A 57,671-nucleotide genomic window follows, 5' to 3' on the forward strand; every position below is an offset into this window, starting at 1 on the left:
GGCTTCCTCCAGATCCGCAGTCGCCCGCGGCACCCTTGCCGTTCAGCTAACTCTTCCCCTTGTCGGGCGAGTAGAGGACTTGCACCTCCCAGTGAGTGCGCCCTGCCGGGCGCACCGAAAAAAAAGACAGCCGAAGCTGTCTTTGGTGCTTGCAGGCCGTGGCCCGCAAACAGGGAATTACTTGGCGGCGGCGGCCTTGACTTCAGCGTCGGCCTTAGCCTTGGCTTCTTCCGTCTTGGTGGCGGCGATGGCTTTATCGGCGTTCGCTTCCACTTTTTCCTTGGCGACCTTGGCATCCGCTTTCACGGAGGTTTTGCCCGCTTTCGCATCGGCCTTGGCGGCAGCCTTGTCAGCCTTGGCTTGCGCCTTCATCTTGTCTTCCGGATCGGCATCGACTACTTTGTCGTGGGCCTTGGCCTTGGTTTTGTTCGCCTTGTGCTGGGCGTCGGCTTTCTTTTCGTCGGCCTTCATTTCAGCCTTGGCGACATTGGCGTCAGCCTTGGCATCGACTTTGGCTTCCTTGTTGGCAGCCTTGTTGATGTCATGCTGCGCAGACGCCTGAGCGCTGGCAACGGCTGGGGTAACTGGCGACGTTTGCGCGATGGCAGCGGTGGCAAACAGGGTAGCGATCAGGGCGGCGAGTAATTTGTTCATGATGAGACCTTTCAATATGGTTTAATTTTATTCTTACTAAAGGCGGGCAAAATGTTCAAAATTTGCCAGGCATCGCGCTGTTTCTTGATGTAGCGCAATGGCATGACTTCATAGTAAAGAGAACTGGCAAACCACACAGTGCGTTAGCGCACTCAACGGAAAATATGTGCAATTCGGCAAATTTCCCGTTGAGTACGATGGCGCTGTCAAATCCTCATGCACTCACGGCCAGGGCCGCGTGGCGGGCCGCCACCCACTCTTCATTGGCCGGCTCCACGCCCACCACGATGCGGCTGGCATCGCTGGAAATGCGGCTGGCGTTGCGCGCATTGGCCTCCGCATCGAGCACGGGGCCAATAAAACCCAGCTCGGCGCAGATGCGCTGGCGCAGTTCGGCGCTGTGCTCACCGATACCGGCCGTAAACACCAGCATGTCCAGTCCACCCAGCACGGCCGTCAGGGCGCCGATTTCGCGCACGATGCGGCGAATATACAAAGCCAGCGCGGCGCGGATGCGCTCGCCCGTGGCATCCTGCCGGTCCTGCTGCGCCAGCAAGACCGGCGGATCGGCCGACACGCCCGACACGCCCAGCAAGCCCGATTCGTGGTACAGCACATGCGCTACCTTTTCCAGTGACAGTTTTTCGATCTCCATCAGATAGATGACGGCGCCCGGATCGAGGGAACCGCAGCGCGTGCCCATCATCAGGCCATCGAGCGCGGAAAAGCCCATGGTGGTGGCCACGCTGTGCAAATTCTCCATGGCGCACAGGCTAGCGCCGCTACCCAGGTGGGCCACGATGACCTTGCCGCGCGCGACGGCACCATAACGCTGCTCCAGCACCAGCGACTGGTATTCATACGACAGGCCATGGAAGCCATAGCGGCGCAAACCCCGCTCCCACGCATCGTAAGGCAGGGCCAGCATCTGCTCGACCTGCGGCACCGTGTGGTGGAAGGCTGTGTCGAAGCACGCCACCTGGGCGATGTCGGGGCGCGATTCCAGCAGCACCTCGATCGCCTCCAGCGCGAACGGCTGGTGCAGGGGCGCCAGCGGCACAAAACTTTTCAGGTCGGCCAGCACCCTGGCATCGATGCGCACGGGGGCGAAATACTTGCTGCCACCATGCACCACGCGGTGCGCCACGGCGCGCAGCGGACGCCCGGCCAGCTGCGCCACGACTTGTGCGCGGATGGTTTCGAGGGCCGCGTGGTGCGGCTGCTCTGCATCGAGCTGCAAGGCGACTGCCGGCAGGCCGCCGGCACGGTAAGTGGCGTTTTCGCGGCCGATGCCTTCGACCTTGCCGCTCCATTGCGCCTGCTGCGGCAGCACGCCGTCCGCTTGCTCGAACAGGGCGAACTTGATGCTCGAAGAGCCGCAATTGAGCACCAGAATCAGGGCGCCATCGGCGGCATCTTGGATTGGTGCGTTCATGGCGGCGTGCTCCGGTAATGGTTGGCCAGCATCACGGCGATGGCGCACGAGGCAATGCGGCTGGCGCGCGAGTCGGCGCGGCTGGTGAGGATGACGGGAACCTTCGCGCCCAGCACGATGCCGGCGCTGTCCGCGTCGCCCATGTATTCGAGCTGCTTGGCCAGCATATTGCCGCTTTCCAGGTCGGGCACCAGCAAGATATCGGCGCGGCCCGCCACCTCGGAAACGATGCCCTTGACGGTGGCGGCGGCGATCGACACGGCGTTATCGAAGGCCAGCGGGCCATCGAGGATCGCCCCGGTGATTTGCCCACGGTCGGCCATCTTGCACAGGGCGGCCGCGTCCAGCGTGGCCGGCATGTCCGCATTCACCGTTTCCACGGCGGCCAGGATGGCCACGCGCGGCATGGCCACGCCGATCACGTGCGCCAGGTCGATGGCGTTGCGCACGATATCGGCCTTCATGGCCAGGTTCGGCGCGATATTGATGGCCGCGTCGGTGATGATGAAGGGGCGCGGATAGGCAGGCGTCTGCATCAGGAAGCAGTGGCTGATGCGGCGCTTGGTGCGCAGGCCGGCGCTGGCCGAGAGCACGGCCGACATCAGTTCATCCGTGTGCAGGCTGCCCTTCATCAGCGCCTCGACCTCGCCCTTGCCCGCCAGTTCTGCGCCGCGCGCGGCGGCCGCATGGCTATGCTCGACGTCTTCGATGGCGATGCCTTCCAGGCTCAGGCCCGCATCCAGCGCCACCGCTTCGAGACGCGCGCGCGGCGCCACCAGCACGGGCGTGATCAGGCCGGCCGCATGCGCGTCCAGCGCGCCCGCCAAGCTCAATTCATCACAAGGGTGGATCACGGCCACCCGGATCGGGCCCAGCGTGCGCGCGTGTTCCAGCAGGCGCCGCGTGCCGTCGCCGTTATGCAGGCGTACTTCGGGCAGGGTGGCGCGCTTGCGTTCGATCTGCTCGGCGGGCGCGATCACCTGCGCTTCGCCATCGAGCACCACGGCGCCATGCTGGTTGACGCAGCGGCAGGCCAGGGTCACGTGGCGGCTGCGCGGCTCGAGCGCCGTGACGGTGACGCTGATGGCCAGCGTATCGCCCACGCGCACGGGCTGCAGGAAGCGCAGGGTCTGGCCCGTGTAAACCGTGCCGGCGCCGGGCAGGCGGGTGCCCAGTACGGCGGAAATGAGGGCCGCGCCCCACATGCCGTGGGCGATGACGCCCTCGTAGCGGGTGGCGGCGGCAAATTCGGTATCGAGGTGCTGCGGGTTGTCATCGCCCGACATCACCGCGAACAGGGCGATATCGTCCATGCTCAGGGTGCGCGTGATGCTGGCGCTGTCGCCGATGGCGATCTGGTCGAAGGTGCGGTTACGTACGATATTCAAATCATCGTCTTGGGTAGTAGTCATCGTGGTCTTCTAGGCAGAGGTAATGTGTTTGACTGGTTTGGCTTTCGGCCCGGTATGGGATACGCGTACAACCGACGGCTGCGCCTTGACCGCGCGGTCGAAGACTTCCAGCATCTGCTGCAGGCTCGCTTCCTCGTCCGGCGTCGGCGCCTCAGGCACTTGCAGCACTTGCTGCAGCCATTCGGCCAGTGCGCCGATATCGTCCGGGGCAGCGCGCGACAGCAAGACCGGCAAGGCGGCGATGGCCGCATCGAAATCATGCAGCATCAAACGCGCCTGCTGGCGCACGATACCGCGGAATTCCTCCATATTAATATCCTGCCGGTACTGCGGCTTGATCAGTTTGAGGGCCAGGTTGACCCTACGCTCGTCTGCAATCATGCGGAAGCGGTAGATATAGAACAGCGCGCGCACGGCCGCTTCCACCAGGCCACCGCGCTGCATGTCCTCGTCCATCTTGCGCGTTTCGCAGCGCACGTACTCGCAATGCTCGGGCGAGATACCGGGATGGGGGCGCGGCGGCGTCGTATCGCCGATGGCTTGTCCCGTCAGCGCCTGCACCAGGGGCGAGCCGTACACCAGGTCGAAGGTGGTTTCCTGCAGCGTATCGCGCCAATCGCGCCAGCTGTTCAAGCCGGCCATGACGGCGCCGGAGATGGCCTCCTGCATGGCCAGCAACGGATTGTCGGGCGATACCGGCTGGCGCTGGGTGCGCACTTTTTCCGCCTCCTTGGCCACCAGCCTGGCCAGCGGATTGTGGTCCGTCCAGCGCTCGTACGACACGCGCAGCGGATGCGCGAGCTGCAGGAAGCGCGCCGACTGCGGCGTGACCAGGGCGCGCACCCACGGCTGCGCGAAGGTGCGGTACAAGGCCAGGTTCACTTCGGAGACGCGCGCGGCGGCGGCGAACTTGCGGTCGTTTTCCACGCTCGGCTGCACGATGGCGCGCACATCCTCGATGCCGCGGTGCTCGACCTGCAGCACATAGTCGCCGCTGGCCAGGTCGGCGTTCGGCGTATCGGGCGTCTTGTCGACGATCCGCGCTTCGTAGATGCCGGCTGGCAGCAGGTTGATAAGGTCGATATTGCTGGCGAATTTCTGATGTTCCTTGTGTCCCACCTTGGCCGACACGAAGATGCCCAGGTGGCCGATACTGTCATGCACGGCATACACGATGGTCTGGTCGTGCAGCAGAACATCGTTATCGTCGCGGTACAGGTCCGTGATCCAGCCCAGGGCCTGCGGCGGCGGCGTGATGTTGTCGCCATTCGAGCAAAACACGACGATGGGCGAACGGATATTGCGCAAGTCCAGGCGCACGCCGTCGGAGGTAATCAATTCCGCCGTGGCCAGGCGGTTGCCGATGAACAGATTGTCGACGATGTACTGCATCTCGACGTCGTTGAGGAAGACGTGGCCACCCCAGTATTTTTCAAATTCCAGGTAGCGTGGCGCTTCCGTATCGATGTGCGCGTACAGGTTGTACTGCTTGCTCCACAGGGTGTTGGCCGGGTTCAACTTCTCGAAATTCTGCACCAGGCTGGCGCCGTCGAAGCGGCCGTTGCCCAGGTCGCCCGCAAGCGCCGTGGCCCAGCTGCCGCCCATCAGGCCACCCGCATAGCGCATCGGATTGCGGCCATGCCAGCCGGCCCAGTACGACACGGGCGCGCCGGCCACGATGATGGGGCCGAACAGCTCCGGGCGCATGGCGGCCGTCATGAGGATTTGCCAACCCGCCTGGCAATTGCCGATGACGACGGGCTTGCCCTCGCTGAGCGGATGCAGGGCGATGACTTTTTCCAGGAAGACCGCCTCGGCATGCATCACGTCTTCCACTGTCTGTCCCGGCACGGGATCGGGCAGGAAGCCGATGAAGTAGCACGGATGGCCGGCGCGCAGGGCCACGCCGATCTCGCTCTCGGCCTTGAAGCCGCCGATGCCGGGACCATGGCCGGCGCGCGGATCGACGACGACGAAGGGGCGCTTCGATGGATCAGGTTCGGGCGCATCGGGCGTCAAGATGCGCGCCAGGCCGTAGTTGACGGGACGCGCCAGATCCAGGCCGGACAGCACCAGTTCGGCGGGGAAGTCCAGCACGTTCGGCACTTCCTCGGCCATGTGCTCCTGGTACTGGTTGCCGCGCCGGCGCATCACGTCCGCGTACAGCACGATGCGCTGCCACGAGTCGCGCGCATAGTCGCCCAGCACGCCCAGCGACGGCAAGCCGCCGGTGGAAAAAAATGGTGCAGCTTCGATCTTCATGGCTATCCTTTTCATGCAAAAAACGCCGGACCATTCCGGCGCGGGGGCTATGCCATCTGGCTGATGGTCTTGCGAAAGCGCGCCAGAGCGAAGGTAAACAGGGCCGTGCCGATGGCCAGCAGGGCCAGGAACGGTTTCCACACCACGTCGATGCCGGCCCCCCGGTACAGGATCGCCTGGCTCAATTCGACGAAATGCGTGGTCGGCGCGATCAGCATGATGTTCTGCACCAGCTCGGGCATGCTTTCGCGCGGCGTGCTGCCGCCCGAGAGCATCTGCAGCGGCAGCAGCACGAGGATCAGCAGCATGCCGAACTGCGGCATGCTGCGCGCCACGGTAGCGAGGAAAATGCCCATCGAGGTGGTGGCAAACAGGTGCAGGGCCGCGCCGCACAGGAACAGCGCGATCGAGCCTTCGATGGGCACGTGCAGCATGCCGCGCACCACCAGGTTCAACGACAGGGCGGCGGCCAGCAGCACCACCAGGCCCATCGACCAGACCTTGCCCAGCATGATCTCGGCCGGCGTCACGGGCATCACCAGCAAATGCTCGATGGTGCCGTGTTCGCGCTCGCGTATCAGGGCCGCGCCCGTGAGGATGATCGACAGCATCGTCACCTGGTTGATGAGCTCCATCAGCGAGCCAAACCAGGCCTGGCTCAGCGAAGGATTGAAGCGCGCGCGCATCACCAGCTCGACCGGCGAGACCGTCGCGCCGCGATAGCGCCTGGCGAATTCGGCCACTTCGCCGGCGACGATCTGCTGGATGTAGCCGCTGCCGCTGAAGGCCTGGCTCATGCGCGTGGCATCCACGTTCAGCTGCAATTCCGCCTGGCGCCCGCCCAGCACGTCGGCCTGCAGCTTGGGCGGTATCGTCAGCACGAAGGTGTACTGGCCCGCGTCCAGGCCCGCATCGACCTGGCTCTGGTTGATCATGGCCGGCGGCGTGAATTGCGGCGGAAAGAAGGCCGAGGCGATGCGCCCGGACAGCGGTGAGCCATCCTCGTCGACGATGGCGATCGACGCCATGTGCAGGGTTTCCGGCTTGGCCGTGGCGGCCACGTAGATGGCTAAAGTGAAGGTGTAGAGGATCAGGATCAGCATCATCGGGTCGCGGATCAGGCTCCAGATTTCCTTCACGCCCAGGCGGTAGATATTTTCAAGGTGGCGCATACACTTACGACTCCTGTTTTTTCAGCAGCGCCACCGTCACGCCGAGGATCACGGGAATGGCGACGAGCAGGGGCCAGAACGAGGCGTGCAGGTCGCCAAAGCCCAGCGCCTTGTTGAACACGCCCCGGCTGATATTGAGCATGTGCGTGGCCGGGTACATCAAGCCGATCGCCTTGCCCACGCCTTCCATCGAGGAGACGGGATTGAGCAGGCCGGAAAACTGGATGGCCGGGATCATGGTGCCTATCATGGTCACGAACAGGCCCGCGATCTGGCTGCGCGTAAACGTCGAGGCGAACAGGCCGATGCCGGTGGCGCAGATATTGAAGATGAGGGTTGCGCCGATCAGGGTCGGCAGACTGCCCTTGATCGGCACGCCGAAGGCGGTGACTGCCAGCAGCGCCATGAGGGCGAAGTTGAACATGGCCAGCACGACGTACGGCACTTGCTTGCCGAGCAAGAATTCCAGGCGCGTGACGGGCGTCACGTACAGGTTGATGATGGAGCCCAGTTCCTTTTCGCGCACCACGGACAGCGCCGCCAGCATGGCCGGCAGCATCAGCAACAACAGGGGAATCACGGCCGGCACCATGGCCGGCAAGCTTTTCACGTCGGGGTTGTAGCGGTAGCGCGTCTGGATGGCGACGGGATTATTCATCTTTATGCCATAGCGGTGCAAGGCCTGGTCGGCCAGCCACAGTTGATGCATGCCCTGCACGTAGCCTTGCACGGTTTCGGCGCGCATCGGCATGGCGCCGTCGATCCACGCGCCCACCTGCGCAGGCGCGCCGCGCTGCACGTCGCGCGCGAAGCCGGGCGGAATCTCGATGGCCAGCGACAGTTCTCCACTGCGCATGCGCTGGTCGATATCGGCATAGTCGCGCAGCGGCGGGTGCTCGACAAAGTAGCGCGAGCCGGCCAGGTTGTTCGTGTAATTCTGGCTCAGGGTCGTCTGGTCGTGATCGAGCACCGCGTAACTGAGGTCTTCGACGTCAAGGCTGATGCCGAAGCCGATGACGAACAACAGCAGCACGGAGCCCCCCAGCGCCAGCGTAAGGCGTACGGGATCGCGCCGCAATTCCAGGGTTTCGCGCCACATGTAGCTGAGCATGCGCCCAAGACTGAAGCGGCTGCGCTGCTTCAGCTTCTGCTCTGGCGCCTGCACTGCCGCTTCTGGCGTCGGCGCCGGCGTTTCCTGCCTTGTCTCCGCTGCCGTGCCGCCACCTGCCTCTTCCAGGTAGGCGATGAAGGCCGCTTCCAGCGATGGCGCGCCCTTCTTGCGTACCAGTTCTGCTGGCGCATCGCTGACCAGCACTTTACCGGCATGCATCAGCGAGATGCGGTCGCAGCGCTCGGCCTCGTTCATGAAGTGGGTGGAAATGAAAATGGTGACGCGGTCGCGCCGCGCCAGCTCGATCATCAGGCGCCAGAAATTGTCGCGCGCGATGGGGTCGACGCCGGACGTCGGCTCGTCGAGGATCAGCATTTCCGGCTTGTGCACCATGGCCACGGCCAGGGACAGGCGCTGGCGTATGCCCAGCGGCAGGCTGTCGGGCAAGTCGTCCATCACGGCGCGCAAGTCGAAGCGCTGCGCCATTTCGTCGATACGGGCGCCGATCTCGCTGTCGGGCACGTGGAACAGGCGCGCGTGCAGCACCAGATTCTGGCGCACCGTCAATTCGCTGTACAGGGAAAACGCCTGCGACATGTAGCCGACCCTGCGGCGCGTGTCGATATCGTTGGAATCGACTTCCTTGCCGAACAGCCAGGCCTTGCCTTCCGTGGCCGGCAGCAGGCCCGTGAGCATCTTCATGGTGGTCGACTTGCCGCAGCCGTTAGAGCCCAGGAAGCCGAAGATCTCGCCGCGGCCGATGCGGAAATTCACATGGTCGACGGCCGTGAAATCACCGAAGCGCATGGTCAGGTCTTGTGCCTCGATGGCGACGTCCTGCGCGCTGGCAGCGTCCAGCGGCGTGATCATCACAGGCTGGTGACCCGCGCGCTTGGCTTCGGGCAGCAGCTTGATGAAGGCCGCTTCCAGGTTACTGCTATCCGTGCGCGCCAGCAGTTCGGCCGGCGTGCCCGTATCGAGCACCTTGCCGTCATCCATGGCGACCAGCCAATCGAAGCGCTGCGCTTCGTCCATGTAGGCGGTGGCCACCATCACGCTCATTTGCGGACGCTGCACGCGGATGCCGGCGATCAGCTCCCAGAACTGGGCGCGCGCCAGCGGATCGACGCCGGTCGTCGGCTCATCGAGAATGAGCAGGTCGGGATCGTGGATCAGCGCGCAGCACAGGCCCAGCTTCTGCTTCATGCCGCCCGACAGCTTGCCCGCCGGGCGCGCCAGGAAGGGGTGCAGACCCGTGCTGCGGGTCAGCTGGTCGATGCGGCGCCGGCGTTCGGCCGCGTCGTGGCCGAACAGGCGCGCGAAAAACTGCAGGTTTTCCTCGACCGACAGGGTCGGATACAGATTCTTACCCAGGCCTTGCGGCATGTAGGCGATACGGGGGCAGACGTCGTCGCGGTGGCGCGCATCGCGCATGTCGCCGCCCAGCGCCATGACGCTGCCTTCCTGTACCGCGCGCGCGCCGGCCACCAGCGACAGCAAGCTCGATTTGCCCACGCCATCGGGCCCGATCAGGCCCACCATGCGGCCGGCCGGCACGTCGAGGTCGATGGCGGCTAGCGCCACCGTCTTGCCGTAATGCTGGCTGACGCCCCGGATGCTGACGACGAAATTGTTCGCATCCATGGTCACTGCGGGACCTTCGCCATCAGTTCAGCGGGCCATGCCTGCTTTGCATCGAGACGCACCCAGGCGACGCCGGGCAAGCCCACTTTCACCAGCGCCAGGTGCTTTTGCAGCAGCTCGCGGCTGATCTGCGCTTTCACGCGAAACATCAGCTTCTGACGCTCACTGGCCGTTTCCACCGTCTTCGGCGTGAACTGCGCGCTGGCGGCGACAAACGAGATCGTTGCCGGAATCACGTAGTTGGGCGCCGCGTCGAGGATGATGCGCACTTCGCCGCCCATCGCCACCTTGCCGGCCGCCGTCTCGGGCAGGAAAAAGGTCATGTAGACGTCCGACAGATCGACCAGGTTGAGCACCTTGCCGCCGCCCGCCAGCACTTCGCCCTGCTGCGCCACCAGGTATTGCACGCGGCCATCGCGCGGCGCCGTCAACTGGCCATCGGCCAGGTCGGCGTCGATGCGCGCCGTGGTCGCCTCAGCGGCGACGACGGCGGAACGCGAGCCGACCACCTGCGCCTTGGCCGCGTCGATGGCCGCCTGCGCCGCCGTCACCTGCGCCTTGGCCGCATTCAGGGCGGCGGCCACGCTGCGGGCACGGGCGCGGTCGTCGTCGAGTTCCTGCACCGAGGAAGCGCCCTCTTTCGACAGGGTTTCCGAGCGGGCCAGGCGGCGTTTGGCCGCATCGAGTTCGCTTTCGCGCTGCGCCACCATGGCCAGTGCGGCCGCCTTGTCGCTCTCGCGCACGGCCACCTGCGCCTGCGCGCCGACCACGGCGTCGGACGCCTGCTGCTGGCGCGCGCGCGCCTCGTCGCGCTGGGCCGTCAGGGAATCGACCTGCATGCTGGCCAGCGGCTGGCCTGCCTTGACGAAGTCGCCCTCGCGCACGAGGATCTCCTTGACCCTTCCCGCCAGTTTGGTGGCGACATCGATCTCCGTCGCTTCGATGCGGCCATTGCCGCTGACAAAACCTTCGCCAGGTCCCGTGGGACGCATTTTTTGCCAGGCCACATAGCCCAGCACGAGAACGGCCACGACCAGCGCCGCGGGGATGAGTTTTTTCTTCAGTTGAGCATTCATGGTATCGGGGCGATCAAATTAGTGGGTGGAAGCGGCGGCGGAGCTGGCGGAGGTGTTGGCGAGTACGCCGCCGCCCAGCGCCGCATACAGGCTGACCTGGCTCGATAGCAGCGCGCGGCGCGTCTGCACCAGTTGCTGCTCCACCGTCAGCAGGTCGCGCTGCGCATCGAGCACTTCCAGGTAGGGCGCGGCGCCATTGTCGTAGCGCAGCTTGGCCAGGCGTGCCCGTTCGCTCTGCGCGGCCAGGGTCGTCTTGCCGATGTCGACCTGCAGCGCCAGCCAGCGCCGGTTCGACAGCGCGTCGGCCACTTCGCGAAACGCGCCCTGCACGCTCTTTTCATAGTTGGCCACGGCCACGTCGCGGCGTACCTCGGCCAGGTCCATATTGGCGCGCAGGCGGCCTGCGTCAAAGATAGGCAGCACCAGGCGCGGCGCGAGATTCCAGGCGCCGCTGCCCGTGTCGAACAGGCCGCTCAATTCCGCGCTGGCCGTGCCGTAGGCGGCCGTCAGCGAAATGGTCGGGAAGAAGGCGGCGCGCGCGGCGCCGATATTGGCTTGCGCGGCGCGCAACTGATGTTCGGCCGCGATCAAGTCGGGACGCTGCGTGAGCAAAGCCGAAGGCAGGCCCGCATGCAGCGGCTGCAGCACGCTGGCGTCGTCGAAGCGGCGCACCTCACCAGCCACCGGCGTCAGGTCGACGGGGCCGCCCACCAGTTGGGCCAGCGCGTGCGCCTGCACGGCGCGCGCCTGTTCCAGCTGGGCCGACAGCGACAAGGCCTGGCTGAGCAATGTTTCCACCTGCGTCAGGTCCAGCTTGGAAATCGAACCCACCTCGAAGCGGCGCGTGAAGATACGCAGCGATTCGGCGCGGCTGTCGACCGTGGCGCGCGCCAGCGCCACCCGTTCATCGAGTTCGCGCAAGCCCAGGTAGCCATTGGCCACCTGTGCCACCAGGGCCACGCCGACGGCGCGGCGCGCCTCGTCGCTGGCCAGCAGGGTTTGCAGGGCGCTATCCTTCAGGCTGCGCACGCGGCCCCAGAAATCGAGTTCCCAGGCGCTCACGTTCAAGCCCGCCTGGTACTGCGCGCTCGTCATGGGGCGGCCCGTCACGCTCAGGTCACCGGGCACGCGCGCGCGGCTGCCGGAGGCGCCCAGCGCAATGGTGGGAAATTGTTCGGCACGCTGGATGCCATACGCGGCGCGCGCCTCTTCCACGCGCAGGGCGGCGATGCGGATATCGCGGTTGCTGGCCAGCGCCTGCGCAATCAGCGCCTGCAGGTGCGGGTCGGCAAAGTAGACTTGCCAGGCGACGTCGGGGGCGTGTGCACCGGCCGGATCGGTTTCCGGATACTGCGCCGCCACGGGCAACGGCGGTGGCGCATACGGCGGCGCCATCGAGGCGCAGCCGGCCAGCAGCAGGCCGGCGGCCAGCGCCGCTATTCGGGCGCAGGAGGGCAAAACGGAAACAGCCATGATCATCTTCTTCCAGTCAATTCAGAATGTTGTAGCCGCCATCGACATACAAGGTGCCGCCCGTGATGGCGCGCGCGCCGTCGCCGGCGAGAAAGGCGCACAGCGCGCCCACGTCCTCGATGGTGGCCAGGCGCCGCATGGGCGAACGTTCGATGGCGTCGGCCATCAGGCTGTCGAAATGGGCAATGCCGGAAGCGGCCCGCGTCTCCAGGGGCCCCGGCGAGATGGCATTGACGCGGATGCCTTGCGGGCCCAGTTCGGCCGCCAGGTAGCGCACCGACGCTTCCAGCGCCGCCTTCACGGGGCCCATCAGGCCATAGTCGGCGATGACTTCCTCCGCGCCCAGGTAGCTCATGGTCATCAGGCTGCCACCATCCGGCATCAGCGGTTCGGCCAGCTTCGCCATGCGCATGAAGGAGTGGCAAGAGATATCCATCGCCTGCGCGAAGCCGCCGGCCGAACTGTCCGTCACGCGGCCATGCAAGTCCTGCTTCGGTGCGTAGGCGATGGAATGGACGAGGAAGTCGAGCCGCCCCCATTGCCGTTCGATCTGCGCGAACAGCGCTTCGAGCTGGCCCGGCACGGCCACGTCGAGCGGCGCCATGATGGCTGCCGGCAGTTGCTGCGCCAGCGGCTCCACGTGTGGACGGGCCTTGTCATTGAGCCAGGTCATGGCCAGTTCGGCACCGGCCGCGCGCAGTGCGCTGGCACAGCCCCAGGCGATACTTTGCGTGTTGGCGATGCCCACCACCAGGCCCCGCTTGCCCTGCAAAGGCAAGTGCTGGCGCAAATCGGCCGTCATGCCTGGACCGGACGCAGGGCGGGCCACGGCGTGGCCGCCTGCACGCATCGCGCCGCGCCGGCCTGCATGGCGGCGGCGCACATGGCCAGGGTGACGCCGCCGGCGCGCGCATACGGCAAGGCGATGGGAGTGTGCGGGTGTAAGGTACTGCACGCGTCAGGCGCGGGGGGCTGCATCTTCATGTATCGGCTTCCGTCACTGAAATTCGGGGCACGCACCAGTGCATTTTCGGGGAACTGGTACGGGGCGAAAATTACTCTACAGCATTTAGATACGTGATTCGCGATGAGTCCGGTCCGCATGCATAACGCTTTTGAGCTAGGTCAACTATACCTGCGATTGCGGCAATGCAGCATTGATGTAAATCAAATTCTACCTCAATATTATCTAAATGAAATATTTTTCAGGCAAGCGTGCGGACGTGCCTATTTAATAACATCGCTGGGCTGGCGGGAAGAAAAGGGAGTGCGCCAGCGATAATTGGCATTGCCTTAAAAGCAAGTTATGCTAGGCAGGGGCGACAGAAAAACGGTGGGGAGAGGCAGAAAGGGGGCCATGCTATTGCATTGCAGCATGGCCCACCATGCATGACAGGACAGAGATGAACGGTCTTATTTTGCCGGCGCCGCGGCAGGACGCGAATACAGGTCGATGATGGTGCTGATGCCATCCTGGCAAACGGAGCAGAACGTCTCGCTGCGGTCGAACATGATGCATTGCATCTCCGGCCGGTAGTAGCCGGACGACTCATAGTTGGCGCCCTCGAAGGCGCCCACCGCATGGCGCTGCGGCGCCTTCGAGAACAGTTGCTGCGTGTACGCCAGGTCGGCCTTGAACAAGTCACTCATCTCGCTTTCCGGGCGGTTTTGCGCACGCAGGGCCGCACGCTGCTTCTGGTACTCGCGCGCGTGGCTGTCATACGCTTCCTTCGGCCATGGCGTCGGCAGCGGCGTACCCGCCTTGACGTGGTTCTTCCATTTCAGTTTGGCCGGATCGCGCAGCGCCGTGGCGTTCGGCTCCCACGGCTCCTGGCGTTCACCGTTGGATTGATAGGCCACGGGCGAGGTGTAGTACTCGTCGGCCAAGCCGGCGAAATGGTGGCCGAATTCATGCACGAACAGGTAATTGGCCCAGTCGTTGTTCGCCGCCGCCGTGCTGAACTGGCCGAAGATGCCGCCGCCGCCGTAGGTATCGTTGTTGACGAGGATTTCGATGAATTCATACGGCGCATATTGCGCCAGGTCGCGCAGGGCGCGGTTGTCCGTCGTCAGCACATAGCGCTCGCTGCCGAAGATGTCGTAGCGGGTGCCCAGCGGCGAGGCGTGATGCACGCCCGTCGAGGGACGCGACACGCCCGACTCCTGGGTCGGCGCAGCCATGGCCCACACGTTGAAGTCATTGGCCCGTTCGCGAAATGGCGAGACGGTAAACAGGTGCTCGGCCAACTTGCGCGCCGTCGCTTCGAACTTGCCCATTTCGGCGGCCGTATAGCCATCGCCCATGATCAGCAGGTCAACCTTCCCTGACGAGGGACCACTGATGCGGATCGGGATAGGCTTGACGGGCGCCGGCGGCTGCTTGCGGATCACGTCCTGCGCGGCCGGGTCGATATCGGTACTCCACGCAATGGAAAACAGGCCGCGCTCGTCGCGCTTGAGGATGCGCACGCGCACGGGGTGCTCGGGCTGAGGGAAGCGCACGGACTCCTGGAAGGCGCGCGTGGTGGTTTTCGCTTCATCGGTGCTGGCCCACTCGCCGAAGATGGTGGAAAAGCCGCGCGAGTACAGCACCTTGCCCGACTTGATATCGACCACTTCCAGCAGGTTGTTGCCACGGTTGCTATCGTCGATGGGGCGCGCCAGGTTGCCCGGCCATGGCAAGGGCTCGACCAGCACGCGCTCGACCGCATAATGCTCGCCCAGCGCATTGCCGCTGTGCTGATAATCGAGGCGCATGGTGGCCGGCAGCGGCGCGTACGCCGCCTGCGCGGCAGGGACGATGCCGGCGGCCAGCGCCAGCGCGCAGAGGAAGGATCGAATCGAAGTCTGCTGCATGTCATTCCTAAAACGGTAGAAAAACAGGTGAAGGGAACGGTTTTCCAAACAATCGGCGGACCTGGCGGCAGGCCCGGGAAAAACCGCTGCGGCACATTGTAGCGACAGGAAGCAAGCATGCAAAGCACCCGCTTTCAGCCGGCACGCTTGACCCTGCAAGCAGCCTGATTTATATTAGACTGACTAATCAATTAATTAATAGGAATGTATGCGCACGATCGACCCCGACAAACACGCAGCCCGCCGCGACACCATACTCGCCGCGGCGCGCAGCTGCTTTGCGCGCAAGGGCTTTCACCAGACCAGCACCGCCGCCATCTGCGCGCAGGCGGGCATGAGTCCCGGCAACCTGTTTCATTATTTCCCCAACAAGCAAGCCATCATCGCCGCCATCGTCGACCAGGAAGGCGGCGAGACGGCCGCCTATTTCGCCGGCGCGCAAGGCAGCGCCGATGCGTATGGCGCCCTGCTCGATTTCATGGGCCTGGTGCTGGCGCTGGCGGCCGACGGGGATTTTGCGGCACTGGCGCTGGAAATTTCCGCAGAGGCGATGCGCGACACGGATATCGCGGCCAGGGTGGCGCGCAATGACGCCAGCCTGCGCGGCGGCATCCAAGCCTTGCTGAAAGAGGCGGCCGAACAGGGTAAGATCGACGCCGCGCTGGACGCCGCGCAAACGGCCAGCTGGATCGCCGCGCTGATCGACGGCATCTTCAACCGGGTCGCCGTCGATCCCCATTACGCGCCGCTGGCGCAGCGGGCCAGCCTGCACCTGTTATTGGCGCGCTTCCTGCGCCCTGCCCTGTCATGAGCGGCGCCATGAGCGGCTCACCAAGCACGCCATCGACGCGCATCGCCGACGTCGACGCCCTGCGCGGCTGCGCCCTGTTCGGCATTTTGGTCGTCAATATCGGCGCCTTCGCCACGCCCTGGTTTGGCCTGGGCTTGACCGATCCGGCCTTTCACGGCGGCGTGGACCGCGCCACGCACTTCCTCGTCGCCCTGCTGTTCGAGACCAAGTTCTACCTGCTGTTTTCCTTCCTGTTCGGCTACAGCTTCACCTTGCAGATGCAGGCGGCGGCACGCGCCGACGCGCCGTTCGTGCCGCGCATGCTGCGCCGGCAAGCGGGCCTGTGGCTGATCGGCGCCCTGCATGCCGTGTTTCTGTTCCATGGCGACATACTCACCACCTACGCCGTGCTGGGCATCGTGCTGCTGGCGCTGCACCGCTGCGGCGAACGCCAGGCACTATCCCTGGCCTTGATTCTCGTCACCGTCTGCGTGGCATTCTGGGCAGGCATGGCCTGGCTGCAAAGCCTGCAGCCGGCGGGCGACGCTGCGGACAACGCCGTGGCGATGGCGCAAAAGGCGGCAAGCGCGCTGGCCGCCTATCGCGCCACGCCAGCGGCCGTCGTCAATCAGCATCTGCGCGAACTGAGTGAAATCTGGATCGTCCTGCTGCTGGTGCAGGCGCCCTGCGCGCTGGCCATGTTCCTGTGCGGCCTGGCCGCCGGCAAGCGCGAAATGCTGCTGCACGCAAGCGCTTATCTGCCGCTGCGGCGCCGCCTGCTGTGGGCCGGCGCGCTGGTGGGGCTGCCCGGCGCCGCCATCTATGCGTGGACGTCCGTGTATGGGGACAGCCAGGCATGGCAGGTGGCGGGACTGGCCGTGGGCCTGGCAAGCGCGCCGCTGCTGGCGGGCGCTTATGTGGCATTGGCGTTGGCCCTGTTCGAGCGCCTGTGCGACGGCACGCTGTTTTCCCTGCTGGCCGACACGGGCCGCATGGCCTTGTCGAACTACCTGCTGCAGTCGGCCATCTGCGCCTGGCTGTTCCTCGCGTATGGCGCGCGCTTGATGGGCAGCGTCTCGCCGCTCGGTGCCCTGGCGCTGGCGCTCATCCTCTTTTGCATGCAGCTGCCACTGAGCCGCTGGTGGTTGCGCGGCCACGCGTATGGCCCTGTCGAATGGCTGCTCAGGGCACTGACGATCGCCGCGTGGCCGCGCTGGCGGCGGTAGCGCGGCGCTTACTTGTAGCGGTACAGGGGCTGGCGCAGCTGGATGGGGCGGATGTCGAGCCGCAGCTTCAGCACCGAATACGCTTCCGCCTCGGTCGAGCTGTAGCCGACGCTGTTGACCGTTTTGCTGAAGCGGAACTCGAAGCCCAGGTCCGGATACGGATCGCGCGGGTTGCCGAAGGCGATGCCGATGGCTTCCTGCTGCGCGTTGTCGATCAGGTTGCCCATCAGGTCGAGCACCGCGTTATTGCCGAGAATATCGTTGGTAAACACGGGCTCGCGCATGTCGGGCTGGTTCGGATCGAGCTTGTTGTCGGCCTTGTCCGGCGACGGCGTAAACACGCGCGTGACGAGGTTGAATTTGTCGCCCCGATCCAGGTAGCTGATGGCAGCGTTGCTGATATTGAAATTTTTCACGCCGCGGTCGCTGATGGCGCCCGACAGGTCGATCAGCAGGGCGCCGCTATAGCCAATGACTTCCACGTCGCGCATGGCGTCGACCACCATGGCGCTGTTTTCATCGATGCCCAGTCCCAGGTGATAGCCTTTTTTCAGCATCACGGGAATCATGCGCGCAAAGCGCCCGCGCACCAGCAGATGCTGATCCACAAAAACGTCGCTGCCGATGAAGCCCAGGCCCGGCGCGATCTCGCGCCCGTCCGTCACGCCCATCTTGAGCATGTCGAGCACGGGCTTGGCGTCGTAAAACATGGTGGTGCTCATGATGGCCGCGCCGGCGCTGGAACCGGCGATCACGCCGCCATTGCGGTAGACCGACCAGATGGCTTCCAGCGCGGCCGTGCGGCTGCCGTCCGGGCGCAGCAAGGCTTGCGTGATGCGTCCCTGGTCGCCGCCGGCAAAATAAATGCCGCTGGCCGACTTGATCTGCGTGACGATGGCCGGGTCTTCGGCTGCCTTGCGGTAATCGCGATTGGCCAGTTTGACGGCCAGCGGCACGAAAAAGGCGTCGGCGCCATATTGATTCAGCTTCCTGATGATGCTTTCACCCGATTTTTCCGGGTTCATGGCGGCCGAGGCCAGCACGGCGATGCGCGCGCCTGGCCCGCCCGACAACTTGACGATGCGCTGCCAGACTTCGGCATTGTCGGCCCGCAGGCCACCGCCGATGATGACGAGGGTACCCTGCGGCGCGCTGCCGATGGCGCTGGCGCCAGGCGCCGCCACGGCATGGAAGCTGCACAATGCCAGCGCGAACAGCAGCGCGGCGCGGAAGGTGTGATACAGGCTTGCGGATGATTTCATGGTGCCTCTCGAATACAAGGAAAGTGGCGCACACTTGTTGCTACAGGCGCGCGCCCTTGCTGCCAAAACTGCTGCTTGCAACCCAACTACATCGAACAACGATACTACTTGCTGCATATGACAGCGTTGTTGCGCTATCTCCACGCTTCTATGTAAAACTGCTTACTTGAAGCTGTAATTGGCGCTGGCATAGAAGCGCCGGCCGCGCGGATCCGTGTAGGTCGGGTCATAGCCGGAAAGAAAAAAGTACGCCTGGTTCGAGAATGGCGGGCTGGTATTGAACAGGTTCTGTATGCCCGCGCGCAGCTTGAACTGCTTGCTGACGGCGTACGCGCCCGACATGTCCCACAGCGTATACGCCTTCACCCGGTTCGGTTTGACGACGCTGCCATCGTCGATGTTGATGGCCGAATTCTGGTCATCGTAGCCGCTCGAATAGGTATTCGACAGGCTGGCCGAATACGGCCCATTGTCCCAGTCGAGGGTGATCGTATGGCGCCAGCGCTGCACCACGCCGTCCGTGACGAATTTATTCAAGTTGCTGATAAAGACGTCGCCGGGGCTGGTCTGGATTTTCGAATCGAGCACATAGGTGCCGCTCAAATGGCCGCCAAAACGTCCCCACGCCGTTTGCACGCCATGCAGATCGGCCGTGATGTCGATGCCCGCAGCCTTTTGCGCGCCGCGGTTTTCCTTGCGCAGCTCGATGTAGTCGATCAAGCCGTCTTCGTCGCGGTGTACCAGGTCGCCATATTTGGCCAGGTTGCCCAGGATGATGTCGTCGCCGATTTCGCTGATCAGGTCCGTGCGCTTGATGTTCCAGTAGTCGGCACTGAAGGTCCAGTGCTGGCTCGGTTCGAGCACCAGGCCGGCCGTGAACTGGCGGCTGCGTTCCGGTGTCAGCTTGTCGTTGCTGTAGCGGCGCGTATCCCAGTTGTCGGCGCAGACGGAATAGTCATTGTTCTCGCTCGCGCAATACACGGGATCGGGCAAGGTCGCCGTGCTGCTGTAGGCAGTGGGCCGGTGCAGGTCGGACATCGACGGCGCGCGGAAGCCCTTGCCGGCCGACGCGCGTAGCAGCACCTGCTTGCTGGGCATATAGGTCAGCCCGAGCTTCGGACTGAGCGCGCCGCCCACCTGCTGGTAGTGGTCATAGCGGCCGGACAACTGCGCCTGCCACTGCTTGGTAAATGGCAGCAGCAGTTCGCTGTAGATGGCCTGCACATTGCGGCTGTCGCTGGTGGCCACGCCGCCCTCGGGGGCAGCATCGTTGTTGATGTTATCGCTCATCAGCAATGCCGATGGCCGGAACTCCGTGCGTTCACGGCGCACTTCGCCGCCCACGGCCAGCGCCATGTCGCCGCCACCGAGCGCCATCAGCGCGCGCGATGCCTTGAAGTCCAGCGCATCCATGGTGCCGCGCGCATGCCGTACTTCGTCATTGACCTGGATGCTGTCGAGCAGCGCCTTGCCCTTCGCACTCGATGGGCCAAACGGATTGATGTCGCCGGAGGCGATGCCTTCCAACAGCTTGTCGTACAGGACATAACCATGCGTGTCGCGGTCCCTCACGACGTTGACGCTGTGATTGAAGCCCATGTCGTAATCCCAGCCGGCGAGCGTGCCGCTGGCGCCCACCACGAAGCGCTGGCTCTCGCTGGTCAACTGGCTGGTGCGCATGCCCGCCTCGTTCAGGCGCATGCGCAGCTCCAGTTCGCGCGCAGTCGGATTGCCGTCTTCGTCGACGATGCTATCGAGGCCGGTATTGGCCAGCTGCGGCACCTTGCTGTAATCGAGATAGCCGATCACCCGCGCCGACGAGCCCACGTAATAGCTGCGCGAACGGCTCAGCGCCACTTCCGCGTACAGCTGGTGGTCGTTATTCAGTTTCAGTACGCCGCGCGTGAGCAAGTTCTGCTTGTCCGTCTTCGGATACAGCTCCGTGTCGCCCATGTAATCGTAGGTACAGGCATCGACGCCGCCCGTTCCCGCCGGCAGATACAGGTTGGCCGGCGGCGCACAGTTCGGGATCGACGGATTGATCTGGCGGTTGGTAATTGGCTGGCCATTGAGCAGGAAGCCATTCTCCTGCAAATAGTCGCGCTGCTCCCCCGACAGGCGGATATTCGCCGGGCTGGTAAAACTCGACAGCAAGTGCCCCAGGCGCTGCGGAACCTGCAGCTTCGGAATGAATTTTCGTTGAGAGGAACTCAAGCGGTCGGTTTTTTGCAGGTCGACCACGGCGAAGATATTGTAGCCATCCATCCCCAGGTCACCCGTGCCGGCCGTGATGCTGGCCGTGCGCTTGCCCGCGCCGCCTTCCTGCGTGCCGCTGCCGTAGACGTTCAGCTCCACGCCCTGGTAATCCTTGCGCGTAATAAAATTGATGACGCCACCGATGGCGTCCGTGCCGTACAGGGCCGAAGCACCGTCGAGCAGTACTTCCACGCGCTGCAGGGCGGCGGCGGGAATGTTATTCAAGTCCACGCCCGCATCGTCGCCGGGCGAGGCAAAGTTCGCCATGCGCCGGCCATTCAGCAGCACCAGGGTCGACGACGTACCCACACCGCGCAGGTTGGCGCTGTTGAAGCCGCGCTGGTCGCCGCCGATATTGATGCTGGCGCCATCGGTCAGGCCGCCCACGTTGGCCGACACGCGCGCCATCAGCTCGGCCGCCGTCGTCACGCCCGCCTTTTCGATCTCGGCGCGCGTGATGATCTGCACCGGCAGCGCCGTCTCCGATTCCAGCCGCTTGATGGCTGATCCCGTGATCTCCACACGCTGCATTTTTTTCGGTGCAGGCTCGCCATCTTGCTCCTGCTCCTGCGCATGCGCGCCGCTGGCCAGCATGCCCAGCGCCGCCGACACACCCAAGGCCCCCAGTGCCAGGCGCATAGCATGCGCCAGCGCCGACTCGCGTGGCCGTACGCAACTGCCGTCTTGTTTTTCTGCTTGCATGCAAACTCTCCCCGATGGTGTTAACCCTGATTTTTATAGTGACTGCGGCACTGCCTTGCGTTGCTTTGCAGCTGTTTTCCGCGGCCCCTGCACGCCATGCTCGCCGCCGTACAGGTAGGCGGCGATGACTTCGCTCAGGCGGGCCGCTTTTTCAACGTTCTTCTTGTTCGACACCATCAGCGCCACGGCCAGCGCCTCGATCATGGCCAGCGCCGTGCTGGCGCTGCTGGGCAGGACAGGATGCGTGCTTTGCGCATACAGCGCGTGATCGGCCAGTTCGGCCAGGGGGGACGCGGGGGAGTCGGTGAGCGCCACGATGCAGGCGCCGCGATCGCGCGCAAAGCCGGCCAGGCCGATGCAATCGAGCGTGTAGCGGGGGAACGAGATCACCACCAGGACATCGTGCGCCGTCAGGTTGACCAGATGGCCGGCCGCCACTTCCGAACCGCCGATGCCCACCACTTCCACCACATGCGGACAAAACGGCTGCAGATGCTGCACCAGCATGCCGGCCAGGTTGGCCGACAGGCCAAAACCCATCACATACACCACCCTGGCGCGCGTCAGGCGGCGCACCACGGCCTGCATGGCGAGCGGCGACAGGGCATCGGACGTGGCGGCGATGTTCGCGGCCGCATATTCCAGGCTTTCCGTGATGGGCGACGTGGTGCGCGCGCGCCGCTCTATCGTGCGGCGCAATTTGTCGACTGGCTGCAACAGCGATTGCAGGGTTTCGGCCATGGCGCCGCGCATGGCCGAATAATTCTTTTGGCCGATGTCGCGCGCGAAGCGGCTGATGGTGGCCGTCGATACCTGGCAGCTGTCGGCCAGTTCCTTGATGCCCAGCGCCGTCACCCGCATCTGGTTACGCAGCAGATAATCGGCGATCTGCCGCTGCGACGCCGAGCCGCCTGCCAGCACGTGCATCAGCGCCTGCCCCAGCGGCGATTGCGCGAACGCGGCATCGGGCGCCGACAGCGTGCTAACCCGTGGCGTGTGGGGACTGCTGCGTGCAGGACTGGCGGATGATTTCATATCACTGGCGGCCTGTGTTCTTGTGCATGGCGGATGGCGGATAAAAAGGCGGATACGGGTCGCTGGAACTTACTCTACTCATATCAAAAAGAAAACTCAACAAATATTTGTAAAAGGATTTTCATTGATTTACTTCGTGAAAATATTGCTACATAATCGACCGGAATCCATCAACCGCGCCCCGTTTTGGGGCGAATTCACCATGCAAGTACAACAGCATCCCATCTCCACCGCGCACGCCAGCGTATCCTGCCAATTGAGCAGCTTTCACTTCGGCGCCGCGGCAGCCTACAGCCGCAGCGGTAAGAAGGTCTACATCCAGGCGGCGCTGCATGCTGACGAGGTGCCGGGCATGCTGGTGTCGCAATTTCTGCGCCGCGAACTGCTGGCGCTGGAAGCGGCGGGCAAGGTGCATGGCGAAATCATCCTGGTGCCGGCCGCCAATCCGATCGGCCTGGCGCAAGCCATCCATGGCGCGCCGTTCGGCCGCTTCGACCTGACCACCGGCATCAACTTCAACCGCGCCTACCGTCATGTGGCCGATGAATTGAAAACCACGCTCGATGGCCAGCTGGGACAGGATGCGCAAGCCAACGTGGCGCTGATACGCGAGCATGCGCGCGCCGCCGTTGCCGCCTGGCGGCCGTCCACGGATGCGGAAACGCTGAAAAAAACCTTGCTGGGCATGGCCATCGACGCCGATATCGTGCTCGACCTGCATTGCGATAACGAGGCGGCCCTGCACATTTACACAGGCACGCCGCTGGCGGCGCAGATCGCGCCGCTGTCCGCGCTGTTGGGCGCGCGCGCCGTGCTGCTGGAACTGGCGGCCGGCGAAGAGCCGTTCGACGAAGCCTGCAGCCGATTGTGGTGGGATCTCGACGCGCACTTCCAAGGACGCTATCCGATACCCGCCGCCTGCCTGTCGACCACCGTCGAGTTGCGCGGCGAAGTGGAAGTGAGCTACGCCCTGGCCGAACGCGATGCCACCGCCCTGCTGCGTTTTCTCGCCATCGAAGGCGTGCTGGAGATAGACGGCGCCGGTGACGATCTGCCCGCACCGCAATGCGAGCCGACGCCGCTGGCCGGCGTGGAACCGATCCTCGCGCCGCATCACGGCGTGCTGGTCTACCTGCGCGAAATGGGCGAGGTGCTGGCCGCCGGCGACGCGATAGCCGACCTGATCGACCCCGTCAGCGGCGAGACGACGACCTTGCGCTGCACGGTCGCCGGCGTCTTTTTTGCGCGCAGCGCCCACCGCCACGTCCTGCGCGGCATGAACGTCGGCAAGGTCGCTGGCGCAGTCGCCTTCCGCGGCGGCAGCCTGCTGAGCCAATAACTGACACTAAAAAGCGCCATGAGAAAATTCAAGCTCCCCAACACCTTCGTCCTGCTGTGCGGCATCCTGGCCATGATCGCGCTGGCGACGTGGCTGGTGCCAGGCGGGAAATTCGACACGCAACTGGTGAACGGCAAGCAGCTGATCATCCCCGGCACGTTTCACTATGTCGACAACAAGCCGCAGGGACTTGCCGCCCTGATGATGGCGCCCATCAAGGGCTTCGTCGACGCCAGCCTGATCATCGGCTTCGTGCTGATCGTCGGCGGCGCCTTCGCCGTACTGCAAAAAACGGAAGCCTTCGATTCCCTGATCAAGGCCATCGCCAAGGCGCATACCAGTTCGCGCTTCGTGCGCGCCGCCATCATCCCTGTATTCTTCACCATGTTCTCGCTCGGTGGCGCCACTTTCGGCATGAACGAGGAGGCGATTCCCTTCATCCTGATCTTCGTGCCGCTGGCGCTGGCGCTGGGCTATGACACCATCACGGGGGTGTCGATTCCCTTCATCGGCTCGCAGGTGGGCTTTTCCGCCGCCTTTTTGAACCCATTCAACGTCGGCATCGCGCAGGGCATCGCCGGCGTACCGATTTTTTCCGGCATCGGCTACCGCCTGATCGTGTGGGCCATCGCCACGGCGGTCAGCATCGTGTTTTTAATGTGGTACGCGGCGCGCATCAAGCGCCATCCGGAAAAAAGCCCGACCTATCTGCTCGACATCGAAAAGCGCAGTGAACACTCGATGGATCTGGACAGCTTTGCCGGCATGACGCGCACGCACCGCGCCGTGCTGTGGATTTTCATGGCGACCCTGCTGACGATGGTCGTCGGCGTCGTCAAGTACGACTGGTTCATCGATGAAATCGCCGCCCTGTTCCTGGTGATGGCCATCGTCGTCGGCCTGGTCGGCCGGCTCGACATGGACAGTCTGGTGGCGTCTTTCGTGCAGGGCGCGCGCGACATGGTCAGCGTGGCGCTGGTCATCGCGCTGGCGCGCGGCACCATGATCCTGGCGCGCGACGCGCAGATCATCGACACCATGCTGCACGCATTGACGCCCCTGGTGGCATCGTCGAGTCCCGTCTTCGCCGCGCAAAAGATGTTCTTCATGCAGTCGGTGATCAACTTCTTCATCCATTCCGGCAGCGGCCAGGCGGCCCTCACCATGCCGATCATGGCGCCGCTAGCCGACCTGGTGGGCGTGACGCGCCAGACCGCCATCCTGGCTTTCCAGTTCGGCGAATTCACCACGCCGATGATCCCCACTTCCGGCATCACCGTCGGCGTGCTGGCGCTGGCGCGCGTGCCCTGGATTACCTGGGCCAAGTGGATGATCCCGCTGCAGCTGATTTACCTGGTGCTGGCGCTGCTGCTGCTGATTCCCCCCTGCCTGATGCACTGGCAGTAAAACGGAGTGCGCGATTGGCCCATGCCGATGGCAGGCCGACAAATCTGGCATTGCGCCGCGCTTACAGCGCCGCTTTTTCTTCCGCGCTCAAACGCTTGGCGCTGACGTACACGGTGTGCATGGTGGCTTGATCGGCACTGGCAAGGATGGGTGCCGGCGCGGCGCGGAACTTCGGCACGGCGGCAGTGGCCAGGCTGGTGGCAGCGGCGATGGCGATGATGGCGACGAAGATGGCTTCCATGTTTTTAGCGATGTTCATGATATTTTCCTTGAGGTTGAGGGACGTTGCTGTTTGTCCTGCGATGATTGAACTGTAGGCTGATCGCCCCTGAACTACCATCGGATTGCGACCAAACGCACGATTCGCGGGACAGAATACAAAAAACCCGGATGGAACGCGCAAGCCCGCCTGCGCCTGCCATTTGATGCTTGCCAGCCCCATTCCTGGCCATTTCAGCGCCCTCCAAGCCCCTAAAAGCCCTACCGCCGGCCAACCTTGTTTATAATCGCCTTACACTAAAGGACTTCTTTCATGACTGATCAATTCTCCAAAAAGGGCGAAGCCTGGTCGGCCCGGTTTTCCGAACCGGTCTCGGACCTCGTCAAGCGCTACACAGCTTCTGTATTTTTTGACAAGCGCCTGGCGCTGTTCGACATCGAAGGTTCGCTGGCCCATGCGGAAATGCTGCATGCGCAAGCCATCATCAGCCCGGCCGACTACGCGGAAATCCAGCGCGGCATGGCGCAAATCTCGCAGGAAATCGCCGCCGGCCAGTTCGAATGGCTGCTGGACCTGGAAGATGTCCATCTGAATATCGAAAAACGCCTGACCGAGCTGGTAGGCGATGCTGGCAAGCGTTTACACACGGGCCGTTCGCGCAACGACCAGGTGGCGACCGACATCCGCCTGTATGTGCGCTCCGCCATCGACGACATCACCGCCCTGTTGGCGACGTTGCGCAGCGCGCTGACGGACCTGGCCGAGCAGCATGCCGACACCATCATGCCCGGCTTTACCCACATGCAGGTGGCCCAGCCGATCACCTTCGGGCATCACATGCTGGCGTATGTCGAAATGTTCGGCCGCGATGCCGAGCGCATGGCGGACTGCCGCAAGCGCGTCAACCGCCTGCCGCTGGGCGCCGCCGCCCTGGCCGGCACCACCTTCCCCATCGACCGCCTGCGCGTGGCAAAAACGCTGGGCTTTGACGACGTGTGCCACAACTCGCTCGACGCCGTCTCGGACCGCGATTTCGCCATCGAATTTTGCGCCGCCTCCGCCGTGCTGATGATGCACGTGTCGCGCATGGCCGAAGAACTGGTGATCTGGATGAGCCCACGCATCGGCTTCATCGACATCGCTGACCGCTTCTGCACCGGCTCGTCGATCATGCCGCAAAAGAAAAACCCGGACGTGCCGGAACTGGCGCGTGGCAAGACCGGCCGCGTGTATGGCCACCTGATTGGCCTCTTGACCCTGATGAAAGGCCAGCCTCTGGCCTATAACAAGGACAACCAGGAAGACAAGGAACCGCTGTTCGACACCGTCGACACCGTCATCGACACCTTGCGCATCTTCGCCGACATGGCCGGCGGCATCAGGGTGAAGCCGGAAGCGATGCGCGCGGCAGCCCTGCAGGGTTATGCCACGGCGACCGACCTGGCCGACTACCTGGTCAAGAAGGGCTTGCCGTTCCGCGACGCCCATGAAGCGGTGGCCCTGGCCGTGCGCGCCTGCGTCGACGCCGGTTGCGACCTGGCCGACCTGTCGCTCGAGCAGCTGCGCGCGTTTTCCCCGTTGACGGGCGAAGACGTGTTTGCCGTGCTGACCCTGGAAGGCTCCGTTGCCGCGCGCGACCATGTGGGCGGCACCGCGCCACGCCAGGTACGCGCCGCGATCGCCCGCGTGCGTACGCAGCTGGAAAAATAGACGGGTTCCGTCTCGCCAGCGCCCCGCCGCATCGCTGCCGCGGGGCGTTTTTCATTGCGCGACGATTTTCGACAATCCAGAAAAGGCAGCGCCGGGACTCAAGCCGAAAGGCGCAAACTGATATCATGCGTCCTTTCCGTATCACGCATCGAACAAAGGAGCAGGCATGAGCATAGGTGGCACTTCCATCGAACAGGCATTGGCATCGTTGTCGGACATGACGGGCGGCATGGTCGCCATCGGCAAGGACGAACACGCGCAACGCATCGCCAAGGCGCAAGCCTTCATGCGCGAAAAGGGCATCGCCGCGATCTACCTGAACGCGGGCGCCAACCTCACCTATTTTACGGGGACCAAATGGTATGCCAGCGAACGCATGGTGGGCGCCATCCTGCCCGCCAGCGGCGACATCGAATACATCGCCCCTGCCTTCGAGGAAAGCACCTTGCAAGGCTTCATGCTCATCGAGGGCCGTGTCAATTGCTGGGAAGAGCATGAAAGCCCATACCAGCTGTTCGTCGACGTGCTGGCGCGCATGGGCGTGGTACAGGACGCGCACCAGCCACCGCGCGTGGGCATCTGCGAAAGCGCCGCCTTCTTTATCTACGACGGCATCCGGCCGCTGGCCCCGGGCTATGCGCTGGAAAACGCGCGCGCCGTCACGGCGTATTGTCGCAGCCGCAAGTCACAGGCAGAAATCGCCCTGATGCAGCGCGTGATGGACATGACCCTGGCCGTGCACGTGGCCACGGCCAGCATGCTGTACGAAGGCATCACCACGGTGCAAGTGGAAGAATTTATCCAGCGCGCGCACCGCAAGGTAGGTGCGCCCCGCTCGTATTTCTGCATCGTGCTGTTCGGGGAGGCGACCGCGTATCCGCATGGCGTCAATTACGTTCAGACCTTGAAGGCAGGCGACACGGTGCTGATTGATACGGGTTGCCAGGTGATGAACTATATCTCCGACATCACGCGCACCTATGTGTTTGGTACGATCAGCGCACGCCAGCGCAGCGTGTGGAACAGCGAAAAGGCCGCACAGGCCGCCGCATTCGCCGCCGCGCAGCTGGGCGTGCCCTGCGGCGACGTGGACCGCGCCGCGCGCGTGTCTCTGGAAGCGGACGGCTTCGGCCCCGGCTACAAGCTACCCGGCCTGCCGCACCGCACGGGCCACGGCATCGGCCTCGATATCCACGAGTGGCCTTACCTGGTGGGCAATGACACGACACCGCTCGACGTAGGCATGTGTTTCTCGAACGAGCCGATGATCTGCATCCCCGGCGAATTCGGCATCCGCCACGAAGACCATTTTTACATGACGGAAAACGGCCCGCGCTGGTTCACGCGGCCGGCGCACAGCATCGACGATCCGTTCGGGCTGCAGGCTTAAACCTCCCTCGCCAATGCCAGCCGCCGTGTCGCCGGTGCGGTGGCAATCGCCGGCACGCCGTCCTGCGCCAGCTTGAAGACGGCCAGCGCCGTGCCCAGTTGCACGGCCTGTTCCTGAAGCGATTCGGCCGCCGCCGACGCCTCTTCCACCAGCGCGGAGTTTTGCTGGGTCATCTGGTCCATGCTGCCGATGGCCACGCCGATGTCGCCGATGCCGGCGCTCTGCGCCTGGCTGGCCGCGCTGATCTCGGCCATGATGTCGGCCACTTTCTTCACCGAATCAACGATCTGGCCCATGGTCAGCCCCGCCTCGTCGACCAGCTTCGAACCCACGTTGACCTTGGCCACCGAATCGCCGATCAATTGCTTGATTTCGCGGGCGGCGCCGGCGCTGCGCTGCGCCAGGTTGCGCACTTCGGACGCCACCACGGCAAAGCCGCGCCCCTGCTCGCCCGCGCGTGCCGCTTCCACTGCCGCATTCAATGCCAGGATATTTGTCTGGAAAGCGATGCCGTCTATGACGCCGATGATGTCGACGATGCGCCTGGACGAATCATTGATCTCACCCATGGTGGTAACCACCTGGCTGACTACCTGCCCGCCTTTGACCGCCACCACGGATGCCGACACGACCAGTTCATGCGCCTGCCCTGCATTGGCGGCGTTATCGCGCACGGTACTTGTGAGGCTGTCCATGCTGCGCGCCGTCTGATCCAGGCTGCCCGCCTGCGACTCCGTACGCGCGGCCAGGTCCGCATTGCCTTGCGCGATTTCCGCGCTGGCCACCTGGATGGTTTCGGCCGATGCCTTGATGCCAGACACCATCCCGGCCAGGCGGCCGCGCATCTCCTTCAGCGCCGCCAGCAAACTGGCCTGGTCGCCCGCCTCGGTGGTGATCTCCATCGAGAGGTCGCCGTCGGCCACGGCGCGCGCGATCTGGCGCGCATATTCGGGTTCTCCGCCCAGTTGCTGCCAGATGGCGCGCACGACGAAGTGCGATACGGCCACCAGGCAGACGATGACGGCCAGCGCCACGACGATGCTGGTATTGAGCGCATTGCGCACATTGGCCGCGCTGCGCTCGATGCCCTGCTTGAACTGCAATTGCGCCAGTTCGTTGGTCTTCGCCAGGTCGGTATTGAGCACGGTCAGCGCGCCCTGCATGCTCGCCACGGTCGCTTGCGGGTCGCCCTCTTCCATTTCCAGCATGATGCGCGCCGCGCTCAGCGCCGGCGCATAGTAGGCATCGAATTCCTTGGCCAGGCGCTGACCCTGCTCGCGCTGGCCGGGGATCGCCGCAAAGGCATCCAGCTTGGCGCGCAGCTTGACGGCCTGGCCGCCGACTTGCCCGATACGCTCTTTGTCACCCTCGCTGACGGCATCGCGCAGGGCATCGCCGACGGCGGCCACGTCCAGGGTCAGCGACTTGGCCATGTCGAGCACGGGATAGTCGGCGCTTTCGGTGGCGTGAATGGAATTGAGCGCGGCCGTAGACAGGTAGGCACTGACGGCCAGCCCCAGCCCGAAAATCACGGCCGAGACGACAGGCAGCGCCCATATCTTGCGTTTGATGCTCATTGCTGTCTCCTGATATTGATGAATTATCGGGCCGCCGCATGGCGCGCGGCCCGAACCGGCTTTATGGCGCCGTCAGCACCACTTTGACGCTGCCGTCGACGGCACTCTTTTCGATATAGCCAATGGCTTTCGGATCGGCGGCCACGGCCTTCTTCACGTCGGCGCTATTGGCCACTTCCTTCGGCAAGGTCGCCTTGCCCGTGAAGACCAGCTTGGACCACAGGGCCTTGGCTTGTGATGGCTCCTTGTCCGTCACCTTCTTGTAGAACTCGGCGCGCACGGGGGCGCTTTCCGGCTGGTCGATCGGCGTCATGGCCGTCGATTTTCCGAGGAAAAATTGCGCCACCTGTTCGTTCGTCATCGCGCCGGCGGCGCTTTTGGGATTGACCACCACGACCACTTCGGCCATCGCAGGAACAGCGGTCGACAAGGCCAGCAAGGCAGCCGCAAAAATGTAGGGTTTCATGCGGCGCTCCTTAGAAAACAAAATCGATGGCGGCTGCTGCCACCGTGACGGGACCATGGAAGCCTGGCTTGGCTTGCACGAACAGGCCCGGGCCATTCTTAGGCTTGATGCGGTCGATCTGCACTTTCAGGGCGGCCGAACGGTGGAAGTCCCAGCGCACGCCGATGCTGTCCGTCGATTGCTCCAGCTGGTTGCGCATGGTGGCCAGGGTATCGACGCCGGCCGACAGGGCGCGCAGGGTCGGCGTGCAAGCGGCCGGATAGCCGGCAGGGCAGGATGCGGGCACGGTGTTGTTCACGCGGCCATCGGCCTTCAGGCTGGCGTGGCTGTAGTACGGCAGGAAGGCGCCGATGCGGTAGCCACCCATCACGTACCACGAAGTGCTGTCGCTGACATAGCTGTCCGTCTTGCGCTTCGCATATTCGGACTGCACCAGCACATTGTTCCAGTCCAGGCCCAGGCCCAAGGACGTGAAGGACGCTTTCTTGTCCTTGACTTCCAGCGCATCGGCCAGCGCGCCAAGCTGGGTGATCCGGTAGCCGCTGCCGGCTGCGCGCAAGCTGCCCATCAAGGTATTCAGACTGGGTGAATCGTTGATCGTCAGCTTGGTCTCGGCGCGGCCGAAACGCACAGTAACGGGGCCATGTTCGGCCACTACGTTGAGGGCGACGATGGACTTGCCTTCCACCTGCACGGTGGAATCGGGCCCCGTGGCCAGGGTGGCCTTGGTGCGGCCCAGCGCCAGCTGCGTAGTGATGCTGGTGTCGCCCGCGCTGAACTGGTAGGTGCCGTCGATGCCGTCGATACTGTTCAGGGGCACCTGCGAATACATTTCGCCCGGCGGGCGCAGCATGGTGTTGGTATAGCCCACGTTACGGTAATCGGAAATCATGAAGACGGGCAGACCCATACGACCAACGCGCACACTGAAGCTGTCCGACACCTTGGCCTTGGCGAAGGCCCACGCCAGTTCGGCACCAAAATCATCCTCGCCATCCTTGCGCGCCAGACCCTGCACGGTGGCCGACAACCAGGGATTGACGGTGACATTGGCTTGCAGGCCCAGGTTGGAATCGACACCGGTGCGGGCAGTGCGGCCGGCGCCGGCAGCCTGGTTCGGGCGCGCGAACTGCGCGTTATCGGTATCGGCCATGGTCAGGGCTGCACTGCCGTAACCGCTGATCTTGACCGCGGGACCAGTGGCCTCGTCGGCGTAGGCGTGGCTGATGGCCAGGGGCATGGCCAACAGGAAAATCAGGACGTGTTTATTCATAGTAATCAAATACCCGTAGCGGTGAACATTTATCGTGGAGTGGACTCGAGGTCGACGGCTCACCGGCCGTAAAAGGCCGGGTCCGTTTTTTCGCGCCGCCATCGCCTGGGGCGTGCATGGCGGCGTGACCAGTGAGTAAAACCATGCTACAGAGAAAAGGTTTTACGTTGGAAAGTTTTCTTGAGGCAATGAGCGAATTCGCCGCTTTTCACGAAAAAAGCACGCGTTCTAGAGGGATTTATCTAAATAGCACGCGGTGCAAAACCACACTTTCGCTATATTTTTCATATACTTATGGATAATTCAAGACAAAAAGAATTTGGATAAAAAAAGCGCCACCCGCGCAAAGATCGCGGGTGGCGCTGGCCGATGCCGTGCTGCAGAAACGCTTACTCGCGCTTCGACACCAGGGTCAGAATGTCGTAGCTGGCCACCAATTCCTCGTTCTGGTTGGTCACCTGCACGTCCCACGCGACCACGCCCTGGCCCACGCCAAAGACGTCCTTGCGGTTGCGGTCGACCTTGCGCTTGCAGGTCAGGCGGGCGCGGATGGTGTCGCCGATGGCGACGGGGGCGACGAAGCGCAGATTATCCAGGCCATAGTTGGCCAGCACGGGGCCGACGCCTGGCGAGACGAACAGGCCGGCAGCAGCCGACAGCACGAAGTAGCCATGGGCGATGCGCTTGCCGAACTGCGATTCCTTGGCCGCGATTTCGTCGAAGTGCATGTAGAAGAAGTCGCCCGAGATGCCGCCAAAGGCAACGATGTCCGCTTCGCTGACGGTGCGGCGGTGCGTTAGCAGCGAGTCGCCCGTCTTCAAGTCTTCGAAGTGCTTGCGGAACGGGTGGATCGGGCTTTCATTGACGTCCGCGCCGCGCACGTATTCGCCGGTGATCGCCGCCAGCATGGTCGGTGAACCTTGCACAGCCGCCCGTTGCAGGTAGTGGCGCACGGCGCGCACGCCACCCAGTTCCTCGCCGCCGCCCGCGCGGCCAGGGCCGCCGTGCTTCAGTTGCGGCAAGGGCGAGCCATGACCGGTCGAATCGACGGAGGCCACGCGCTCAAGCACGTGCACACGGCCATGCGTGGCCGCCACTTGCGGCACAACGCGCGCCGCGATCTTCGGATCGCGCGTCACCAGGGTGCTCACCAGACTGCCCTTGCCGCGCGCGGCCAGGGCCAGCGCTTCATCGATATCGTTGTAGCCCATCATGGTGCTGACGGGGCCGAATGCTTCCACGTCATGCACGGCGTCGTTGCCGAAGGCGTCGCGGCACAGCAGCAAGGTCGGCGAGAAGAAGCTGCCGTCAAGGGCGCCATCGCCCAGGGGATTGAAACCGTCAGCCGCGCCGAACACCACTTCGTTACCTTGCGACAGGGTGGCGACCCGCTCGGCCACGTCCTTCTGCTGCTCTTTCGAGGCCAGCGCGCCCATGCGCACGCCTTCGATGGACGGGTCGCCCACCACCACCTTGGCCAGGCGTTCGCGCAGGCGCGTGCCGACGGCGTCCATCAGGTGCTCGGGTACGATGATGCGGCGAATCGCCGTGCACTTCTGGCCCGACTTGCCCGTCATCTCGCGCACGACTTCCTTGACGAACAGGTCGAATTCCACGTCGTCTGGCGTGACGTCCGGCGCCAGGATGGCGCAGTTGAGCGAATCGGCTTCACCGTTGAAGGGTACGGACTGGGCGATCAGGTTCGGATTCGTACGCAGCTTGGCTGCTGTGGCGGCCGATCCCGTAAAGGTGACGAAGTCCTGGCCATTCAGGCGGTCCAGCAAATCGCCCGTGGAGCCGATCACCAGTTGCAGGCTGCCGGCCGGCAGCAAGCCCGATTCATGCATCATGCGCACGACGGCCTGCGTCAGGTAGCTCGTCGCCGTGGCCGGCTTGGCGATGCAGGGCATGGCCGCCAGGAAGCTGGGCGCGAATTTTTCCAGCAAGCCCCAGATGGGGAAGTTGAAGGCGTTGATGTGCACGGCCAGGCCGCCGCGCGGCACCAGGATATGCGTGCCGGCGAAGCCGCCCTTCTTGCCCAGCGCGATGGCCGGGCCTTCATGCAGCACGTTCGATGACGGCAGCTCGTTGCTGCCCATGCTGGCGTAGGCGAACAGGGTGCCCGTGCCGCCTTCGATGTCGACCCAGCTATCGGCGCGCGTGGCGCCCGACAGGTGAGAGATCGCATACAGCTCTTCCTTGCGCTCGACCAGGTACAGGGCCAGCGCCTTCAGGCGCGCGGCGCGCTGCTGGAAGTCCAGCGCCATCAGGCCCGGCACGCCCGTCTTGCGGGCATACGTGACGGCTTCGTCGAAATCGATCTTTTCCGCATGCGTGTGATAGATGACGCGGTTGTTCAAGGCGCTGTGCAGGGGCACGGCGGCGCTTTCGCCCAGCCAGCGGCCGGCGATCAGGCTTTGCAGGGTGGATATGTGAGCCATGTGGTTTCTCCGTAAAACGAGGGTGTTGGTGACGTTGGTGTGGTGTCGGATTACGCGGGGCGCTGCCCCGCTAATCCGACCTACGCCCATATTGTTTATTGCGCTGCTGCGTTCTTGTGCAAATGCAGCGGCAAGGCGGATTCGAAATTCAGGCGCTGGCGGCCGGCCTCGACTTCCGTCAGGGCTTCCACTTCGCGCATCGTCTGCATGGAGCGCACGGCCAGTTCGTGGTACTGGCCCGTGCCCGAACTTTTCCATTTGATTTCATCGTCGGTGAGCGCCCGTATCACCTTGGCGGGCGTGCCCACCACCATGCTGCGGGGCGCGACGATCATGCCCGCCTTCACAAAACTCATGGCCGCGACGATGGATTCCTCGCCGATGATGGCGTTGTCCATCACCACCGCATTCATGCCGACAAGCGCATTGCGACCGATGCGGCAGCCATGCAGCACGGCGCCATGGCCGATATGGCCGTCGCTCTCGACCACCGTGTCGCAGCCGGGAAAACCGTGCATGACGCAGGTATCCTGCAGATTGGCGCCCTCTTCCAGGATCAATCGGCCGAAGTCACCGCGGATCGAGGCCAGCGGGCCGATGTAGCAGCGCGGACCGACGATCACGTCGCCAATCAGCACGGCCGATGGATGCACATAAGCGCTGGGGTGGACGACGGGGGTGACGCCGTTGATTTCGTAGACTTTGACCATACTCACTCTCCAATACACATGTCGCGCAAGCTATTTCTAAACGCAGCGTAGAGCTGGGGTCAGACCCGACGGGTCTGACCCCGGATTTTTACATGCCCAGATAGGCGCTTTGTACCTGCTCGTTATGCAGCAATTCAGGACCGGGACCGGACAGCGTGATGGCGCCCGTCTCGATCACATAGCCCACATCGGCGATCGACAGGGCGGCGTGCGCGTTCTGCTCGACGAGGAAGATGGTGATGCCCTGGTCGCGCAGTTCGGCCACGATGCGGAAGATTTCCGCGATCAAGAGCGGCGCCAGGCCCATGCTCGGTTCGTCGAGCAGCAGCAATTGCGGGCGTCCCATCAGCGCGCGCGCCATGGCCAGCATCTGCTGCTGTCCGCCCGACAAGGTCCCGGCCAGCAGCAGCCGCTTTTCCTTCAAAATCGGGAACAGGCCGTACATGCGTTCCATGTCGCCCGCCACGTCCTGTGCCGGGCGCGTAAAGGCGCCCAGGCGCAGATTGTCTTCCACCGTCATGGGGCCGAACACTTGCCGTCCTTCCGGCACCTGGCAGATACCGGCACGTACGCGCCTGTCGGCGCTCATGCGGCTGACGTCCTGACCGGCGAAGGCGATGCTGCCGGCGCTGATCGGCTGCACGCCGGAAATCGCCCGCAACAGGGTCGTCTTGCCGGCGCCATTCGCGCCCACCAGCGCCACCAGCTGGCCCTGGCGCACCTGCAAGTCGATGCCGTGCAGGGCCTGAATGCGGCCGTAATGGCTGGTCAAGCCGGCGATATCGAGCACCAGCGGAGTTTGAGGTTTTTCCAGCATCATGCAGCCACTCCCAGATATGCCGCCACCACGTCGGGGTTCGCGCGCACTTCGGCGGCAGTCCCTTCGGCAAGCTTCTTGCCATAGTCGAGCACCAGGATATGGTCCGACAGATTCATCACCAGTTTCATGTCATGCTCGACCAGCACCACCGTCACGCCCGATTGCGCAACCTTGCGTATCAAGGCTTCGATCTCGCCCGTCTCCGTATGGTTCAGGCCAGCCGCCGGTTCATCGAGCAGCAGCACTTTCGGCTTGGCCGCCAGCGCGCGGGCGATTTCCAGGCGCTTCAAGGCGCCATACGACATCTGTCCCGCCTCGTCATCGATATGCCGGCCCACGCCGACAAACTCCATCAGACCCGCCGCCTCGTCGCGGCAAGCGGCATCGGCACGGCGCACGGAGGGGAGGCGCAGCATGGAGGCGAACAGGTTCTGGTTCAGGCGCAAATGCGCGCCCACCATCACGTTATCGATGGCCGTCATGTTCATGCACACTTGCAGATTCTGAAAGGTGCGGCTCATGCCGCGCCGCGCCAACGCATCGGGCGACATGGCGGCCACGTTCTCGCCATTGAGCAAAATCTCGCCCTTGCTCGGCGTGTACACGCCCGTGATCAGGTTGAACAGCGTCGTCTTGCCGGCGCCATTCGGCCCGATCACGGAATGGATATTGCCTTCCTTGACGGTAAAGCTCACGTCCTGCACCGCATGCACGCCGCCAAAGCTCTTGCTCAGATTGTTAATCGTCAGCATCTCACACCTCCTGCGCGGATTTGACGGGCGCCTTGGGCGTGGCGGCCCGCTTGCGCGAACGGCTGGCCAGGCTGGGTACCAGACCCTTGGGCATGAAAATCATGGTGGCCATCAGGATCACGCCGAAGACCACCGTTTCCCAGCCTTCGAAACTGGACAGCAGTTGCGGCAGGATCGTCAGCAGGGCCGCACCGATGATGGAACCGAAGATCGACGCCATGCCGCCCACCACGACCATCGTCACCAGCTCGATCGAGTGGAAAAAGCCGGCCAGGTTGGGGGTAATAAAGCCGATGTAGTGGGCGCTGATGCTGCCCGCGATACTGGCAATGACGGCCGACAGCACGAACACGCGCACCTTGAAGCGGGTCGTGTCGACGCCGACCACGCGGGCCGCCACTTCCGAGCCGTGGATTGCCTGCAGCGCGCGCCCGACGGGCGAATCGATCAGGTTCAGGGCCAGCCACGTGACCAGCAACAGCAGCACGGCGCACAGGATGTACCACGATTTTTCACCGGTGATTTCGAGGCCGGCGACACTGAAGGCGGAGACGCCGATGCCGTCCGGGCCGCCCGTCCACTGCGTCTCGTTGTTGATGACGATGGAAATGATGATGCCCAGTCCCAGGGTTGCCATGGCCAGGGTATGGCCCTTGAGTTTCAATACAGGACGGGCCAGCAACAGCGCCAGCAGCCCGGTAGCGACGGCGCCGGCGGCCAGCGCCGCCAGCGGCGGCCAGGCATAGTGCGTGGTCAGCACGGCCGACGCATACGCGCCCAGGCCGTAGAAGCCCGCGTGTCCCAGGCTGATCTGGCCCGTATAGCCCATCAGGAGGTTCAGGCCGATGACGACGATGGCGTTCAGGGCAATGCGGATCGCCACGTCATAGTAGAACGCATTGCTGAGGAACAGCGGCAGGATGGCCAGCACCAGGGCCAGCACCAGCAAGCCACCGTGGCGCGAGCGGGTCAAGAAATTCTTCATACACGCTCCGAATTTTTAGCGCCAAACAAGCCTTGCGGCAGGAAGAACAGGATCAATAAAATCAGCACGAAGGGCACGGCATCCTTATAAGCCGACGAGATGTAGCCGGCCGTCATGGCTTCGGCGATGCCCAGGATCAGGCCACCGGCAATCGCGCCCGCGCCGCCGCCCAGACCACCCAATACGGCGGCGACAAAGCCTTTCAGGCCCAGCATGATGCCCGCGTCATACGAGGTATACGTGATCGGCGCAACAAGGATGCCGCCCGCCGCGCCCAGCAAGGCCGACAGGCCGAACGAGAACAGCAATACCTTGCGCGTGTTGATGCCCACCAGTTGCGCGGCCAGCTTGTTGTGCGAAGTGGCCAGCATGGCCTTGCCCATCAGGGTGCGACCGAAGAACCAGCCCAGGATCAGCACGATGACGACGGTCACGCCCAGCACCCAAAGGCTTTGCGGCAGCAGGCTGGCGCCCAAAAATTCGATCGGCGCGTCGCCGGAAAAGGCCGGCAGCGAGTGGGTATCCTTGCCCAGCCAGATTTGCACCAGGCCGCGCAGCACCAGCGAGGCGCCGATGGTGATGATCAGGAGGGTGATGACCTGCGCGTTCTGCGCTGGCTCGATCACGGTTTTTTCCATCAGCAGGCCAACGATACCGGTGGCGATGACGGCCAGGATAATGGCCAGCGGCAGCGGCACGCCGGCGGCGGACATCACGGCAGCCAGCATCCCGCCCAGCATGATGAATTCGCCCTGGGCGAAGTTGATCACGCCGCTGGTGTTGTAGATGATGGTAAAGCCCAGCGCCGCCAGCGCATAGGCGGAACCGACCGTCATCCCGGAATACAGAAATTGTAGAAATTGAGCGACTTCCATGGTGTCTCCATTATGTTCGGCTATGCGCGGGCCACCTTCGAGGGCGGCCCGCGCAGGTACTTCTGGCTTACCTTATTGCGAACATCACTTCGACAATTGCCATTCGCCGTTCTTCACTTCGACCATGCGGAAAGCCGACAGGTCCAGGCCCATGTGGTCTTTCGCCGACATGTTGAAGACGCCGGTCGTGCCGACAAAACCCTTGGTCGTTTCCAGTGCCGCCCGCACTTTTTCGCGGTCTGTGCCGCCGGCGCGCTTGATGGCGTCCACCGAAAGGTTCAGGGCGTCGAGCGCATAGCCGCCGAAGGTCGATGGGTCGATCTTGTAGCGGTCTTTATACGTCTTGTCGTAGCCGACGACGATAGCCTTTTGCGCGTCGCTGTCCGGCAGCATGGCGCCAATCAGCAGGGCCGGCGTTGGCAGGCGCACGCCTTCGGCGGCCTTGCCCGACAATTTGAGATATTCATCGGACGCCACGCCATGCGACTGGTACAGCGGCAACGCGGCCATGCCCAGCTGGCCGTAGTTCTTAGTCACGACCGCCGGGCCCTGGCCCAGGCCGAAGACGAAGACGGCCTGCACGCCGGCAGTATTCTTGATGCGCGTGAGCTGCGCCGTGATGTCCGTGTCTTTCGGGCCGTAGGTTTCATCGGCCACCAGCGTGATGCCATATTTCGAGGCGACGACCTGCGACTCCTTGCGGCCCGAAGCGCCAAAGCCGCTCGTTTCCGACAGCAGGCCCACCTTGCTGATGCCGCGCTTCTTCATGTCCTCAAACACCTTCTCGGCCGCCATGCGATCCGTATGCGGCGTCTTGAACACCCATTTCTTGACCGGGTCGATGATGACCACGGCGCCCGCCAGCGAGATGAACGGCATGCTGGCGCGCTCCACCAGCGGCGCCATCGCCATCGTCGCGCCGGTGGTGGTGCCGCCAATCAGCACGTCGACCTTGTCCGACTCGATCAGACGCTTGGTAAAGCCGTTGGCCTTGGCCGCATCGCTGCCATCGTCGTAATGCACCAGCTCCAGCTTGCGCCCCAGGACGCCGCCGGCCGCGTTGATCTTCTCGATATACAGCTGCAGGGTTTTCAGTTCAGGGTCGCCCAGGAAGGCGGCCGGTCCCGTGACGGACAGCACGGAACCGATCTTGATGTTATCGGCCGCATACGCGCCCGCGGCGGACATGGCCAGCACGCCGGCGATCAGGGTTTTCTTGAAGATATTGGCAATCATTATGGTCTCCACCAGGTTGGCACTACGGTCAATGTATGGTTGGCGCTATTTTTACAAGCCTGCGCCTTTTTAGTTTTTACTTTTTATACGCGTTCAATCACTACAGCAATCCCCTGCCCCACGCCGATGCACATGGTGCACAGCGCATAGCGCCCGCCTGTGCGTTCCAGCTGGTTCAGGGCTGCCATCACCAGACGCGCACCCGATGCGCCCAGCGGATGGCCGATGGCAATCGCGCCGCCATTCGGATTCACGTGGGCCGCATCGTCCGCCAGGCCCAGGTCGCGCGTCACGGCCAGGGCTTGCGCGGCAAACGCTTCATTGAGTTCGATCACATCCATCTGCTCGATGGTCAATCCTGTCTGCGCCAGCACCTTGCGCGAGGCGGGCGACGGGCCAAAACCCATGATGCGCGGCGCCAGACCGGCCGTGGCCATGCCCAGCACTTTTGCGCGCGGCGTCAATTTGTATTTATCGACAGCGGCGGCCGACGCCAGCAGGATGGCGCAGGCGCCATCGTTCAAGCCCGAGGCATTGCCGGCCGTGACGCTGCCATCCACTTTCACGACGCCCTTGAGTTTCGCCAGCATCTCGATGGAGGTATCCGGACGTGGATGTTCGTCCATCGTCACCATCTTCGGTTCGCCTTTTTTCTGCGGCACGGCGACAGGCACGATTTCACGCTCGAAGACGCCGGCCGCATGGGCGGCGGCCCAGCGCTGCTGGCTGCGCAAGGCCAGACCATCCTGATCGGCGCGACTGATGCCAAATTCCACGGCCACGTTTTCCGCCGTTTCCGGCATGGTATCGATGCCGTACTGCGTTTTCATCTTGCCGTTGACGAAGCGCCAGCCCAGGGTCGTATCTTCGATTTTCGCCGCGCGCGAGAAGGCGCTGTCGGCCTTGCCCATCACGAAAGGCGCGCGCGTCATGCTTTCCACGCCGCCGGCGATGATCAGTTCCGCCTCGCCCGCCTTGATGGAGCGGGCAGCCATACCCACGGCGTCCAGACTGGAACCGCACAGGCGGTTGATGGTATTGGCGGGCACGTCGGCCGGCAAGCCGGCCAGCAACGCGGCCATGCGGCCCACGTTGCGGTTGTCTTCGCCCGCCTGGTTGGCGCAGCCGTAGAACACGTCGTCGATGGCGGACCAGTCGACGGACGGGTTGCGGGCGATCAGCGCGGCAATCGGCAGCGCGCCCAGGTCGTCCGCGCGCACGCTGGCCAGCGCGCCGCCATAGCGGCCAAAGGGAGTGCGTACGGCGTCACAGATAAAGGCTTCGTTCATATTGGCTTCCTTGTTCGGGCTATCAGGAGAAAATCTTCGGGCGCTGGTCAACCACGCGGCGGGCCTTGCCCGTCAGGGTGCGTTCGATGCCGGCAGCGGCCACCAGGCGCACGCGCGTGCTCACGCCCACGTGCGTCTTGATGCGGTGTTCCAGCTCGCGCGCCAGGGCGTCCGTTTCACTGGCCGAGATGGTGGACGTCAGGTCGAGGCGCAGCTCGGCCACCACTTCGAGCTTGTCGAGATGGCCGTCGCGCGTGACCACCAGCTGGTATTGCGGCGCCAGCTTCGGCATTTTGAGGATCAGCTCTTCGATCTGCGTGGGGAAGACGTTTACGCCGCGGATGATCAGCATGTCGTCCGAACGGCCCGTGATCTTGCCGATGCGGCGCATCGAGCGCGAGGTCGGTGGCAACAAGCGGGTCAGGTCGCGCGTGCGGTAGCGGATGATGGGCAGCGCTTCTTTCGACAGCGAGGTAAACACCAGCTCGCCCTCTGCGCCGTCCGGCAGCACTTCGCCCGTTTCGGGGTCGATGATTTCCGGGTAAAAATGATCTTCCCAGATGACGGGACCGTCCTTGCTCTCGATGCATTCGGACGCCACGCCAGGGCCCATCACTTCGGACAGGCCATAGATATCGACGGCGTCGATGCCGGCGCGCGCCTCGATTTCCGAACGCATGGCGTCCGTCCACGGCTCGGCGCCGAAGATGCCCACCTTCAGCGACGATTCGGCCGGGTCGAGGCCCTGGCGCGTGAATTCCTCGATGATGTTGAGCATGTACGATGGCGTGACCATGATGATAGACGGCTTGAAATCCTGGATCAGTTGCACCTGCTTTTCCGTCTGCCCGCCGGACATCGGAATGACGGTGCAGCCCAGGCGCTCGGCGCCGTAATGCGCGCCCAGGCCGCCCGTGAACAGGCCATAGCCGTAGGAGATATGCACCATGTCGCCCGCGCGACCGCCGCCGGCGCGGATCGAACGCGCCACCACATTGGCCCAGGTATCGATATCGTTCTGCGTGTAGCCGACCACCGTGGCCTTTCCCGTGGTGCCGCTGGACGCGTGGATGCGCACCACTTGCTCGCGCGGCACGGCAAACAGGCCAAACGGATAATTATCGCGCAAGACTTTTTTATCGGTGAACGGGAATTTCGACAAGTCGGACAGCGACTTCAGGTCGTCCGGATGCACGCCCGCTGCGTCAAAAGCGGCACGGTAATGGGGCACGTTGTCATACGCGTGCTTGAGCGTCCATTTCATGCGTTCGAGCTGCAGCGCCTGCAGTTCATCCTTGCTGGCGCGTTCGATCGGCTCCAGGTCATTCGGGGCGGGATAGCGTTGGACCATCATTGTCTCCTAATTGGTTCTTTAACTTTTCAAATCAGCTGCGGCAGTTCAAAGCTGCTCTTGTCACTTCACCCGCTAATGACTTCACCGGCCACGCGGATCGACTTGCCGCGGAAAAGCGCGATGGCGCGCCCTTCCTGGTTGCTGACCTTGACGTCGTAGACGCCGCTCTTGCCGGCCAGCGCCTGTTCGACGGCGTGCGCCGTCAGCACGTCGCCCTCGCGGCCCGGCGCCAGGTAATCGATGGTGCAGCCGGCGCCGACCGTGTTCATGTTGTAGCTATTGCAGGCAAACGCGAAGGCACTGTCGGCCAGGGCGAAGATGAAACCGCCGTGGCAGGTCTGGTGTCCGTTGAGCATGTCGGCGCGCACCGTCATCGTCATGCGCGCATGGCCGGGGCCCACCTCGGCCAGGGCGATGCCCATGGCAGCCGTGGCGTTGTCGCGCGACAGCATGGAAGCGGCGGCTGCTTCGGCCAATGCTTGTGCAGTCATGTTGTGATCTTCATTCGGCATGAAACGTCGCTCCAGTGGCAAGTTTGCGGCGCAGCAGCGGCGAAACACGGTAGCGGTCTTCGCCATAGCCATGCGCCAGGTGGTGCAGCACGGTCACGATGTGTTGAATGCCCACCGCATCGGCCCAGGCCAGCGGTCCGCGCGGATAGTTGACGCCCTTCTGCATGGCGATATCGGCGGCAGCCACCGTGCACACGCCCTGGTTGACAGCATCGGCTGCCTCGTTGGCCAGCATGGCGACCGTGCGCATGACGGCCAGGCCAGGCACGTCGTCCAGGCGCGTGACGATGAAACCGGCCGCCTGGAACAGGCCGACGACGGCCACATAGGCGGCATCGCTGCACTGGTCGGCACGCGCCACGGCGATGCGTTTTGCCCCGGCGTAATCGAGCGCCAGGTCGAACAGCACCGTGTCCGGATGCTGGTTATCGTGCGCGCGCTGGGTAGCGCTGCGCCCATCGGTCAGATAAATCGCGGCGCCATGGCAATGCAGGGCGGGCGCCTCGTCGTGTGTCTGGCCTTCCTGCATCACGCGGCGGCTCACGTTGATGCCCGCCTGCTCCAGGCGCTGCACCAGGCTGCGAATGACGCCGCTGTGGCCACGGCCATCGCCGCCGATGGCCGCCGACAGGGCAACAAATTCCGGCTTCGGTTGCGCGCTTTCCTCCTTCGCCACGGGGGCAGGCGCGCCTTCGTGATACTGGTAAAAGCCACGGCCCGATTTGCGACCCAGGAAACCGGCGTTGACCATTTCCTGCTGCAGCACGGACGGCGTGAAGCGCGGGTCGTTGAAATAGGCGCCGAACACGGATTGCGTGACGGAGAAATTCACGTCGTGGCCAATCAGGTCCATGAGCTCGAAGGGGCCCATGCGGAAACCGCCTGCTTCGCGCAGCACGGCGTCGATGGTGGCGGCATCGCCCGCCTGTTCGTTCAACAGGCGCCAGCCTTCCGCGTAAAACGGACGCGCGACACGGTTGACGATGAAGCCGGGCGTCGATTTCGCATGCACGGGATTCTTGCCCCAGGCAATCGACGTGTCATACACGGTGGCGGCGACTTGCTCGCTGGTAGCCAGGCCACTGATCACTTCCACCAGCGCCATCAAGGGAACCGGGTTGAAGAAGTGCATGCCGACCAGGCGTTCCGGGCGGCGCAGCTTGGCGGCGATGGCCGTCACGGAAATCGACGAGGTGTTCGTCGCCAGGATGCAGTCGTCGCTGACCACAGCTTCCAGTTCGGCGAACAGGCCGCGCTTGACGTCGAGGTTTTCCACGATGGCTTCCACCACCAGCGCGGCATCTGCAACGTCGGCCAGGCTGCCGGCAGCCTGCAGGCGCGCCGTGGCGGCGGCCGCTTCGTCCACCGTCATGCGGCCCTTTTCCGCCAGCTTTGCGTACATCTTGCCAATATCGAGCAATGCCTTGCTCACAGCTTCCGCGCGCGTGTCGTACAGTTTTACCCGGTAACCGGCAGCCGCCGCCACCTGTGCGATACCGGCGCCCATGGCGCCGCTGCCGATGACGGCGACGATACTGTTGTTTGCCAATGCGGTCATATCAATGTCCCTTGAATTGCGGTGCGCGCTTTTCCATGAAGGCGGCCACGCCTTCGCGGTAATCGTCGCTGTTACCGAGTTCGCTCATCATGCGCGCTTCCAGCGCCAGCTGCTGCGGCAGGGTATTGGCGCCGCTGGCGGCCAGCGCCTGCTTGGTATAGGCCAGGCCCTTGGTCGGCGCCGTGGAAAAGTGCACGGCCAGCTTGCGCGTTTCTTCCGCCAACTGGGCGTCGTCCACGCATTTCCAGATCAAGCCCCAGTCTTCCGCTTTTTCCGCCGTCAGTTTTTCGCCCAGCATGGCCAGGCCCATGGCGCGCGCCGAACCGATCAGGCGCGGCAGGAAGAAGGTGCCGCCCGTGTCCGGGATCAGGCCCAGTTTGCAGAACACTTCCACGAAACTGGCCGACTTGCCGGCGATAACGATGTCGCAGGCCAGCGCCAGGTTGGCGCCCGCGCCGGCGGCCACGCCGTTGACGGCGCAAATCACGGGCATCGGCAAGGCCTTCAAGGCCAGCACCAGCGGCGCATAGTTCTTTTCCACCGACTCGCCCAGGTCCACGCCCTTCGAGCCGGGTTCCACGGCGCGGTCGGACAAATCCTGGCCCGCGCAAAAGCCGCGGCCCGCGCCCGTCAGCACGAACACGCGCACGGCACTGTCGGCGTTCACTTTCGCTATCGCGTCACGCACCTCCTCGTGCATGGCTTGCGTAAAACTGTTGAGCTTGTCGGGGCGGTTCAGGGTCAGGGTGGCGATGCCCTGCTCGATGGTGAAGAGGATGTTTTGGTAGCTCATGACGTGTCTTGGTTTTTTAGTTATCAACCCAAGGACAAGTGCCGGGGTCGGACCTTAAGGTCCGACCCCAGTCCTCGCTTGGGGTCTGATGTTATTCGGCCTGGTCGAAGTCGACCACGACCTTGTCGGTGAGCGGGAAACTCTGACAGCTGAGGACGAAGCCGCGCGCTACTTCATAGTCTTCCAGCGCGTAGTTGACGTCCATTTCGACCTTGCCATCGAGGATCTTGCAGCGGCAGGTCGAGCACACGCCGCCCTTGCACGAGTAGCGCATGTCGATGCCCTGACGCAGCCCCGCATCGAGGATCGATTCCTTGTCCTTGTCCATCGTGAAGGTGGTGTGGTTGCCATCCATGATGACGGTCACTTCCGTTTCCTTCACGGCGCCCGCATCGAGCTGCGCGCGCGGCTTATGAAAGTTTTTCGGGATGCTGGCGGCGAACAGTTCGATCTTGATATTTTGCTTCGGCATGCCGGCCGCCTGCAGGGCGGAGGAGACGCCCAGCATCATGTCTTCCGGACCGCAGATGAAGGCGTTGTCGTAGTCTTCGACACGGATCCAGTGCTGCAGGAACTGCTCGCATTTTTCCTGCGTGATGCGGCCGTTGAACAATTCGATATCCTGCTGCTCGCGGCTCATCACATAGACCAGGTTCAGGCGCTCCAGGTACACATCCTTCAAGTCCGTCAATTCTTCCTTGAAGATGACGGACGACGAGGCGCGGTTGCCGTAGAACAGGGTAAAGCGGCTCAGGGGTTCCGTCAGCAGGGTCGTCTTGATGATGGAGAGGATGGGCGTGATGCCGCTGCCGGCCGCAAACGCCAGGTAGTGCTTGCGGTTGACGCAGTCGAGCGGCACGTTGAAGTGGCCCATGGGCGGCATCACCTCGATGGTGGCGCCAGCTTTCAGGGTGTCATTCGCCCAAGTGGAAAAGGCGCCGCCGGGCGCGCGCTTGATGGCCACGCGCAGCGTGCCGTCCTGCACCGCCGAACAGATGGAATACGAGCGACGCACGTCTTCCGCATTGATATTGGCGCGCAGGGTCAGGTGCTGGCCCTGCTGGAAGCGGAACTGCTGCTGCAGGTCGGCTGGCACGTCGAACGTGACGGCGATGGTGTCGCGCGTTTCGTTGCGCACGTTCGATACGCACAGCGGATAAAATTTACTCATGCTTCATCTCCAGTTTCTTCGGAACGTGTGCCTGATTTTTTTAGTGGCACTTGAAGTAGTCAAACGGTTCGCGGCAAGCCAGGCATTTGTACAGGGCCTTGCACGGCGTGGAGCCGAACTGGCTGGTCAGCTGCGTATGCGTGGAACCGCAGTTCGGACAGATCACGTCCAGCTTTGGCATCGCCTGGCGCTTGACCCCGCCCGCTGTTCCGCTACGAAGGCCGCTGATGTCGATCACCTGCTGCTGCGGCGGGGCGATGCCATAGCCTTTCAGCTTGGCCTTGCCCGCTTCGCTCATCCAGTCCGTGGTCCAGGCGGGCGCCAGCTGGTTCACCAGGGTCACCTTGGCCACGCCATGGCTGCGCAAGGCCTCCGTGACGGCGTCGGCGATCACCTGCATGGCCGGGCAGCCCGAATACGTGGGCGTGATCGTCACGATGCACGCATCGCCATCCGTGACTTCGACGGCGCGCACGATACCCAGGTCCACCACCGAAATGACGGGAATTTCCGGGTCCGGCACGTCGCCCAGCCAGGCCCAGACCTGGGCGGCATCCAGCGCTGCCGTGGCCGTGTTCATTACCACTCCGCCCCGGGATAGGCGCGCTGCAGGAACTGCATTTCGGCCAAAATGAAACCCAGGTGTTCCGTGTGCGTGCCCTGCTTGCCGCCCTTTTGCATCCAGGCGTCGGGCGCCGGCATGACAAGCGTCGCTTCGGCGAAAATCTCGGCCACGTGTTCGAGGAAAGCCCGGCGCAGCACGTCCGATGGCGGCGCGATGCCGGCGGCAAGCATGGCCTGGTCGACGGCGTCATACTTGAACATCTCGCCCGTGTACATCCACAGCTTGTCGGCGGCAGCCTGCGTCTTGGCGTGGCTGTCCGCCGTGCCATCACCAAGGCGCACGATCAGGTCGCCGCTGCGGCGCAAGTGGTAAGTGACTTCCTTGATCGATTTTTGCGCCACTTCGACGATGCGCGCATCCGTCGATTTTGTCAGCTCCAGCAGCTGGAAGTAGTGCCAGCTGTCGAAGAAGAACTGGCGCATCATGGTGTCGGCGTAATTGCCGTTCGGCTGTTCCACCAGCAGGCAGTTCTTGAAGTCGTGGGCATCGCGCAAAAAGGCGATGTCATCTTCGTCGCGGCCCGCGTTTTCCAGTTCGGCCGCATAGCTGAACCACAAGCGCGTCTGGCCCAGCAAGTCCAGCGCCACGTTGGTCAGCGCCATGTCTTCTTCCAGCGCCGGGCCCTTGCCGCACAGCTGCGACAGCTGCTGGCTGAGGATCAAGGCGTTGTCGCCCAGGCGCAGGAGGTAATCGAACTTTTGTTGAGTGACCTTGTCATCCATTGCAGGCGCTCCCATCACAGGTTCTTGACTTCTTCCGGCATCGGGAAGAAGGTGGGATGGCGGTACACCTTGCTGTTCGATGGCTCGAACAGGGCACCCTTGTCGCCCGGGCTGCTGGCGACGATATCGGCCGCGCGTACCACCCAGATGCTCACGCCTTCATTGCGGCGCGTGTAGACGTCGCGCGCATGGTTGACCGCCATGGTGGCGTCGGAAGCGTGCAGGCTACCCACATGCTTGTGCGCCAGGCCGTGCTGGCTGCGGATGAAAACTTCCCACAATGGCCATTCTTTGCTCATGTTGCTATCCCCTATCTGTCTTATTGATATTCAGGCTGCCGCTTTGCTAGCGGCTTGCTTGTCTGCGTAGGCGAGCAAGGCATCGCGGAACCATGCACCGTCTTCATAGGCTTTCACGCGTGTTTGCAAACGTTCGCGGTTGCACGGGCCATTGCCCTTCAAGACATTGTTGAACTCGGACCAGTCGATCTCGCCGAATTCATAATGCCCCGTTTCTGCATTGAACTTCAGGTCGGGATCGGGCACGGTCAGGCCCAGATATTCGATTTGCGGCACGGTCTGATCGACCATGCGCTGGCGCAATTCATCGTTCGAGAACAGCTTGATGCGCCATTGCGCCGATTGGGCGCTGTTGACGGAAGCGGCGTCGGACGGACCGAACATCATCAGGGACGGCCACCACCAGCGGTTCAAGGCATCCTGCGCCATGGCTTTCTGCTCGGGCGTGCCCTTGCACAGCGACATCATGATGTCGTAGCCCTGGCGCGCATGGAACGACTCTTCCTTGCAGACGCGGATCATGGCGCGCGCATACGGACCATACGAGCAGCGGCACAGGGGAATCTGGTTGATGATGGCGGAGCCGTCGACCAGCCAGCCGATGGCGCCCATGTCGGCCCACGACAAGGTGGGATAGTTAAAGATGCTGGAATACTTGGCTTTGCCCGAGTGCAAGGCTGCCAGCAAGTCGTCGCGCGACACGCCCAGGGTTTCTGCAGCGCTATACAGGTACAGGCCGTGGCCCGCTTCATCCTGGATCTTCGCCAGCAGGATGGACTTGCGTTTCAGGGTAGGCGCGCGCGTGACCCAGTTACCTTCAGGCAATTGACCGACGATTTCCGAGTGCGCGTGCTGCGAAATCTGGCGGATCAGGGTCTTGCGGTAGGCGTCCGGCATCCAGTCCTTGGCCTCGATCTTGATGCCTTCGTCGATGCGCGCCTGGAAAGCGCGCTCTTCCTGGCCCATGTCGTCGATGGAACGGACGTTCTTTAGGCCGGTTTCAACCATTTGTGCGTACATGATCTGTCTCCCATGTCTTTGATTTTGCGCAGCAACGCGGTGCGATGAACAGATAATACGATACAAAAATCTATTTGCATACACTTGATGTGAATCATTTTAAAAATTCGTATCTTGTGCGGCTTTTTTGTGCGTATGATATTGCTGATGAGAAAACACTGCGAAGTGCCACCCGCGCTTCCGGCAAATTATTGCCGCGCTACCCGCGCAGCCAAGTAAACTGCTGCTTTTATTGAACCGACCGCAACACGGCCAGACCGGAACCACATGAAGAACACCCGCTGCACGGCATGGATAGCCGATTTCCTGGAAAGCGACCCACCGCGCTCGAAGTCCCTGGTGATGACCATCTTTGGCGACGCCATCGTGCCGCGCGGCGGCGCCATCTGGCTGGGCAGCCTGATCGAACTGCTGGCACCATTCGGCGTCAATGACCGTTTATTGCGCACCAGCGTGTTCCGTCTGGCGCAGGAAGGCTGGCTCAGCTCGCAGCGCGACGGCCGCCGCAGTGCTTATACGATACGCCCGGAGGCGCTGGCCCGCTTCGAACGCGCCTATCGCCGCATCTATGCGCCGCTGGTTGTGCACTGGGATGGCAGCTGGACCCTGGTGATCGGGCCGGCCGGCAGCATCGGTGCCGCGGAGCGGGGTGCGCTACGCAAGGAATTATTGTGGGCGGGCTATGGCTTGATTTCTCCCGGCATCTTTGGTCACCCGGCCAGCAATGCGGAGGCGCTGGAAGATATCCTCGTGCGCAACGAGGTGCAGGGCAAGCTCTACGTCTGCCACACAACGGAATTGCCGGGCGTCAGCACGCGCCCCCTGCGCGACATGGTGGGCGACTGCTGGGATTTGTCGGAAGTGATGGCCGGCTACGAAAAATTCATCGCCAGCTTCCAGCCGCTGTTGACCCTGCTGCAAGAAGAGCCCGTGTTCGATGCCGAGCAAGCCTTCGTCATCCGCTCGCTGCTGACGCACGCCTACCGCCGCGTACAATTGCACGACCCTCAACTGCCCGTCGAACTGTTGCCCGAACCGTGGCCCGGCACGCAAGCCTATGCGCTGGCGCGCGACCTGTACCGCCTCACGTATGCGGCGGCAGAGGAACATATCCTGGCCACATTGCGGTGCGAGGATGCGCAGGCGCCGGATGTGGAGCCCTGGTTCTACGAACGTTTCGGCGGCCTGAACACCTGACAAAACGTCCATGGCGGCGTTGCAGGGCCTGGGCGTACATTCGTACTGCCTGCGGCCCCGCGCCTTGCCCTGAACATTTTTCAGGCGTTCAGCAAGCGTCGTTATCAAACTTCCATTACTTGGCGACGACTTGCTTCGCCCCCGCCAACAAATCCTGCCCCAGCTTTTCCAGCGCATTGGCCTGCACCAGCATGGTGTCGAGGATGGCGACGTTGAAGGTCAATTCGGCCGGCGTCGTATAGCCGGGAAAACGCAGGATGCGCAGTAATTCCTGCAAGGTCGTGCCCTTGCCCAGGTGCGCCAGAGCGTCGCTGAGGGCGCTGACTTTTTTTTCCAGTTCGCGTATGTGCTTGCCATTGTCATCCATGATGATCTCCCCGTGTCGGAGCTTCCACGTTAGCAAAGCACGTGCGTCGTCGTTTGCGCCAGCACAAAGAGCACCGCAAAACAGGTATCATCGCGCCATTGCACACGATGCAAAACCCATACGTTTTTATCAGGAACACTCATGACCATTAAAATCAGCCAGCAATTCGACGCCGGCGCGATCGAGGTGCTGCGCGCCGACGATGCACTATCCATCGAGTTGAACATCCGCAAGGATTCCCACGCCGACATCACGCAGTGGTTTTACTTCCGCCTGCAAGGCGCGCAAGGCGAGGCGTGCACGATCCGCTTCATGAATGCAGGCAAGTCGGCCTACCCGGACGGCTGGAAAGACTACCAGGCCGTGGCCAGCTACGACCGCGAAACCTGGTTCCGCGTGCCCACCAGCTTTGACGGCGCCGTGATGACCATCGAACACACGCCGGAAGAAGAAAGCGTGTACTACGCCTACTTCGAACCGTATCCATGGGACCGCCACCTGGCCCTGATCGACAGCGCGCAAGCGTCGCCGCTGGTGCGCCTGATCGACCTGGGCAGCACCGTGGAAGGCCGCGACATGAATCTGCTGGTGGTCGGCGACGCCGATGCCGAGAAAAAAGTTTGGGTCATCGCACGCCAGCATCCCGGTGAAACGATGGCTGAATGGTTTGTCGAAGGCATGCTCGAAGCGCTGCTGGACCAGGCCAATCCGTTTGCCCGCCAGTGCCTGCAGGACGCCGTCTTCTACGTGGTGCCGAACATGAATCCGGACGGTTCCGTGCATGGCAACCTGCGCACCAACGCGGCCGGCGCCAACCTGAACCGCGAATGGATGACGCCGACCATGGAGCGCAGCCCGGAAGTGTTCCTGGTGAAACAAAAAATGCATGAAATCGGCTGCGACCTGTTCCTCGACGTGCATGGCGACGAAGGCTTGCCTTACGTCTTCGTGGCCGGCAGCGACGCGCTGGAAAATTTCACGCCAACACAGAAGGCCGAGCAAGACCGCTTCATCGCCGACTTCAAGGTGGCCAGCCCCGACTTCCAGGATGAGCACGGCTATGAAGACGGCCCATTCACACCGGAAGTGCTGACCATGGGTTCGCCCCACATCACGCACGCCTTCGGCTGCCTGTCGCTGACCCTGGAACTGCCGTTCAAGGACAACGCCAACGATCCCGACCCGCAAACGGGCTGGAGCGGCGCCCGCAGCGCCGCCCTGGGCGCGGCCGTGCTGCAAGCTATCCTGTCCACCTTGCGCGCCTGAGCGCCAGGGCCGGACCGGCCTGCTTGATCCCATGCCCCGCACGCCGGGGCATTTTTTATGCCCGCACGACAAGCGTTGTTGGCCGAGTCGTTTTCTTTCCGAACTTCTTGCCTGCCAGAAATTATCGTCCTACACTCAATAACAGAATCGGGCCGTGCCACGCTGCACAGCCCAGCAAAAATACGCCGCCTGCCAGGCCGCCACGCCCCCACCGGCGATCTGGCTGGCGCATCCACGGCATTGTCCTTGGCATCACACAGCCCCATACCTGCCGAGCTAGCTTTCTGCACGAAAAAACGACCGCCTCAGCATCGTGCCGCACCCTGCCCATCTGGCTGGCTCGTGCTCACATGGTGCCGGGCGCTTCCCGCATGTCGCCAAGAATGGATTCCCTATGTCTCAGTTTAAAATCAGTACCCGCCTGGCCTTCAGTTTCGGCTTGATCATTGTCCTGCTTGCCATGGTGGCATTTGTTTCAGTGAGCCGCATCCGCAACATCAATGCCACGACGGAAAAAATCCTCAATGACCGCTATGTCAAGGTCATGCTGTCCAATACGATACAGTCGGAGGTCAATGTCCAGGCCCGCCTCTTGAGCATCGCCATCATCGGCGCCAACGATGCCGACGAAGTCAGCAGTTCCTTGGCCAAGATTCAGGCATCGATCAAAAAGAACCTGGGACTGCTGACGCGCCTGAAAACCCTGGTCAACACGCCCGAGGGCCAGGAACTACTCCAGGCCGCGATGATCAGCCGCGAAAGCTATGGCAAGACGCGCGATGCGAATATCAAGCTGTTGCAAGAAGGGAAAACCGAAACGGCAGGCATCTTCCTGCTGACGCAGCTGCGTTATCCGCAAGAAAAATTCCTGACGGCACTGGCAGCCATGGCCAGCTTCCAGGAATCGCTGATGGAAACGGAAGGCAAGCAAGCCCTCGCCGACGGGCGCCTGGCCATCATCCTGACCCTGTCGCTGTCCATCGCCGCGACGCTCATTGCCCTCGCGCTGGCCATCCTGATCAGCCGCTCCATCAGCCGGCCCATCGGCGAAGCCGTCAAGGTGGCGCAACGGGTGGCGGCCGGCGACTTGTCGGGCAGCATCGACGCGCGCGGCACCGATGAAACGGGCATGCTGCTGCGCGCCCTGAAAGAGATGAACAACAACCTTCAAGGCATCGTGGCCCGCGTGCGCCATGGCACGGATGCCATCGCCCATGGCTCGCGTGAAATCGCCTCCGGCAATATGGACTTGTCTTCGCGCACGGAGCAACAGGCCAGCTCGCTGGAAGAAACGGCATCGTCGATGGAGGAACTGACGTCGACCGTCAAGCAGAATGGCGAAAATGCACGCCAGGCCAACCAGATGGCGCAATCGGCCTCCAGCGTGGCCAGCAAGGGCGGCCAAGTGGTGGCGGAAGTGATCACGACCATGGATTCCATCAATGCCTCGTCGAAAAAAATCGTCGACATCATCGGTGTCATCGACGGCATTGCCTTCCAGACCAATATCCTGGCCCTGAATGCAGCCGTGGAAGCGGCCAGGGCGGGCGAACAGGGACGGGGCTTTGCCGTCGTCGCCACGGAAGTGCGCAACCTGGCTCACCGCTCCGCCTCCGCCGCCAAGGAAATCAAGATCCTCATCGGCGATTCCGTGCACCAGGTCAATCTGGGCAGCACCCTGGTGAACCAGGCGGGCAGTACCATGGAGGAGATCGTCAGCAGCGTGCGGCGCGTCACGGACATCATGGCCGAGATCACGTCTGCCAGCAACGAGCAGGAAGCGGGCATCGAGCAAATCAACCAGGCCATCACGGAAATGGATGCCGTGACACAGCAAAATGCAGCCCTCGTGGAAGAGGCGGCGGCCGCGTCAGAAGCGCTGCAGGAGCAAGCCGGCATCCTGGCCGAAGCCGTCAGCGTATTCAAGCTCGACGGTATGCAAGCGCTGCCACCGGTGCAGGTTCTAGCCATCCGCGCCCCGGCACGCGCGCCTGCGAGGCTTGCCGCCACGACACGCGTCACAGCCACTGCAGCGCCCGCCAAGAAAGCAGGCAAGGCGGGTGCACTGGCCGTGGTCGCCGATGCCGAGTGGGAAGAGTACTGAGACCATCCCCTGCCGAAGCAAACTCAGCCCTTAGCCACCTTGCGCAGGGCATCGACCAGCTTGTCCAGATGCGACTCGGGCGTAAAGATGCCCGGCGTGACGCGCACGCACGCGCCGCTGGCCAGACCGTCGCGCGGCACGGCAAAGATGCCGTGTTCCTGCACCAGTTTTTTCGACAAGGCAAAATTGTCCGCCACGCTGGTCTTGCCCTTTAAGCGGAACGAGGCGATAGCGCTCGTCAGGCGCGGGTCGCTGGACGCCAGCACTTCGATGCCATCGATGCCACGTGCCGCTTCGACCCAGCGGTTGCGCAGCAGCCGCAGCCGCGCCTGCTTGTTGGCCACGCCGATCTGCGCGTGCAAGTCCAGCGCCGTCGGCAGGCTCAGGTAGGCGGCGAAATTCACCGTGCCCGTGTGCACGCGGGTGCGGATATCCTCGCCCGCCTTGCCCCCACCCAGCTCCCCCATGTACGGGTCGATATCGGCCACCCTGCCCCGCTTGATGTAGGCAGCGCCCACGCCCACGGGCGCGCCTATCCATTTATGCAGGTTGATGCCGGCAAAGTCCGCCTGCAGCTCAGGAATCGTCATGTCCAGCTGGCCAAAGCCGTGCGCCGTATCGACGATGACATCGATGCCCCTCTCGCGCGCCAGGCGGCTGATCTCGGCCACCGGCAAGACCATGCCGTTGCGGTGATTGACATGCGTGAGCAGCATCAGTTTCAGGGTCGGATAACGTTCCATGGCGGCAATATAGGCAGCAAGCACATTGTCATGCGTAAATGGTTCCGGGATGTCAATCGACACCACCTGGGCGCCGCGCCGCTGCTGCAGCCAGCGCGTGACGGTAATCATATTGTCGTAATCAATATCCGCGTACAGCACCGTATCGCCCGGCTGAAGGCAGTTGTAGCCAGCGATCAAGACTTGTAGCGCTTCCGTGGCGCCCCGCGTCAGCACGATTTCATCGGTAGCCACGCCCAGCGCCCTGGCCGCCGCCGCGCGCGCCGCCTCGAAATCGGCCGGGAAGCGCATGCGCGCATACCAGGCGTTGTCGCGGTTGACCATGCTCAATTGCTGCTCATAATGACGCAGCACCGGCCTGGCCATCGAACCCCAGAAGGCGTTGTCCAGTTGCACGACGGCATCGGTCGTGTCGTATTGTGCGGCCACGGCCTGCCAGTAAGCCTGATTGCTGGCCAGCATCTCCGGCGTGGTGCCGGCCGGTACTGCGGGTAAACGCGCCGGCAAGACGGACGCTGCCGCCGCCGATCCTGCGCCCGCCGTCAAGGGCAGCGCAGCCGCCAGCGAACCCGCGCGCAACAAGGCGCGGCGTTGTGGATTCATCATCATCTCCCCTTAAAATTTCACTTTATACTCGACGTATAGCTTGCGCCCGTCCGTGTCGTACGGCGCATTGCGCGAATAGATCAGACCGCGGCTGGCCTGGAAGCTTGCTTCATCGGGATATTTGTCCAGCACGTTGTCGATCCCCACGCGCACGGACTGCTTGTCGCTGATCTTGTAGCTGGCCGCCAGGTCAAGAAATTGCATGGCGCCAAAGCGCTGGAAGATATCGCCCGTCGCATTGCCGGAATTGTCCGTCCAAGCGCCGTAATAGCGCACGCGGGCCAGGGTATTCCAGTTGCCCAGGTCATAGTTGCCGCTGATGGTGGCTTTCTGGCGCGGCAGGCGCTCCTCGAACACCTGGCGCTGGGCCGGATTGGTCACCAGGCTGGACTTGCCGCCATCGACTTTCGTCGTGTTGTAGTTGTAGGCCAGGGTCAGGTTCAGCTTGCCGTCGCCGAGACGGCTCAGGTGGCTGCCGACGATATCGATGCCGCGCGTGGTGGTGTCGAAGTCATTCGTGAAATAACTGACCGAGGTGTAACGCAGCGGGTTGGCCACGCCAGCGGGCACGGCAAACGCGGCGGACGTGCTGAAGCGGTCGCTGACCTTGATGTCATACACGTCGACGGAACCGGAAAAACCGCCCGCTGTCTTCCACGTAAAGCCCAGCGACAGGTTTTTCGATCTTTCCGGCTTCAGCGCCTGCGCACCGAGCAGGATGGCCAGCGGGTCGCTGTTGGCCAGGCGGCCGCTGGTAAACAACAGCAGGGTCTTGGTGTCGAGGCCTTGATTCGTGCTGTTGGTATTCGACTGGCCGGGCGTTGGCGCACGGAAACCCGTCGAGTAGGAGCCGCGTAAGGCCAGGTCCGCGCTCAAGGCATAGCGAGCCGACAGCTTGCCGTTGACGGTGCTGCCAAATTCCGAGAAATGCTCGTAGCGGGCCGCGCCGCCCAGGCTCAGGGCCTTGCTGACGGGCACTTCCACGTCCAGGTAGGCCGCATAGCTGTCCTGGCCCCAACTGCCCGCCTGGCGGTCGCTGAAGCCCGGTGCGCCGTTCGCGTTCGCGTCCAGGCCAATGGCCGCGCCCGGCCCCACCGTCCAGGACGCCGCATCGCCCGCCTTCACCCCATACGTTTCGTTACGCGCCTCGGCGCCAAATGCGATATTGACCGGTTGCGGCAGGGACGCCACGGGCAATTCATAGTTGAAGTTGGCGTTAAGAATCTTTTCCGCCTGCGACAACTGGCCCAGGTAGAAGGACGTCGGGCTGGTCGGCCCCATCGAGGCGTTGATGGAATTGGCCAAGTTATAGTCGATGCGGTTGCGGCCGTAGGAAGCGCTGACATCCCAGCCGAAGCGCTCGTTGAAGCGACCACGCACACCGGCCACCAGTTGCAAGTCATCCTGGTCGTTCGAATAACTGGGGCTGAAACCGAGCGGATACAGGCTGCGCAAATCCCAGCCGGGGAACAGGCTGCTGGTTTTATACGCGCCCGTGCTGGTGTCGGGATTCCTCCAGTTGAAGTCCGAGGTGCCGTCGCTGCGGCTGAACAGGCCGAAACCGTACAGTTCCACCGTGTCGGACAGGGCCATGCTGGCATTGAAGCCGATGCGCTTGCTATCGAGCTCAGGCTGGCCCCAGCGCTGTACGGGATTGGGCACCTTCAGCTCCGGATGGGCATTCTGAAAGGCGATGGCGTCCGCCCGCTGGCGCGTGCGCGAGGTGGGGTCGGACTGGGCCAGCGCACCGAAAATCGTCGCCTTGCCCGTCTCGCCAAACGCAAAGCCCGTCTTCAGGTTGAGCTCCTTGCCCTTGCCGTCGCCTTCCGAATATTGCGAATGGTGCAAGGAAAGCTCCGTGCCCAGCGTATCGTCGAGGATGATGTTGATCACGCCGGCAATCGCGTCGGAGCCGTACTGGGCCGAAGCGCCATCGCGCAGCACTTCGATGCGCTTGATGGCGGACACGGGAATCTGCGCCAGGTCCGGCGCTTGCGCGCCGCGCGCGCCCAGCAAGGCGCTACGGTGGAAGCGCTTGCCATTGATCAGCACCAGGGTCTGGTCCGGCGACAGGCCGCGCAGAGTGGCTGGACGCACGAAGACCTGCCCATCGGCCATCGGCAAGCGCTGCACCACATACGAGGGAACCAATTGCGCCAGCACATCGTTCAAGTCCGATGATTCGACGGCGCCAATATCTTCGCGGTTGAACACATCCACGGGCGCCATGGTGTCGAACTGCGTGCGATTGCTGCCGCGCGTGCCGGTGACGATCACCGCTTGCGGTGCATCCAGGGAATCGCTGGCGGCAGCTGGTGCGGCGGACGTATCGCCATGGGCTTGCGCCTGGGTGGAGAACAGGGCGTTCATGGCACACAACAGGGCCGCCGCGCGGGCGATGCGGGTATGGGAGTAGGTCATGGAGAGGGTCACTATGCAGGTTGAATCAACAACAACGCGTCACGGCAAGACTCGCAT

The 57,671-nt window shown here is 63.3% G+C and carries 47 protein-coding genes; 9 read left to right on the plus strand and 38 right to left on the minus strand.

The annotated features are described in order from the left end of the window. Positions 1–177 precede the first annotated feature (177 nt). From ACQ4WS_RS21450 to ACQ4WS_RS21500, 11 genes are all read right to left on the minus strand, one after another. Positions 178–654 carry a hypothetical protein gene (locus ACQ4WS_RS21450; RefSeq protein ID WP_070281593.1) on the minus strand — a complete coding sequence of 159 codons (477 nt, stop codon included), beginning with the start codon at positions 652–654 and terminating at the stop codon, positions 178–180. A gap of 214 nt (positions 655–868) precedes the next feature. Continuing rightward, positions 869–2,089 (minus strand): acetate/propionate family kinase, encoded by a 1,221-nt coding sequence (locus ACQ4WS_RS21455; protein ID WP_436479043.1) that lies wholly within the window; start codon positions 2,087–2,089, stop codon positions 869–871. Further along, positions 2,086–3,501: a bifunctional enoyl-CoA hydratase/phosphate acetyltransferase gene (locus tag ACQ4WS_RS21460; RefSeq protein ID WP_436479044.1), complete on the minus strand. Its 1,416-nt coding sequence runs from the start codon at positions 3,499–3,501 to the stop codon at positions 2,086–2,088. Before ACQ4WS_RS21460 ends, ACQ4WS_RS21455 begins: the two co-directional genes overlap by 4 nt. A 9-nt stretch (positions 3,502–3,510) precedes the next feature. After that, positions 3,511–5,763, minus strand: coding sequence for a DUF3141 domain-containing protein (locus ACQ4WS_RS21465; RefSeq protein WP_436479045.1), 2,253 nt, complete (start codon positions 5,761–5,763; stop codon positions 3,511–3,513). A 47-nt stretch (positions 5,764–5,810) separates the two neighbouring features. After that, complete coding sequence (locus ACQ4WS_RS21470; RefSeq protein ID WP_436479046.1) at positions 5,811–6,935, minus strand: ABC transporter permease; 1,125 nt, start codon at positions 6,933–6,935, stop codon at positions 5,811–5,813. Positions 6,936–6,939: 4 nt separating this feature from the next. Beyond that, positions 6,940–9,690, minus strand: coding sequence for a ribosome-associated ATPase/putative transporter RbbA (gene rbbA / locus ACQ4WS_RS21475; RefSeq protein ID WP_436479047.1), 2,751 nt, complete (start codon positions 9,688–9,690; stop codon positions 6,940–6,942). A gap of 2 nt (positions 9,691–9,692) precedes the next feature. Continuing rightward, positions 9,693–10,766, minus strand: a complete 1,074-nt coding sequence (locus tag ACQ4WS_RS21480; RefSeq protein ID WP_436479048.1) for an HlyD family secretion protein — start codon at positions 10,764–10,766, stop codon at positions 9,693–9,695. Positions 10,767–10,784: 18 nt separating this feature from the next. After that, positions 10,785–12,245: an efflux transporter outer membrane subunit gene (locus ACQ4WS_RS21485; RefSeq protein WP_436479049.1), complete on the minus strand. Its 1,461-nt coding sequence runs from the start codon at positions 12,243–12,245 to the stop codon at positions 10,785–10,787. A 10-nt stretch (positions 12,246–12,255) separates the two neighbouring features. Next, positions 12,256–13,041 carry an enoyl-ACP reductase FabI gene (fabI, locus tag ACQ4WS_RS21490; protein ID WP_436479050.1) on the minus strand — a complete coding sequence of 262 codons (786 nt, stop codon included), beginning with the start codon at positions 13,039–13,041 and terminating at the stop codon, positions 12,256–12,258. After that, the gene (locus ACQ4WS_RS21495) at positions 13,038–13,223 is read right to left on the minus strand and encodes a hypothetical protein (RefSeq protein ID WP_436479051.1); all 186 of its coding nucleotides are present in this window, start codon (positions 13,221–13,223) and stop codon (positions 13,038–13,040) included. The genes fabI and ACQ4WS_RS21495 overlap by 4 nt, the downstream gene beginning before the upstream one ends. Before the next feature lie 429 nt (positions 13,224–13,652). Next, positions 13,653–15,095, minus strand: a complete 1,443-nt coding sequence (locus tag ACQ4WS_RS21500; RefSeq protein ID WP_436479052.1) for an IgA Peptidase M64 — start codon at positions 15,093–15,095, stop codon at positions 13,653–13,655. Between the two features lie 208 nt (positions 15,096–15,303). On the opposite strand from ACQ4WS_RS21500, the gene ACQ4WS_RS21505 reads away from it, so the two are divergent. Together ACQ4WS_RS21505 and ACQ4WS_RS21510 are read left to right on the plus strand one after the other, a co-directional pair. Beyond that, entirely contained in the window at positions 15,304–15,906 is a 603-nt protein-coding gene (locus tag ACQ4WS_RS21505) for a TetR/AcrR family transcriptional regulator (RefSeq protein ID WP_436479053.1), read from the plus strand. 8 nt (positions 15,907–15,914) lie between these two features. Next, positions 15,915–17,111, plus strand: a complete 1,197-nt coding sequence (locus ACQ4WS_RS21510) for a DUF418 domain-containing protein (protein ID WP_436479054.1) — start codon at positions 15,915–15,917, stop codon at positions 17,109–17,111. Between the two features lie 8 nt (positions 17,112–17,119). On the opposite strand, the gene ACQ4WS_RS21515 is transcribed toward ACQ4WS_RS21510, so the two are convergent. The 3 genes from ACQ4WS_RS21515 to ACQ4WS_RS21525 form a co-directional block, all read right to left on the minus strand. Next, the gene (locus ACQ4WS_RS21515) at positions 17,120–18,373 is read right to left on the minus strand and encodes a cyanophycinase (RefSeq protein ID WP_436479055.1); all 1,254 of its coding nucleotides are present in this window, start codon (positions 18,371–18,373) and stop codon (positions 17,120–17,122) included. Between the two features lie 162 nt (positions 18,374–18,535). Continuing rightward, complete coding sequence (locus ACQ4WS_RS21520; protein ID WP_436479056.1) at positions 18,536–21,331, minus strand: TonB-dependent receptor; 2,796 nt, start codon at positions 21,329–21,331, stop codon at positions 18,536–18,538. A 33-nt stretch (positions 21,332–21,364) separates the two neighbouring features. Continuing rightward, positions 21,365–22,366: a MurR/RpiR family transcriptional regulator gene (locus ACQ4WS_RS21525; RefSeq protein WP_436479057.1), complete on the minus strand. Its 1,002-nt coding sequence runs from the start codon at positions 22,364–22,366 to the stop codon at positions 21,365–21,367. Positions 22,367–22,568: 202 nt separating this feature from the next. Here ACQ4WS_RS21525 and ACQ4WS_RS21530 point away from each other — a divergent pair, with 202 nt between their 5' ends. Both ACQ4WS_RS21530 and ACQ4WS_RS21535 read left to right on the plus strand, forming a co-directional pair. Further along, a complete protein-coding gene (locus ACQ4WS_RS21530; RefSeq protein ID WP_436479058.1) occupies positions 22,569–23,705 on the plus strand; it encodes a succinylglutamate desuccinylase/aspartoacylase family protein in 1,137 nt (378 codons plus the stop codon). Positions 23,706–23,723: 18 nt separating this feature from the next. Then, positions 23,724–25,112, plus strand: a complete 1,389-nt coding sequence (locus ACQ4WS_RS21535) for a YfcC family protein (RefSeq protein ID WP_101482831.1) — start codon at positions 23,724–23,726, stop codon at positions 25,110–25,112. A 61-nt stretch (positions 25,113–25,173) separates the two neighbouring features. On the opposite strand, the gene ACQ4WS_RS21540 is transcribed toward ACQ4WS_RS21535, so the two are convergent. After that, positions 25,174–25,371 (minus strand): hypothetical protein, encoded by a 198-nt coding sequence (locus ACQ4WS_RS21540; RefSeq protein ID WP_131685576.1) that lies wholly within the window; start codon positions 25,369–25,371, stop codon positions 25,174–25,176. 273 nt (positions 25,372–25,644) lie between these two features. Here ACQ4WS_RS21540 and argH point away from each other — a divergent pair, with 273 nt between their 5' ends. After that, the gene (gene argH, locus ACQ4WS_RS21545) at positions 25,645–27,042 is read left to right on the plus strand and encodes an argininosuccinate lyase (protein WP_436479059.1); all 1,398 of its coding nucleotides are present in this window, start codon (positions 25,645–25,647) and stop codon (positions 27,040–27,042) included. 166 nt (positions 27,043–27,208) lie between these two features. Further along, positions 27,209–28,432 (plus strand): M24 family metallopeptidase, encoded by a 1,224-nt coding sequence (locus ACQ4WS_RS21550; protein WP_436479060.1) that lies wholly within the window; start codon positions 27,209–27,211, stop codon positions 28,430–28,432. Here ACQ4WS_RS21550 and ACQ4WS_RS21555 read toward each other — a convergent pair. The 20 genes from ACQ4WS_RS21555 to paaA all read right to left on the minus strand — a co-directional run bounded on the left by ACQ4WS_RS21555 (position 28,429) and on the right by paaA (position 48,910). Further along, positions 28,429–30,009 carry a methyl-accepting chemotaxis protein gene (locus ACQ4WS_RS21555; protein WP_436479061.1) on the minus strand — a complete coding sequence of 527 codons (1,581 nt, stop codon included), beginning with the start codon at positions 30,007–30,009 and terminating at the stop codon, positions 28,429–28,431. The genes ACQ4WS_RS21550 and ACQ4WS_RS21555 overlap by 4 nt on opposite strands. Positions 30,010–30,070: 61 nt before the next feature. After that, positions 30,071–30,475, minus strand: a complete 405-nt coding sequence (locus tag ACQ4WS_RS21560; protein ID WP_436479062.1) for a type 2 periplasmic-binding domain-containing protein — start codon at positions 30,473–30,475, stop codon at positions 30,071–30,073. Positions 30,476–30,485: 10 nt separating this feature from the next. Beyond that, the gene (locus tag ACQ4WS_RS21565) at positions 30,486–31,748 is read right to left on the minus strand and encodes a hypothetical protein (RefSeq protein ID WP_436479063.1); all 1,263 of its coding nucleotides are present in this window, start codon (positions 31,746–31,748) and stop codon (positions 30,486–30,488) included. A 389-nt stretch (positions 31,749–32,137) separates the two neighbouring features. After that, positions 32,138–34,189 carry a phenylacetic acid degradation bifunctional protein PaaZ gene (paaZ, locus tag ACQ4WS_RS21570; RefSeq protein WP_436479064.1) on the minus strand — a complete coding sequence of 684 codons (2,052 nt, stop codon included), beginning with the start codon at positions 34,187–34,189 and terminating at the stop codon, positions 32,138–32,140. A gap of 95 nt (positions 34,190–34,284) precedes the next feature. Then, on the minus strand, positions 34,285–34,899 hold the full coding sequence (gene paaY, locus ACQ4WS_RS21575; RefSeq protein WP_436479065.1) for a phenylacetic acid degradation protein PaaY: 615 nt from the start codon (positions 34,897–34,899) through the stop codon (positions 34,285–34,287). Between the two features lie 88 nt (positions 34,900–34,987). Beyond that, complete coding sequence (locus tag ACQ4WS_RS21580; RefSeq protein WP_353659931.1) at positions 34,988–35,719, minus strand: ABC transporter ATP-binding protein; 732 nt, start codon at positions 35,717–35,719, stop codon at positions 34,988–34,990. Continuing rightward, on the minus strand, positions 35,716–36,471 hold the full coding sequence (locus ACQ4WS_RS21585; protein WP_278317074.1) for an ABC transporter ATP-binding protein: 756 nt from the start codon (positions 36,469–36,471) through the stop codon (positions 35,716–35,718). Before ACQ4WS_RS21585 ends, ACQ4WS_RS21580 begins: the two co-directional genes overlap by 4 nt. Before the next feature lies 1 nt (position 36,472). Continuing rightward, positions 36,473–37,456, minus strand: coding sequence for a branched-chain amino acid ABC transporter permease (locus ACQ4WS_RS21590; RefSeq protein ID WP_436479066.1), 984 nt, complete (start codon positions 37,454–37,456; stop codon positions 36,473–36,475). Beyond that, positions 37,453–38,331 carry a branched-chain amino acid ABC transporter permease gene (locus ACQ4WS_RS21595; protein WP_436479067.1) on the minus strand — a complete coding sequence of 293 codons (879 nt, stop codon included), beginning with the start codon at positions 38,329–38,331 and terminating at the stop codon, positions 37,453–37,455. Before ACQ4WS_RS21595 ends, ACQ4WS_RS21590 begins: the two co-directional genes overlap by 4 nt. A gap of 84 nt (positions 38,332–38,415) precedes the next feature. Beyond that, positions 38,416–39,567, minus strand: a complete 1,152-nt coding sequence (locus ACQ4WS_RS21600) for an ABC transporter substrate-binding protein (protein WP_436479068.1) — start codon at positions 39,565–39,567, stop codon at positions 38,416–38,418. Positions 39,568–39,650: 83 nt separating this feature from the next. Then, positions 39,651–40,856, minus strand: a complete 1,206-nt coding sequence (pcaF, locus tag ACQ4WS_RS21605) for a 3-oxoadipyl-CoA thiolase (protein ID WP_436479069.1) — start codon at positions 40,854–40,856, stop codon at positions 39,651–39,653. A 22-nt stretch (positions 40,857–40,878) separates the two neighbouring features. Beyond that, positions 40,879–42,207 (minus strand): phenylacetate--CoA ligase PaaK, encoded by a 1,329-nt coding sequence (gene paaK / locus ACQ4WS_RS21610; RefSeq protein ID WP_436479081.1) that lies wholly within the window; start codon positions 42,205–42,207, stop codon positions 40,879–40,881. Positions 42,208–42,275: 68 nt separating this feature from the next. Then, complete coding sequence (gene paaI, locus ACQ4WS_RS21615; RefSeq protein WP_436479070.1) at positions 42,276–42,701, minus strand: hydroxyphenylacetyl-CoA thioesterase PaaI; 426 nt, start codon at positions 42,699–42,701, stop codon at positions 42,276–42,278. A 10-nt stretch (positions 42,702–42,711) separates the two neighbouring features. Next, entirely contained in the window at positions 42,712–44,280 is a 1,569-nt protein-coding gene (gene paaH, locus ACQ4WS_RS21620; RefSeq protein WP_436479071.1) for a 3-hydroxyacyl-CoA dehydrogenase PaaH, read from the minus strand. A 1-nt stretch (position 44,281) separates the two neighbouring features. Then, complete coding sequence (gene paaG, locus ACQ4WS_RS21625) at positions 44,282–45,073, minus strand: 2-(1,2-epoxy-1,2-dihydrophenyl)acetyl-CoA isomerase PaaG (protein WP_436479072.1); 792 nt, start codon at positions 45,071–45,073, stop codon at positions 44,282–44,284. A 91-nt stretch (positions 45,074–45,164) separates the two neighbouring features. Continuing rightward, positions 45,165–46,244 (minus strand): 1,2-phenylacetyl-CoA epoxidase subunit PaaE, encoded by a 1,080-nt coding sequence (gene paaE / locus ACQ4WS_RS21630; RefSeq protein ID WP_436479073.1) that lies wholly within the window; start codon positions 46,242–46,244, stop codon positions 45,165–45,167. Positions 46,245–46,284: 40 nt separating this feature from the next. Further along, entirely contained in the window at positions 46,285–46,824 is a 540-nt protein-coding gene (paaD, locus tag ACQ4WS_RS21635; RefSeq protein ID WP_436479074.1) for a 1,2-phenylacetyl-CoA epoxidase subunit PaaD, read from the minus strand. Next, a complete protein-coding gene (paaC, locus tag ACQ4WS_RS21640; protein ID WP_436479082.1) occupies positions 46,824–47,591 on the minus strand; it encodes a 1,2-phenylacetyl-CoA epoxidase subunit PaaC in 768 nt (255 codons plus the stop codon). The genes paaD and paaC overlap by 1 nt, the downstream gene beginning before the upstream one ends. Before the next feature lie 14 nt (positions 47,592–47,605). After that, positions 47,606–47,890 (minus strand): 1,2-phenylacetyl-CoA epoxidase subunit PaaB, encoded by a 285-nt coding sequence (gene paaB, locus ACQ4WS_RS21645; RefSeq protein WP_034746356.1) that lies wholly within the window; start codon positions 47,888–47,890, stop codon positions 47,606–47,608. A 30-nt stretch (positions 47,891–47,920) separates the two neighbouring features. After that, on the minus strand, positions 47,921–48,910 hold the full coding sequence (gene paaA / locus ACQ4WS_RS21650; RefSeq protein ID WP_219115433.1) for a 1,2-phenylacetyl-CoA epoxidase subunit PaaA: 990 nt from the start codon (positions 48,908–48,910) through the stop codon (positions 47,921–47,923). Positions 48,911–49,177: 267 nt separating this feature from the next. On the opposite strand from paaA, the gene paaX reads away from it, so the two are divergent. Next, entirely contained in the window at positions 49,178–50,107 is a 930-nt protein-coding gene (gene paaX, locus ACQ4WS_RS21655) for a phenylacetic acid degradation operon negative regulatory protein PaaX (protein WP_436479075.1), read from the plus strand. Positions 50,108–50,222: 115 nt separating this feature from the next. On the opposite strand, the gene ACQ4WS_RS21660 is transcribed toward paaX, so the two are convergent. Next, positions 50,223–50,474: a hypothetical protein gene (locus ACQ4WS_RS21660; RefSeq protein ID WP_436479076.1), complete on the minus strand. Its 252-nt coding sequence runs from the start codon at positions 50,472–50,474 to the stop codon at positions 50,223–50,225. A 141-nt stretch (positions 50,475–50,615) separates the two neighbouring features. Here ACQ4WS_RS21660 and ACQ4WS_RS21665 point away from each other — a divergent pair, with 141 nt between their 5' ends. Continuing rightward, positions 50,616–51,740, plus strand: a complete 1,125-nt coding sequence (locus ACQ4WS_RS21665; RefSeq protein WP_436479077.1) for a M14 family metallopeptidase — start codon at positions 50,616–50,618, stop codon at positions 51,738–51,740. Between the two features lie 394 nt (positions 51,741–52,134). Continuing rightward, positions 52,135–53,844, plus strand: coding sequence for a methyl-accepting chemotaxis protein (locus ACQ4WS_RS21670; protein ID WP_436479078.1), 1,710 nt, complete (start codon positions 52,135–52,137; stop codon positions 53,842–53,844). Between the two features lie 23 nt (positions 53,845–53,867). On the opposite strand, the gene ACQ4WS_RS21675 is transcribed toward ACQ4WS_RS21670, so the two are convergent. Both ACQ4WS_RS21675 and ACQ4WS_RS21680 read right to left on the minus strand, forming a co-directional pair. Next, complete coding sequence (locus ACQ4WS_RS21675) at positions 53,868–55,190, minus strand: aminotransferase class V-fold PLP-dependent enzyme (protein ID WP_436479079.1); 1,323 nt, start codon at positions 55,188–55,190, stop codon at positions 53,868–53,870. Positions 55,191–55,202: 12 nt separating this feature from the next. After that, positions 55,203–57,614: a TonB-dependent receptor plug domain-containing protein gene (locus ACQ4WS_RS21680; RefSeq protein ID WP_436479080.1), complete on the minus strand. Its 2,412-nt coding sequence runs from the start codon at positions 57,612–57,614 to the stop codon at positions 55,203–55,205. Between the last annotated feature and the right edge of the window lie 57 nt (positions 57,615–57,671).

It is taken from the genome of Janthinobacterium leeuwenhoeki (assembly GCF_051380795.1).
GTDB lineage: Bacteria > Pseudomonadota > Gammaproteobacteria > Burkholderiales > Burkholderiaceae_D > Janthinobacterium.

Bases quoted from the DNA above. Each gene is read 5' to 3' on its own strand.
- ACQ4WS_RS21450 (WP_070281593.1), bottom strand. From the start codon at position 654: ATGAACAAATTACTCGCCGCCCTGATCGCTACCCTGTTTGCCACCGCT.
- ACQ4WS_RS21455 (WP_436479043.1), bottom strand. From the start codon at position 2,089: ATGAACGCACCAATCCAAGATGCCGCCGATGGCGCCCTGATTCTGGTG.
- ACQ4WS_RS21460 (WP_436479044.1), bottom strand. From the start codon at position 3,501: ATGACTACTACCCAAGACGATGATTTGAATATCGTACGTAACCGCACC.
- ACQ4WS_RS21465 (WP_436479045.1), bottom strand. From the start codon at position 5,763: ATGAAGATCGAAGCTGCACCATTTTTTTCCACCGGCGGCTTGCCGTCG.
- ACQ4WS_RS21470 (WP_436479046.1), bottom strand. From the start codon at position 6,935: ATGCGCCACCTTGAAAATATCTACCGCCTGGGCGTGAAGGAAATCTGG.
- rbbA (WP_436479047.1), bottom strand. From the start codon at position 9,690: ATGGATGCGAACAATTTCGTCGTCAGCATCCGGGGCGTCAGCCAGCAT.
- ACQ4WS_RS21480 (WP_436479048.1), bottom strand. From the start codon at position 10,766: ATGAATGCTCAACTGAAGAAAAAACTCATCCCCGCGGCGCTGGTCGTG.
- ACQ4WS_RS21485 (WP_436479049.1), bottom strand. From the start codon at position 12,245: ATGATCATGGCTGTTTCCGTTTTGCCCTCCTGCGCCCGAATAGCGGCG.
- fabI (WP_436479050.1), bottom strand. From the start codon at position 13,041: ATGACGGCCGATTTGCGCCAGCACTTGCCTTTGCAGGGCAAGCGGGGC.
- ACQ4WS_RS21495 (WP_436479051.1), bottom strand. From the start codon at position 13,223: ATGAAGATGCAGCCCCCCGCGCCTGACGCGTGCAGTACCTTACACCCG.
- ACQ4WS_RS21500 (WP_436479052.1), bottom strand. From the start codon at position 15,095: ATGCAGCAGACTTCGATTCGATCCTTCCTCTGCGCGCTGGCGCTGGCC.
- ACQ4WS_RS21505 (WP_436479053.1), top strand. From the start codon at position 15,304: ATGCGCACGATCGACCCCGACAAACACGCAGCCCGCCGCGACACCATA.
- ACQ4WS_RS21510 (WP_436479054.1), top strand. From the start codon at position 15,915: ATGAGCGGCTCACCAAGCACGCCATCGACGCGCATCGCCGACGTCGAC.
- ACQ4WS_RS21515 (WP_436479055.1), bottom strand. From the start codon at position 18,373: ATGAAATCATCCGCAAGCCTGTATCACACCTTCCGCGCCGCGCTGCTG.
- ACQ4WS_RS21520 (WP_436479056.1), bottom strand. From the start codon at position 21,331: ATGCAAGCAGAAAAACAAGACGGCAGTTGCGTACGGCCACGCGAGTCG.
- ACQ4WS_RS21525 (WP_436479057.1), bottom strand. From the start codon at position 22,366: ATGAAATCATCCGCCAGTCCTGCACGCAGCAGTCCCCACACGCCACGG.
- ACQ4WS_RS21530 (WP_436479058.1), top strand. From the start codon at position 22,569: ATGCAAGTACAACAGCATCCCATCTCCACCGCGCACGCCAGCGTATCC.
- ACQ4WS_RS21535 (WP_101482831.1), top strand. From the start codon at position 23,724: ATGAGAAAATTCAAGCTCCCCAACACCTTCGTCCTGCTGTGCGGCATC.
- ACQ4WS_RS21540 (WP_131685576.1), bottom strand. From the start codon at position 25,371: ATGAACATCGCTAAAAACATGGAAGCCATCTTCGTCGCCATCATCGCC.
- argH (WP_436479059.1), top strand. From the start codon at position 25,645: ATGACTGATCAATTCTCCAAAAAGGGCGAAGCCTGGTCGGCCCGGTTT.
- ACQ4WS_RS21550 (WP_436479060.1), top strand. From the start codon at position 27,209: ATGAGCATAGGTGGCACTTCCATCGAACAGGCATTGGCATCGTTGTCG.
- ACQ4WS_RS21555 (WP_436479061.1), bottom strand. From the start codon at position 30,009: ATGAGCATCAAACGCAAGATATGGGCGCTGCCTGTCGTCTCGGCCGTG.
- ACQ4WS_RS21560 (WP_436479062.1), bottom strand. From the start codon at position 30,475: ATGAAACCCTACATTTTTGCGGCTGCCTTGCTGGCCTTGTCGACCGCT.
- ACQ4WS_RS21565 (WP_436479063.1), bottom strand. From the start codon at position 31,748: ATGAATAAACACGTCCTGATTTTCCTGTTGGCCATGCCCCTGGCCATC.
- paaZ (WP_436479064.1), bottom strand. From the start codon at position 34,189: ATGGCTCACATATCCACCCTGCAAAGCCTGATCGCCGGCCGCTGGCTG.
- paaY (WP_436479065.1), bottom strand. From the start codon at position 34,899: ATGGTCAAAGTCTACGAAATCAACGGCGTCACCCCCGTCGTCCACCCC.
- ACQ4WS_RS21580 (WP_353659931.1), bottom strand. From the start codon at position 35,719: ATGATGCTGGAAAAACCTCAAACTCCGCTGGTGCTCGATATCGCCGGC.
- ACQ4WS_RS21585 (WP_278317074.1), bottom strand. From the start codon at position 36,471: ATGCTGACGATTAACAATCTGAGCAAGAGCTTTGGCGGCGTGCATGCG.
- ACQ4WS_RS21590 (WP_436479066.1), bottom strand. From the start codon at position 37,456: ATGAAGAATTTCTTGACCCGCTCGCGCCACGGTGGCTTGCTGGTGCTG.
- ACQ4WS_RS21595 (WP_436479067.1), bottom strand. From the start codon at position 38,331: ATGGAAGTCGCTCAATTTCTACAATTTCTGTATTCCGGGATGACGGTC.
- ACQ4WS_RS21600 (WP_436479068.1), bottom strand. From the start codon at position 39,567: ATGATTGCCAATATCTTCAAGAAAACCCTGATCGCCGGCGTGCTGGCC.
- pcaF (WP_436479069.1), bottom strand. From the start codon at position 40,856: ATGAACGAAGCCTTTATCTGTGACGCCGTACGCACTCCCTTTGGCCGC.
- paaK (WP_436479081.1), bottom strand. From the start codon at position 42,207: ATGGTCCAACGCTATCCCGCCCCGAATGACCTGGAGCCGATCGAACGC.
- paaI (WP_436479070.1), bottom strand. From the start codon at position 42,701: ATGACTGCACAAGCATTGGCCGAAGCAGCCGCCGCTTCCATGCTGTCG.
- paaH (WP_436479071.1), bottom strand. From the start codon at position 44,280: ATGACCGCATTGGCAAACAACAGTATCGTCGCCGTCATCGGCAGCGGC.
- paaG (WP_436479072.1), bottom strand. From the start codon at position 45,073: ATGAGCTACCAAAACATCCTCTTCACCATCGAGCAGGGCATCGCCACC.
- paaE (WP_436479073.1), bottom strand. From the start codon at position 46,244: ATGAGTAAATTTTATCCGCTGTGCGTATCGAACGTGCGCAACGAAACG.
- paaD (WP_436479074.1), bottom strand. From the start codon at position 46,824: ATGAACACGGCCACGGCAGCGCTGGATGCCGCCCAGGTCTGGGCCTGG.
- paaC (WP_436479082.1), bottom strand. From the start codon at position 47,591: ATGGATGACAAGGTCACTCAACAAAAGTTCGATTACCTCCTGCGCCTG.
- paaB (WP_034746356.1), bottom strand. From the start codon at position 47,890: ATGAGCAAAGAATGGCCATTGTGGGAAGTTTTCATCCGCAGCCAGCAC.
- paaA (WP_219115433.1), bottom strand. From the start codon at position 48,910: ATGTACGCACAAATGGTTGAAACCGGCCTAAAGAACGTCCGTTCCATC.
- paaX (WP_436479075.1), top strand. From the start codon at position 49,178: ATGAAGAACACCCGCTGCACGGCATGGATAGCCGATTTCCTGGAAAGC.
- ACQ4WS_RS21660 (WP_436479076.1), bottom strand. From the start codon at position 50,474: ATGGATGACAATGGCAAGCACATACGCGAACTGGAAAAAAAAGTCAGC.
- ACQ4WS_RS21665 (WP_436479077.1), top strand. From the start codon at position 50,616: ATGACCATTAAAATCAGCCAGCAATTCGACGCCGGCGCGATCGAGGTG.
- ACQ4WS_RS21670 (WP_436479078.1), top strand. From the start codon at position 52,135: ATGTCTCAGTTTAAAATCAGTACCCGCCTGGCCTTCAGTTTCGGCTTG.
- ACQ4WS_RS21675 (WP_436479079.1), bottom strand. From the start codon at position 55,190: ATGAATCCACAACGCCGCGCCTTGTTGCGCGCGGGTTCGCTGGCGGCT.
- ACQ4WS_RS21680 (WP_436479080.1), bottom strand. From the start codon at position 57,614: ATGACCTACTCCCATACCCGCATCGCCCGCGCGGCGGCCCTGTTGTGT.